Annotated in this window: 43 protein-coding genes and 1 other RNA gene; 33 read left to right on the top strand and 11 right to left on the bottom strand. The window is 54.8% G+C overall.

Annotation, left to right across the window (positions count from 1 at the left end; genetic code table 11):
* Positions 1–420 (top strand): transposase (locus EKM95_RS07045; protein WP_164510119.1); only part of this gene is annotated, 420 nt, incomplete at its 5' end.
* A gap of 349 nt (positions 421–769) precedes the next feature.
* On the opposite strand, the gene EKM95_RS07055 is transcribed toward EKM95_RS07045, so the two are convergent.
* Positions 770–3,544: a cation-translocating P-type ATPase gene (locus EKM95_RS07055; protein WP_125697142.1), complete on the bottom strand. Its 2,775-nt coding sequence runs from the start codon at positions 3,542–3,544 to the stop codon at positions 770–772.
* A 438-nt stretch (positions 3,545–3,982) separates the two neighbouring features.
* Positions 3,983–5,413 carry an aldehyde dehydrogenase family protein gene (locus EKM95_RS07060; protein WP_125697143.1) on the bottom strand — a complete coding sequence of 477 codons (1,431 nt, stop codon included), beginning with the start codon at positions 5,411–5,413 and terminating at the stop codon, positions 3,983–3,985.
* A 504-nt stretch (positions 5,414–5,917) separates the two neighbouring features.
* Between EKM95_RS07060 and cdaA the strand changes: the two genes are divergently transcribed.
* From cdaA to glmS, 4 genes are all read left to right on the top strand, one after another.
* Complete coding sequence (gene cdaA / locus EKM95_RS07065; protein ID WP_125697144.1) at positions 5,918–6,760, top strand: diadenylate cyclase CdaA; 843 nt, start codon at positions 5,918–5,920, stop codon at positions 6,758–6,760.
* Complete coding sequence (locus tag EKM95_RS07070) at positions 6,760–7,791, top strand: CdaR family protein (protein WP_125697145.1); 1,032 nt, start codon at positions 6,760–6,762, stop codon at positions 7,789–7,791. Before cdaA ends, EKM95_RS07070 begins: the two co-directional genes overlap by 1 nt.
* A gap of 24 nt (positions 7,792–7,815) precedes the next feature.
* Entirely contained in the window at positions 7,816–9,177 is a 1,362-nt protein-coding gene (glmM, locus tag EKM95_RS07075; RefSeq protein WP_125697146.1) for a phosphoglucosamine mutase, read from the top strand.
* A gap of 294 nt (positions 9,178–9,471) precedes the next feature.
* Positions 9,472–11,280, top strand: a complete 1,809-nt coding sequence (glmS, locus tag EKM95_RS07080; RefSeq protein WP_125697147.1) for a glutamine--fructose-6-phosphate transaminase (isomerizing) — start codon at positions 9,472–9,474, stop codon at positions 11,278–11,280.
* 101 nt (positions 11,281–11,381) lie between these two features.
* Here the strand turns inward: glmS and EKM95_RS07085 are convergent, their stop codons facing one another.
* Positions 11,382–13,184, bottom strand: a complete 1,803-nt coding sequence (locus tag EKM95_RS07085; protein WP_125697148.1) for a M3 family oligoendopeptidase — start codon at positions 13,182–13,184, stop codon at positions 11,382–11,384.
* Positions 13,185–13,300: 116 nt separating this feature from the next.
* Between EKM95_RS07085 and EKM95_RS07090 the strand changes: the two genes are divergently transcribed.
* The 13 genes from EKM95_RS07090 to EKM95_RS07150 all read left to right on the top strand — a co-directional run bounded on the left by EKM95_RS07090 (position 13,301) and on the right by EKM95_RS07150 (position 22,873).
* Complete coding sequence (locus EKM95_RS07090) at positions 13,301–13,747, top strand: VanZ family protein (protein ID WP_263852818.1); 447 nt, start codon at positions 13,301–13,303, stop codon at positions 13,745–13,747.
* A 328-nt stretch (positions 13,748–14,075) separates the two neighbouring features.
* Positions 14,076–14,819 (top strand): YebC/PmpR family DNA-binding transcriptional regulator, encoded by a 744-nt coding sequence (locus EKM95_RS07095; RefSeq protein ID WP_125697149.1) that lies wholly within the window; start codon positions 14,076–14,078, stop codon positions 14,817–14,819.
* Positions 14,820–14,934: 115 nt separating this feature from the next.
* The gene (locus EKM95_RS07100; RefSeq protein ID WP_125697150.1) at positions 14,935–15,792 is read left to right on the top strand and encodes an ATPase, T2SS/T4P/T4SS family; all 858 of its coding nucleotides are present in this window, start codon (positions 14,935–14,937) and stop codon (positions 15,790–15,792) included.
* Positions 15,789–16,766: a type II secretion system F family protein gene (locus tag EKM95_RS07105; RefSeq protein WP_125697151.1), complete on the top strand. Its 978-nt coding sequence runs from the start codon at positions 15,789–15,791 to the stop codon at positions 16,764–16,766. The genes EKM95_RS07100 and EKM95_RS07105 overlap by 4 nt, the downstream gene beginning before the upstream one ends.
* The gene (locus EKM95_RS07110; RefSeq protein ID WP_125697152.1) at positions 16,763–17,083 is read left to right on the top strand and encodes a type II secretion system protein; all 321 of its coding nucleotides are present in this window, start codon (positions 16,763–16,765) and stop codon (positions 17,081–17,083) included. The genes EKM95_RS07105 and EKM95_RS07110 overlap by 4 nt, the downstream gene beginning before the upstream one ends.
* Positions 17,080–17,565 carry a pilus assembly FimT family protein gene (locus EKM95_RS07115; protein ID WP_125697153.1) on the top strand — a complete coding sequence of 162 codons (486 nt, stop codon included), beginning with the start codon at positions 17,080–17,082 and terminating at the stop codon, positions 17,563–17,565. Before EKM95_RS07110 ends, EKM95_RS07115 begins: the two co-directional genes overlap by 4 nt.
* A gap of 11 nt (positions 17,566–17,576) precedes the next feature.
* The gene (locus EKM95_RS07120) at positions 17,577–17,876 is read left to right on the top strand and encodes a hypothetical protein (RefSeq protein WP_125697154.1); all 300 of its coding nucleotides are present in this window, start codon (positions 17,577–17,579) and stop codon (positions 17,874–17,876) included.
* On the top strand, positions 17,839–18,318 hold the full coding sequence (locus EKM95_RS07125; protein WP_125697155.1) for a hypothetical protein: 480 nt from the start codon (positions 17,839–17,841) through the stop codon (positions 18,316–18,318). Before EKM95_RS07120 ends, EKM95_RS07125 begins: the two co-directional genes overlap by 38 nt.
* A complete protein-coding gene (locus EKM95_RS07130; protein ID WP_125697156.1) occupies positions 18,302–18,493 on the top strand; it encodes a hypothetical protein in 192 nt (63 codons plus the stop codon). The genes EKM95_RS07125 and EKM95_RS07130 overlap by 17 nt, the downstream gene beginning before the upstream one ends.
* A gap of 112 nt (positions 18,494–18,605) precedes the next feature.
* A complete protein-coding gene (locus tag EKM95_RS07135; protein WP_125697157.1) occupies positions 18,606–19,625 on the top strand; it encodes a class I SAM-dependent methyltransferase in 1,020 nt (339 codons plus the stop codon).
* A 46-nt stretch (positions 19,626–19,671) separates the two neighbouring features.
* On the top strand, positions 19,672–20,868 hold the full coding sequence (locus tag EKM95_RS07140; protein WP_125697158.1) for an acetate/propionate family kinase: 1,197 nt from the start codon (positions 19,672–19,674) through the stop codon (positions 20,866–20,868).
* 60 nt (positions 20,869–20,928) lie between these two features.
* Positions 20,929–21,387 (top strand): hypothetical protein, encoded by a 459-nt coding sequence (locus tag EKM95_RS07145; protein ID WP_125697159.1) that lies wholly within the window; start codon positions 20,929–20,931, stop codon positions 21,385–21,387.
* Positions 21,388–21,547: 160 nt separating this feature from the next.
* Positions 21,548–22,873, top strand: coding sequence for an amino acid permease (locus tag EKM95_RS07150; protein WP_125697181.1), 1,326 nt, complete (start codon positions 21,548–21,550; stop codon positions 22,871–22,873).
* Positions 22,874–22,928: 55 nt separating this feature from the next.
* Here the strand turns inward: EKM95_RS07150 and EKM95_RS07155 are convergent, their stop codons facing one another.
* Together EKM95_RS07155 and ssrA are read right to left on the bottom strand one after the other, a co-directional pair.
* Entirely contained in the window at positions 22,929–23,447 is a 519-nt protein-coding gene (locus tag EKM95_RS07155; RefSeq protein ID WP_125697160.1) for a hypothetical protein, read from the bottom strand.
* Between the two features lie 230 nt (positions 23,448–23,677).
* Positions 23,678–24,042: a transfer-messenger RNA gene (ssrA, locus tag EKM95_RS07160) on the bottom strand.
* Between the two features lie 112 nt (positions 24,043–24,154).
* Between ssrA and EKM95_RS07165 the strand changes: the two genes are divergently transcribed.
* The 8 genes from EKM95_RS07165 (at position 24,155) to EKM95_RS07195 (ending at position 30,373) form a co-directional block, all read left to right on the top strand.
* Positions 24,155–24,568 (top strand): SdpI family protein, encoded by a 414-nt coding sequence (locus EKM95_RS07165; protein ID WP_125697161.1) that lies wholly within the window; start codon positions 24,155–24,157, stop codon positions 24,566–24,568.
* Positions 24,569–24,579: 11 nt separating this feature from the next.
* Entirely contained in the window at positions 24,580–25,302 is a 723-nt protein-coding gene (locus tag EKM95_RS07170; protein WP_125697162.1) for a response regulator transcription factor, read from the top strand.
* Positions 25,299–26,765: a sensor histidine kinase gene (locus EKM95_RS07175; protein WP_125697163.1), complete on the top strand. Its 1,467-nt coding sequence runs from the start codon at positions 25,299–25,301 to the stop codon at positions 26,763–26,765. Before EKM95_RS07170 ends, EKM95_RS07175 begins: the two co-directional genes overlap by 4 nt.
* A gap of 144 nt (positions 26,766–26,909) precedes the next feature.
* Positions 26,910–27,068, top strand: coding sequence for a hypothetical protein (locus EKM95_RS11650; protein ID WP_164510120.1), 159 nt, complete (start codon positions 26,910–26,912; stop codon positions 27,066–27,068).
* 184 nt (positions 27,069–27,252) lie between these two features.
* A complete protein-coding gene (locus EKM95_RS07180; RefSeq protein ID WP_125697164.1) occupies positions 27,253–28,038 on the top strand; it encodes a metal ABC transporter ATP-binding protein in 786 nt (261 codons plus the stop codon).
* Positions 28,031–28,888 carry a metal ABC transporter permease gene (locus EKM95_RS07185; protein WP_125697165.1) on the top strand — a complete coding sequence of 286 codons (858 nt, stop codon included), beginning with the start codon at positions 28,031–28,033 and terminating at the stop codon, positions 28,886–28,888. The genes EKM95_RS07180 and EKM95_RS07185 overlap by 8 nt, the downstream gene beginning before the upstream one ends.
* The gene (locus tag EKM95_RS07190; RefSeq protein ID WP_125697166.1) at positions 28,881–29,816 is read left to right on the top strand and encodes a metal ABC transporter solute-binding protein, Zn/Mn family; all 936 of its coding nucleotides are present in this window, start codon (positions 28,881–28,883) and stop codon (positions 29,814–29,816) included. The genes EKM95_RS07185 and EKM95_RS07190 overlap by 8 nt, the downstream gene beginning before the upstream one ends.
* Positions 29,817–29,938: 122 nt before the next feature.
* Entirely contained in the window at positions 29,939–30,373 is a 435-nt protein-coding gene (locus EKM95_RS07195; RefSeq protein WP_125697167.1) for an ACT domain-containing protein, read from the top strand.
* Positions 30,374–30,592: 219 nt separating this feature from the next.
* Here the strand turns inward: EKM95_RS07195 and EKM95_RS07200 are convergent, their stop codons facing one another.
* Positions 30,593–31,450: a MurR/RpiR family transcriptional regulator gene (locus tag EKM95_RS07200; protein ID WP_125697168.1), complete on the bottom strand. Its 858-nt coding sequence runs from the start codon at positions 31,448–31,450 to the stop codon at positions 30,593–30,595.
* Positions 31,451–31,596: 146 nt separating this feature from the next.
* Here EKM95_RS07200 and EKM95_RS07205 point away from each other — a divergent pair, with 146 nt between their 5' ends.
* From EKM95_RS07205 to EKM95_RS07215, 3 genes are all read left to right on the top strand, one after another.
* A complete protein-coding gene (locus EKM95_RS07205) occupies positions 31,597–32,634 on the top strand; it encodes an oxidoreductase (RefSeq protein WP_125697169.1) in 1,038 nt (345 codons plus the stop codon).
* A gap of 1 nt (position 32,635) precedes the next feature.
* On the top strand, positions 32,636–33,613 hold the full coding sequence (locus EKM95_RS07210) for a Gfo/Idh/MocA family protein (protein WP_125697170.1): 978 nt from the start codon (positions 32,636–32,638) through the stop codon (positions 33,611–33,613).
* A gap of 133 nt (positions 33,614–33,746) precedes the next feature.
* Positions 33,747–34,250: a hypothetical protein gene (locus tag EKM95_RS07215; RefSeq protein WP_125697171.1), complete on the top strand. Its 504-nt coding sequence runs from the start codon at positions 33,747–33,749 to the stop codon at positions 34,248–34,250.
* 243 nt (positions 34,251–34,493) lie between these two features.
* Here EKM95_RS07215 and EKM95_RS07220 read toward each other — a convergent pair whose 3' ends face one another.
* Positions 34,494–34,814 carry an acetyl-CoA carboxylase gene (locus EKM95_RS07220; protein ID WP_225423219.1) on the bottom strand — a complete coding sequence of 107 codons (321 nt, stop codon included), beginning with the start codon at positions 34,812–34,814 and terminating at the stop codon, positions 34,494–34,496.
* An 11-nt stretch (positions 34,815–34,825) separates the two neighbouring features.
* Positions 34,826–36,127: a Y-family DNA polymerase gene (locus EKM95_RS07225; protein ID WP_125697173.1), complete on the bottom strand. Its 1,302-nt coding sequence runs from the start codon at positions 36,125–36,127 to the stop codon at positions 34,826–34,828.
* 131 nt (positions 36,128–36,258) lie between these two features.
* On the opposite strand from EKM95_RS07225, the gene EKM95_RS07230 reads away from it, so the two are divergent.
* Positions 36,259–37,101: an aldo/keto reductase gene (locus EKM95_RS07230; protein ID WP_125697174.1), complete on the top strand. Its 843-nt coding sequence runs from the start codon at positions 36,259–36,261 to the stop codon at positions 37,099–37,101.
* Between the two features lie 64 nt (positions 37,102–37,165).
* Here the strand turns inward: EKM95_RS07230 and EKM95_RS07235 are convergent, their stop codons facing one another.
* From EKM95_RS07235 to EKM95_RS07245, 3 genes are all read right to left on the bottom strand, one after another.
* On the bottom strand, positions 37,166–37,753 hold the full coding sequence (locus EKM95_RS07235; protein WP_125697175.1) for a branched-chain amino acid ABC transporter ATP-binding protein: 588 nt from the start codon (positions 37,751–37,753) through the stop codon (positions 37,166–37,168).
* Positions 37,754–37,769: 16 nt separating this feature from the next.
* On the bottom strand, positions 37,770–38,522 hold the full coding sequence (locus EKM95_RS07240) for a hypothetical protein (RefSeq protein ID WP_125697176.1): 753 nt from the start codon (positions 38,520–38,522) through the stop codon (positions 37,770–37,772).
* A gap of 444 nt (positions 38,523–38,966) precedes the next feature.
* Complete coding sequence (locus EKM95_RS07245; RefSeq protein WP_125697182.1) at positions 38,967–41,204, bottom strand: LTA synthase family protein; 2,238 nt, start codon at positions 41,202–41,204, stop codon at positions 38,967–38,969.
* Between the two features lie 246 nt (positions 41,205–41,450).
* Between EKM95_RS07245 and EKM95_RS07250 the strand changes: the two genes are divergently transcribed.
* From EKM95_RS07250 to EKM95_RS07260, 3 genes are all read left to right on the top strand, one after another.
* Positions 41,451–42,062, top strand: a complete 612-nt coding sequence (locus EKM95_RS07250; protein WP_125697177.1) for a VanZ family protein — start codon at positions 41,451–41,453, stop codon at positions 42,060–42,062.
* Positions 42,063–42,386: 324 nt separating this feature from the next.
* Positions 42,387–43,238: a GRP family sugar transporter gene (locus tag EKM95_RS07255; protein ID WP_125697178.1), complete on the top strand. Its 852-nt coding sequence runs from the start codon at positions 42,387–42,389 to the stop codon at positions 43,236–43,238.
* Between the two features lie 122 nt (positions 43,239–43,360).
* Entirely contained in the window at positions 43,361–44,701 is a 1,341-nt protein-coding gene (locus EKM95_RS07260; RefSeq protein WP_125697179.1) for a glucose-6-phosphate isomerase, read from the top strand.
* Positions 44,702–45,248: the final 547 nt, after the last annotated feature.

Here is a 45,248-nt window from a genome sequence, read left to right on the forward strand (position 1 = left end):
CTCAAGAACAACTGGAAGACGCTACACAAGGCCAATCCTGACGCCAAGCACCGTCGTTATCGACCTGGGCTGAATGATTATCTGACAGATCAGGAAGTGGTCGATATTGGCACGAACGCCTTCCCAGCCTTAAAAGATGCCTACGAGACCTACATCAATATTCACGATGCACTACTGAACGGCGACACCGTGCGGCTTGATGAACTGATCAAGCACTACCGCGGGCACGGCGGACCAATGAGTGTCGCGCTCTCCACTCTGCGCAAGAATTTGCGCGGTGTCCTCAATGCAGCCAAGACCACCTATTCAAACGGACCGATCGAAGGCGTCAACCGCAAGATCAAGGAGCTCAAACGAGCGTGTTATGGTTTCGCCAATCAAGCCCGTATGTTCAAACGAATCTATCAATTGATTGCCTGACTATCCTCCTCGGTCATACCCCGAGGAGGAGTCTGCCCAAACCACCTCGGAGGTGCGGTTCTTGGCCTCTGATTTCGCTGCGCAGACTTTTGTGGTCGTCAAATGCTCAAGTGCGGAAGCCCGGAAGCCCCGAAGCCCCGAAGCCCGCAAGCCCCGAAGCCCTCTAAGCCCTCTAAGCCCTCTAAGCCCTCTAAGCCCTCTAAGCCCTCTAAGCCCTCTAAGCCCTCTAAGCCCTTAAGATAACAAAAAGCCCCCTCAAAAGAGGAGACCCATAAAAGCTTAAAACATAAAACCAACACCATTTGACAAATTTCCAAAAAAAGTCGCGGGCCACGGTCCGCGACGTCAATCAGTCATTGTTCTTGGCCATCCGGCGCACCAAGTATTTACGCAGCTCTTCGATCAGGAAGATCGGAATCGGGATGATAAAGAGGAAGAGCCAGTCCGCCGCGGTGATGGCGGTCGTGTTGAACAGGGTCTGAACGCCTGGGGTGTACGCGAGAAAGGCGAAGAGGGCGATCTCAAACAGAATGCCGAACCAGATGCGGTGGTTGGAGAAAATGCCAAACCGCATCACGGACACAGTCTTTGTCCGGCAATTCAGCGCGTTGGCGATCTGCGAAAAGACGATCGCCCCTAACACGAGGGTCGTCGCGCGGGCATAAACGGTGCCGCTGGCCGCAAGTGGCACGCTTGGCCAGCCGTTTTGCATGTTGACGAAGAAGTAGGCGCCGGTGGAAATCAAGCTGGCGATCAAGCCATACCAGGCAAAAGCGGTCCACAGCACGTGTTTGTTCATCAGATGGGCGGTGCGTTTGCGCGGGGGCTGGTGCATGATGCCGGGTTCCGCTTTTTCCGCGCCAAGCCCCAACGCCGGCAACATGTCTGTGCCAAGATCGACAGTCAGAATCTGCATGACGGTCATTGGCAGGGGAATGAGTCCGCGCGAGAACAGGAACAGAATCGATGGGAAGGCCTCTGGCATATTGGAGGTCAGGATGTACGTGAGAAATTTCTGGATGTTCGCATAGACGGTGCGGCCTTCTTCGATCGCGCTGACGATCGAGGCAAAATTATCATCGGTCAGGATCATATCGGCGGCGTCTTTTGCCACATCGGTCCCGGTGACCCCCATGGCGACGCCGATATCCGCTTTTTTCAGCGCAGGGGCATCGTTGACGCCATCTCCGGTGGAGGCGACAATCTCGCCATTTTTCTGCAAGGTCGAGACGATCTTGTATTTCTGTTCTGGGGCGACCCGGGCGAAAATGATCTCGCCCCGCAGCGCCGCTTGCAGCTCATCTTCAGACATTGCGTCGAGCTCGGTGCCGGTCACGACGCGGGCCTTGTCAGAGGTCAGGCCGATCTTCACTGCGATCGATTTAGCGGTCAGGGTCGAGTCGCCCGTGACCATGATGATCTTGATGTTGGCGTGGTGGCATTTTTCGATGGCGTCATAGATCTCGGGACGCGGCGGGTCGGCCATGATGGTCAGGCCAAGAAAGGTCAGGTCTTGTTCGGCGGTCTCGATGGTCAGCGCGTCCACTTGGGCGGCCTGATCCGCGGCGGCTGGAATCTCGCGGTAGGCGACGGCCAGACTGCGCAGGCCTTGCGCCGCATAATGGCGATTGGCGGCATCGATCGCGCGCCTGTCGTCATCGGTCAGCGGCCGAATTTTGCCATCATCTGCAATGGTGGTGCACTGGCTCAGCGTGTCACTCAGCGAGCCCTTCGCGCAGATCGACAAGGTGTGGGCGTCATGTTGATGCACAGTGGACATCCGCTTGCGTTCGGAGTCAAACGGGAATTCCTTCAGGCGCGGGGCAACCGCGACGGCCGCGGCCACGTCAAAGCCGGCTTTTTGCGCGACGATCACCAGCGCCGCTTCCGTCGGCGTTCCGAGTATCTTGGGTGTTCCGGCTTCGTCTTGTTCGACGGTGGTGTCGTTGTTCAAGGCCGCGACGGTGATCAATTTATTCAGATCCGGGTCGTCTCGATAGGTGATGACCTGACCGTCTTTTTTCACCTTGCCATTTGCGACATAGCCCTCGCCTGAAATGGTGAAGGTCTTGTCGCGGGTCCAGATGTGATTCACCGTCATCTGATTTTGCGTGAGCGTGCCAGTCTTATCGGAGCAGATCACTGTGGTCTCGCCAAGGGTCTCAACCGAATTGAGCTCCTTGACCAAGGCGTGTTTCTTCGCCATGCGCTGCACGCCTTGGGCCAGGCTAAGTGTGACCGTGGGCAACAGGCCTTCCGGAATGAAGGCGACGATCATGCCCAGCGCAAAAATGAAGGCTTTGGCCGCGGGATAGTGGACAAAGAAGATCGCGGCGATGAAAAAGGCGAGGCCGATGCCGATCGCGATCAGCGAGATCTGCTTGGTCAGCCGGTTAAGCTCACGCTGCAGGGGACTGGCAGATTTGGTCTGTTGCTGGGTGAGGCTGGCAATCTGGCCAAACTCGGTGTTCATGCCGGTGGCGATCGCGACGGCTTTCGCGGTGCCTGCGCCGATGCTGGTACCGGCATAGACTAGATTTGACTCGGCAAACTCGCCTTCGCCTGGATCGTATTTCACAAATTTTGATTCAGGCACCGATTCGCCAGTCAAGGCACTTTGGTCGACTTGGACCGAGGTCGCCTCAAGCAAACGGGCATCGACTGGAATCGCGTTGCCGGCCTGCAGTTCAAAGACGTCTCCGGGCACGATCTGGGTCGCATCGACTTGTTGGAGTTGGCCGTCGCGGTAGACTTGGGTGTAAGTCGGCAGCATCGCCATCAGCGAATCCGTGGCTTTTTTTGCTTGGAACTCCTGCCAAAAACTGAAACAGCCATTGATGATATTGACGAGCCAAATGGCGATGCCGAGTTCCGGTGTGCCAGTCAACATCGCGATGAGCCCAGAGACCCACAACAGAATCGCCATGAGACTGATGAAGTTCTTGAGAAAAATTTTCAATTGAGACTGTTGCTTTGCGCGGGTGATGCGATTGGGGCCATATTGGGTCAGGCGGGCCGTTGCCTCTGCAGACGACAGGCCCTCGACGCGACTTTTCAGCGTCTCAAGCACGTCTTCATTTGACGCGGCGGCAAAGCGCTCACGTTTTTGATCGGATGCAGCCATATTCTGATGTTCCTTCCTATAATTAAGAGGGCGGCAGTTGGTCGCTTCACCCATATTCTAACGCTTTGCTAGACGCTGAGACCATTTTCGGCTGCTTTGATGGGAAAAAGCCGGAAGTTCTCGCTGGCGTCTCATAACAATATTTGTTAAATAAAAAAGGAAGTGGGACAAATGTCGTTTTTGGGTCCGACAGGTAAGTGTTCCAAGCGCCAGGTCCGAACTTTGAACCAGGCGATTGGATATGAGCCCGTTAGACGCCTGCGTCTTACAGGCTCAATTGCGTAGCTCCTTAGCTGCTCGGGCCCCGGACATTTGGCCCACGACACTGCTGTAACATTAGTGCACCAAAAAGGACCCGGGACAAAACTTTTGCTTTGTCCTAGGCCACGATGTTTTGACGAATAAGCGGACGTGGAAGTCTCGTGACGCGACCCGCCGTTAATTTTCGTGAATCAGATCCCGCAGCTCGCCGATGAGGTCATTTGGGTGGCGCGTGGCGCGGGCGACTGTTTTGATGTTGAGCAGGTCCATCACAGTCAGGTTATGCGAGATCGAATTTTTGCCGTAAGAGCCCGTGCCCAGGGTGAGCGATGGGGTGAGCTTGTTGAAAAGCCCACCGATGCCGCCAAGACTGGCAGGCGTGTTGACGAGGATCCGGCAAGCGGGCATGGCTTCACCAAAGGCCGAAATCACGTCGTCGCTGGTGGTGTGCACGGCGGCAGTGTGGCCGAGTCCACCATGATCAAGCAGCGCGCGGCAAAGGGAAAAGGCGGATGCCTGGTCTGGCGCGACATAGCAGGCTAAAACTGGGCAGAGTTTTTCCCCGGATAGCGGGAAGTTGACGCCAATGCCATCGAGCTTTGCAATCAGCAGCTTGGTTCCCTTGGGGACGTGGAGACCGGCGGCGCGGGCGATCTTCTCCGCAGATTGGCCGGCGATCGGCCCGCGGACTGTGTGCCGCTGGGGATCGATGACCGCCTCACTGAGTTTGGCAACGTCTTGATCCGGCACAAAATAGGCGCCGCGCGCTTGAAACGCTGCTTTCACGCGGGGATAGATGCTGCGGTCAACGACGATGCTGTTTTCGCTGGCGCAGATCATGCTGTTGTCAAAAGATTTGCTGAGGACGATGTCGGTGGCTGCGGCGTCGATATCGGCCGAGGCCTCGATGTAAGCCGGCGCATTGCCAGGCCCAACCCCGAGCGCGGGCTTGCCGGTGGAATAGGCAGCCTTCACCATGCCGGGGCCCCCGGTGGCCAGTACCAGCGCGATCTGCGGGTCGTTCATCAACGTATTGGTGGCCTCGATGCTCGGAGTATGAATGTACTGAATCAGACCGGCCGGCGCCCCGGCTTTTTCAGCGGCCGTCTCAAGCAGGCGGCAGGTCGCAACGCCGCATTGTTGCGCCTGGGGATGCAAGCCAAAAATGATTGCGTTGCGTGTCTTCAATGACAGTAATGCTTTGAAGATCACCGTCGAGGTTGGGTTCGTGACTGGTGTGACGCCAGCGATAATGCCAAGCGGCTCGGCGTAGCGGGTCAATCCATTGGCCGGGTCATCATCGATCAGGCCAACTGTGCGGGTGTCTTTGATGTTGTTCCAAATGTATTGGCTGGCGTAGATATTCTTGATTGCCTTATCTTCGGCGACGCCCCGGCCGGTTTCCTTCCAGGCCAAAAATGCGAGGTCCTTTGCATGATTGATCGCTGTTTTGACGACGGCTTCGCAAACGGCGTCGACTTGCGCCTGGGTGAACTGCTGATAGGCGTTGAAGGCAACTTGTGCTTGGCGGACGAGAGACTCGATCTCAAGTTTGGGCTCGGGTTTTGCATTGGATTGCGGTTTTAACTGTGTAACTGTTGTTGCCATGATCTGCCATCTCCTTGGTTGTTCATCCTTATCGTAGCGAGCCAACAGCCACTTGTAAACACCATGAAAACGTGCTGTAACAGGTATACACATGACTTTTCAAGCCGTGACAGTTGGACTGAGAAACGCCGAGTCACCGGGAAGTCTGAAAAAGTATTCACGAACTTTTGCAATAAATGGCGGCGATTTCATTTTTTCTGTATTGAGACAGAAGTTTTTTTCAGTGGTGACAGTCGGCGAGGGAGTGAGGTGGCGGTTTGGCAATTGATGCGCGCGCCTGCCTGCCCATCCCGCGGGCCTCCGCACCCTTCAGTTGGGCTTCGGCCCGCATGACGGGGACATCTAACTGTCTCGTGCACTTGATGGCTGAGTGCGCCATCAAGCACCCGAGCCAAGTTAGTTGCCCCGTCATCCCGCGGGCCTCCGCACCCTTTCTCAGACCCGCGCGCCCCCGCCCCTTGCTCGTGGTATAATTAATTGCAAATCGGAAATGGAGGAGTTGACATGCAGACTTTTTTGTCTGGCTTGTTGCGCTGGTCCACGGTGGCCAACACGATCGATATCCTCGTGGTATGGTTTCTCGCTTATCGGTTGATCATGCTGGTGCGCGGGACGAAAGCGGTCCAGTTGTTCAAGGGCGTCTTTGTCGTTGCGGCGATCAAGATTGTTTCCTGGTATCTGCAACTGCGGACGCTGGGCTGGATCACGGATCTGATCATCACGTGGTCGGTGCCGGTCTTGGTCATCATTTTTCAACCGGAGATCCGGCGCGGGCTTGAGCATCTCGGCCGCGGCTCGATCATGCCATGGAACAAGCCTAATGAGCACGAGATCGAAGTGCGCCTCGTCAAGGAGTTGGACAAGGCGATTCAATATATGAGCCGACGTCGAATCGGTGCCTTGATCACCATTCAGCAAAAGACTGGGCTTGAGGATTACATCGAAACAGGGATTCCAATCGATGCCGATGTGTCTGGGGAGCTGTTGATCAACATCTTCATTCCCAACACCCCGTTGCACGATGGGGCGGTGATCATTCGGGATAATCGCATCGCAGTCGCAGCCGCCTATTTACCGCTGTCGGAAAGCAATCTGATTCCCAAAGAGCTTGGAACCCGGCATCGCGCCGCGGTCGGGATAAGTGAGGTGACCGACGCTTTGACAATCGTGATCTCAGAGGAGACCGGCGGCGTGACAATCACGACGAACAATAATTTGATTCGTGATCTGACGCGTGAAGATTATCTCAAGCTTTTGACTGCCCAATTGGTGCCTGCGGATGAAGCAAAGCAGAGCCGCTTTGCGGAAATTTTCGCCGGCCTCACGCATAAAGGGGGGTCGAAGTGATGCATTTTGATAAATTATGGGAAAGCAAATGGTTTTACCGCATCTTGGCGTTGCTTTTGGCGATCGGGTTATTTGCCTATGTCAATGCGGAAAATCTGAACAACACGCGGCAAAACCGCACCAACAACACAGCCATCACCGCCACGACCACCCGCACGTTGAAAGTCCCGCTTCAGCTGAACGCCAACACGGATAAGTATTTCATCACCGGGTATCCTGACAAGGTATCAGTTACGCTGTCAGGCAGTGCCAGCCTGGTCACGGTGACGGCCAACACGATGAATTTTCGCGTGATCGCGGAACTCGGTGGCCTTGGCGTTGGGACGCACACGGTGAAGCTCAAGGAAGACGGGCTGAACAAGGATCTGACCTACTCGATCAAACCGGAAACGGTGAAGATCAAGATTCAGGATCGCAAATCGCTGCAACTGCCGATTCAGGTCAAGTACAACAAGGACAGTCTCGCCCCGGATTATGAAGCGGGGACCCCGAGCCTGTCCACTGTCACAGCCGAGGCGACCGGCGGCAAGGGCGAGATCGACCGGATCTATCAAGTCGTCGCGAACATTGTGATGGCGCGCAACACGAAGGCCGATGTGTCGCAGCAAGTCTTGCTTCAGGCGCTGGATGAAAAAGGCAACACCGTCAATGTTGTGCTGTCGCCGGAAACGGTGACGGTGAAGTTGCCTGTCTCGCTGCCGAGCAAAAAAGTCCCAGTGACGCTGAAGCAGACAGGGACCGTTAACGACTCGCTCGTCTACGCGCTGACGACTAGCACCAAAAACGTGACGGTTTACGGTGCCAATGCCGTCCTCAACAAGATCGACTCGCTTGAAGTGCCAGTCGATGTTTCCGGAATCACCGAAAATACCACCAAAACGCTCGACTTGAGTGGGGTGGATACGAAGCTCAATAAAGTGTCGCCTGCGTCGCTCAAGGTGACGATCAGCGTCGCCAAGTCGGCTGCCAGCTCGAGTTCAAGCTCAAGCGCCGAGCGCGCCAGCAGTAGCTCCTCCTCCGATAATGACTGAGAAAAATGAAATGAGGCAAAGATCATGACAAAGTATTTTGGAACCGATGGTGTGCGCGGAATCGCGAATAAGGAATTGAGCCCGGAAATGGCTTTTCGCCTGGGCCGCTGCGGTGGGTATGTTCTGACCCAGCACACACAGGATCCAAATAAGCGCCCATTAGTCCTTGTCGCGCGGGATACCCGTGCGTCCGGCCAGATGTTAGCCGATGCGCTGATCTCCGGCCTGCTGTCGGTCGGCATCGAGGTATTGTCGCTTGGGGTGATCACGACCCCGGCCGTGGCCTATTTGATCAAGGTGCAAAGTGCCGATGCCGGCATTCAGATCTCTGCATCCCATAATCCGGCTGCCGACAACGGCATCAAGTTTTTCGGCCCGGATGGCTATAAGCTGTCTGATGAGACCGAAGAGGAAATTGAAGCGTTGCTGGACGCGCCGGAAGACACGCTCCCACGGCCAGCTGCAGAAGGCCTTGGCACCGTTTCGGAGTATCCGGAGGGGTCGCTGAAATACCTCCAGTTTTTGGAACAGACCATCAGCGATGATCTGTCAGGTATCCATGTGGCCGTCGATGCGGCAAACGGCGCGACCAGTGGCCTTGTCTCCCGCCTGTTTGCGGATGTTGAGACAAATTTTGACACCATGGCGACGCATCCGGATGGGCTGAACATCAACAAGAACGTTGGCTCGACGCATCCTGAGGCGCTTGCCAAACTGGTGGTGGACAAAGGCGCACAAGCTGGGTTGGCATTTGACGGCGATGGTGATCGCTGCATCGCGGTCGACGAGCTGGGCCAGATCGTTGATGGCGACAAGATCATGTATATCATCGCCGCGGACATGAAGCGCCAGGGCCGGCTCAAGCAGGATACGATCGTGACGACCGTAATGAGCAATCTCGGCTTGTACAAGGCCATGTCAGCGGCAGAAATGAAGTCCGTCCAGACCGCAGTCGGTGACCGTCACGTCTCCGATGAGATGCGCGCGCACGGCTACAATATCGGCGGCGAGCAGTCCGGCCATGTGATCTTGTTTGATTATCACAACACGGGCGATGGCATGCTGACAGGGCTTCAATTGCTAGCCATCATGAAGCGGACGGGTAAAAAATTGTCCGAGCTTGCGGCGCCGGTGCAGACCTACCCGCAAAAGTTGGTCAATGTTCCGGTGTCTGACAAAAACAATTGGCAGGCTTACCCCGCGATTCAAGACGCCATCGACGCCGTTGAAGCGGAGATGGGTGATGACGGGCGCGTTCTCGTGCGCCCAAGCGGGACCGAACCGTTGTTGCGCGTGATGGCCGAGGCGAAAACTGAGCCGCTGGTCAATACTTACGTGGATCGCATTGTGGCCGTTGTCGAGGAGCAGATGGGCGCAGCAGAATAACGGGTTGCCCGTTTTCGCGCCATGCTACGAGCTGTAGCTTGGCCAATTCGGCGCAGAAGCGTTGAGCGGTAGCGCACCAATCAGTTGATCGATAAGAGGAGATGCCCTTTCCGGAGACGGAGCGGGCATCTTTTTTTAAACCGACCTATACCAATATTGTTAAAAATACCTATATCAGTTTTAAAAAACGTTGACTTTATGTGACCACGGAAATACAGTAGACAATGTTAAATCAAAAACCAATACGAGATTTTTGCCTGTGCCAATCTCGTTAAAAGAAAAGGATGTTGTCTCATGTGTGGAATCGTCGGTGTGATCGGGCGCGAAGATGCGCCGCAAGTCTTACTGCAAGGACTGCAAAAACTGGAATATCGCGGCTATGACTCGGCCGGTATCTATACGGCCGGTGCCGGATCTGCGCGGTTGGTGAAGGCCGTGGGTAAGATCGCGGCGCTGACTGAGGCAATCGGCCCCGATGTGACAGGGACGATGGGCATCGGTCACACCCGGTGGGCCACAAATGGCAAGCCGACTGAAGCCAATGCGCACCCCCATGTTTCTGCGGACGGCCGTTTTTATCTGGTCCACAATGGCGTGATCACCAATTCGGCGGCGTTGCGCGCGACTTATTTGAGTGACGTCAGCTTCGCAAGCGAAACGGATACAGAGGTGGTCGTCCAGCTGATCGCCTTTTTTGCCAAAAGCGGGCTGACAGCGCATGCCGCGTTTGTCAAAACACTTCGCTTGCTGGAAGGCTCGTATGCATTTTGCCTGGCCGATCGCGATGATTCTGACGTGTTGTACGCCGCGAAAAATAAGAGCCCACTGCTGATCGGCAAGGGGGCCGGGTTCAACCTGGTCGCCTCCGATGCACTGGCCATGATCGAGCTGACGGACCAATTCCTTGAGCTCAATGATGGGGAAGTGGTGACGCTCACGGCTTCGCAGGTTCAGATCGAGAATTTGACGGGTCAACAGATCGAGCGTGCGCCGATCACCGTGACGATCGATGCGGCCGAGGCTGATAAGGGTCCCTATCCGTTTTACATGCTGAAGGAGATCAATGAGCAGCCAATCGTGATGCGGCGCCTGCTTGCAGCCTACACAAAGGCAGATGGGCAAGTTGAGATGCCTGCAGCGCTTTTGACGGCACTGGCGCAAGCGGATCGGCTGTATATCGTGGCGGCAGGGACCAGTTATCACGCTGGACTGATTGGCAAGCCGCTTTTTGAAAGTCTCGCGAATGTCCCCGTCGAAGTTCACTTGGCCAGCGAGTTTGGCTATCATTTGCCATTATTGTCTGCCCACCCGCTGTTTATTTTTCTCACGCAAAGTGGTGAGACGGCCGATATTCGCGAGGTGTTGGTCAAGGTGAAAAAAATGGGCGCGCCGACCCTGACGATCACCAATGTCGTGACTTCCACATTAGCCCGTGAGGCGGATCATGTGCTCGCGCTTCACGCCGGCCCTGAGATCGCGGTTGCCTCCACGAAGGCATACACGGCGCAGGTCGCGGTGGAGGCATTGTTGGCAAAAGCGCTCGGCGAGTTCAAAGGGACCGAGGCAGCCATCAAGTTTGAGGTGGCGCACTGGTTAAGCTTGGCCGCCGCCGGTCAGCATACTTTGATCGATCAGCAGGCCCGCATTCATGAGCTAGCCACCACGCTTTTTGCCGGCCAGGACCGCGCGTTTTATATCGGCCGCGGCAGTGATCATGCGGTGAGCCTTGAAGCGGCACTGAAGCTCAAGGAGATCTCGTATGTGCACGCGGAGGGATTTGCGGCAGGCGAGCTGAAGCATGGGACGATCGCGCTGATCGAGCCGGACACACCAACCGTTGCGTTTGTGACGGATCCATTGACGGCTGCTCGCACGCGCAGCAACGCCGAAGAGGTCGCGGCGCGCGGGGGCCACGTGGCAATCATTGCGACCAGTGACCTGGCTGAAGCAGGCGATGACCTGGTCGTCCCGGCGATCGAGCCACGCCTGACGCCCTTGATCGCGATCGTGGCGGGCCAGTTGCTGGCGTATTTTACCAGTTTGGATCGCGGGTATGACGTTGACCGGCCACGGAATTTAGCAAAATCGGTCACTGTGGAATAAGTTGATTGTCGGATTTTGAGCGAATGCGCACGCCGATCTATGGATAAAAAATCGCCACCGAGATTTTTGCCTCGGTGGCGATTTTATTTTGGGTCAATGGGTTATAGATAGCGTTGCGACAGGTCGATAAAGGTCTGCGCGTCTTTTGCGGCCAGGTCGATGCCTTGCTGCCAAAAGTCCGGTTTCGTGAGATCGACGCCGAGGTGTTTTTTCGCCAACGTTTCGGTGTCCATATTCGCGGTGTCCTTGAGTAGCGCGATATAATCATCTTCGAAATTGCTGCCGCTTTGCTGGGCCTTGGCGTAAATACCGCTGGAGAAGAGGTAGCCAAAGGTATAAGGAAAGTTGTAAAACGGCACATCGTCGATGAAAAAGTGGAGCTTATCAGCCCAGAACATCGGGTCGAAATCGGCCAGACCACCTGCATAGGCGGTCTCTTGCGCCTGCGTCATCAACGTACGCAGTTGGTCGACCGTGACGGTGCCTTGTTGCCGGGCATCATAGAAGCTGCGTTCAAAAAGATAACGCGCATGGATGTTCAGCAGCATGGCCAACGGATTGCTCATTTTGGCATCCAGCAAATTGAGCTTTTCTTCTGGGGAAGTGGCGGCTTTGACCGTGGCGTCCGCAACGATCAGCTCGGCAAATGTGGACGCTGTTTCTGCGACGTTCATGGCGTAATCCCGGCGCATGCTCGGCATGTCTTTGAGCAGGCTCGAGTGGAACGCGTGCCCCAGTTCATGCGCGATCGTGGAGACGCCCGCGGCTGAGCCGTCAAAAGTCATGAAGATCCGGGCCTCTTTGACATCCGGCACAGAGGTCATGTAACCGCCTGGCCGCTTGCCTGGCCGATCTTCGGCTTCGATCCACGCGTGGTCAAAAGCGTATTCCGCAAAATCGGCCATTTTCTGGGAGAACTTGGCGAAGTTTGCGATAATAAATTCAGCGGCCTCGTCGAACGTGTAGACCTTTGGCGTGTAGTCGCCGACCGTCACTGGCGCCCACTGATCATGCCAAGTCATTTGCGAGCGGCCCATCAGCTTGGCTTTTTGGTCGAGGTAGGCAACAAACGGCTTTTTATTTGCCGAAACAGTCGCCCACATTTGGTCGAGGGTGGCCTGGCTCATGCGATTGAGTTGCAATGGCTTGTGCATGTAGTCGGTGATGCCATGCAGGCGGTTATTCGTCAGACGAAAACCGGCCAGATGATTAAGCGTATCCGCAAATGGAGCAGCGTGCTGCGACCAGGTCGTTTCCCAGCTATCGAAAACAGTCTCACGGACTTTCGGGTCAGGGTCCGACTCAAAGCGATTTTGCGCCTGGCCAGCTGACAAAGAAAGCTGCTCGCCGTCGATGGTGACCGGAAAATGGAGATCGGCGCTCAATGTATCGTAGTGACTGCTCCAGCCATTGAAACCGTCCAGGGCAAGCTGGCTGATCATCGCCTCACTTTGATCGTCGAGTAACTCTTTGCCTTGGGTCCGCAGTTCGCGGAGGCCAAACGCGACAGTATCCAGCCCGGGCGTCGCAATGAGCGTTGAAAATGTCGCATCATCCAGCGAGGTCAGTTTTTTGATCAACGGCAGGGTGATTTGCTGCAACTGTGTGCCCAGCACCTGGACCTGGTTCAACACAACGCCGGCCTGCTGATTGCTGGTGTCGGCACTAAGGGACATATTTGCAAAAGTGGCGATCGTGGCCAGGCCATTTTCGACATCCTCTTGCAGGCTGAGAATCGCCTTGGCCTGTGAAAAATCATTGTCGCTTGCCGCGTCCCAGTTGTTAATAGCTTGCTTTAGGGTCGGCATCTTCGCTTCGCAATCTGCCATCCGGGCCTTCAGCTGTGGGGATGTGATGCCACCGGGAAAGATCGAATCGAGATTCCAGTTGATCGAATACTTCATATATTAAGCCTCCGTTTGCTATATATTAATGTCAGTATACGTGTGTGGTGCGCGTTAAGAAAGAGGGGCGTTCGTTGAAACGCAATGTTTGGTTATTCGTGGGAGGTGCTTTGTTGGTGGCGCTATTCGTCAGCTCGGCCATGACCTATCGCCAGCAGTCGCTGATTCCCTTGCTTGAAAAAACACTTGCCAATCAGCCATTTCGGTCGCAAATGACGGGTGTCGATTTTGATTACGCCGGGACCACGATCTCGATCGCGCATCTTGGATATTTCAATTTTATCGAATTTTTTATCCGCAAGGCGGCGCATGTCCTGACTTTCATGACACTGGCAGGGGTGATGATGATCGCGCTGCGAAAAAATATTCAGCCGCGGGGATTGCGGGCTGTTCTGATCGGCCTTTCTGCTTGTGGGGTGGCGGCGTTGGATGAGGCACATCAGATGCTGACAGGGGGCCGTTCGCCGCTTTTTCAGGACGTTCTACTGGATACTTGCGCCGCCTGTGTGGGCATTTTGATTGTGTTGCTGATGGCATGGCGGCGGCCGACGCGGTGGGCGTAGGGAATGTGAGCGCTTGGGTTTGTACCTTGCGATCAGCGTGGACGCCTTTGGCTAAGTGCGCCAGCCGCACCCAAGCCAGCCTAGCCGCTCAGACCTAGGCGCTCGGCTTCGCACCTTGTAACTGGGCTCCGCGCGGCAGGTCTGAGACATCTAGTCGGCCCGGTCACGTATGGCTAAGTGCGCCATTCGCGTCCAGGCCGAACTAGCTGCTCAGACCTAGGCGCTCGGCTTCGCACCTTGTTTCTATTGTTCGTGTGTCTGTTTTTTGGTATACTACAAACGTTTATGAGCCATTTTTGGCTTTAAAAATCAGAAAAGAGGGTTAATCATGTCAGGACACTCCAAATGGCATAACATTCAAGGTCGTAAGAACGCCCAAGATGCCAAGCGTGGCAAAATTTTTCAAAAGATCTCCCGTGAGCTCTTTATGGCTGCGAGAACAGGTGGTTCTGACCCCAACAACAACCCTTCGCTTCGACTAGTCATGGACAAGGCCCGTGCTGCCAACATGCCGAAAGACAATATCAAGCGCGCGCTTGATAAAGCCGAGGGCGGCGACACGACACAATACGATGAAGTTCAATATGAAGGCTATGGGCCAGCAGGTATCGGCGTTCTCGTCGAAGCTTTGACCGATAACAAGAACCGGACGAGCTCGGATGTGCGTGTGGCGGTCACCCGCCATGGTGGCACGATGGCAAGCGCCGGTGCGGTCTCTTATATGTTTGACCGCAAAGGCTACTTCGTGATCGAACGCGAAGGCCTCGATGTTGATGAGGATCAGATGCTTGAAGCAGTGATGGAGGCTGGCGCCGACGATCTGCAATCATCCGACGACCAATTCGAGATTTTCACTGATCCAAAAGATTTCAGTACGGTTCGTGATTCCCTGGAGGAACAAGGCTTCCACTTCAGCACGGCTGAATTGACCATGGTCCCGCAAAATACCGTGGCGCTTCCGGCGGACAAGGTCGAGACTTTCCAGAACATGATCGACGCCCTGGAAGATAACGACGATGTTCAAAATGTTTACACGTCGGCTGAATGGCCAGACGAGCCAGACGAAGACTGAGCACTTTGCTAAACGCGTGATTCGGGAAACTGAGTCACGCGTTTTTTGATTCTTTTTTTCGGCTGGGTGCGTTTTTTTCCCTAATTGCGAAATCATTCATTGCGGGGGTGAAAAAATGGATCCAGTCGTGAGGTATTTGCAGCAGGCCGTCGCGGAGTCGAGTAGTGATGTCTATTTGATTCCGGATGGCGATGACTATCAGCTGGTCAAGCGGCAGCCGGGCGGGCTCAGCCGGCGCGACCCGCTGTCCGGTGAAGAAGGCAGGCGGTGGCTCAACACCTTGAAGTTTGCGGCGGGGATGAACCTGGTTGAACAGCGCCGTGTGCAGATCGGGCGGCTGACGTTGGCGGACGTCGCCGCGCAAATGCGTTTGTCGACGGTGGGTGATCATTTAGATCGAGAGACCATGGTCATTCGCCTGCTTTATGGGATTCCCGCGCTCGACAGCTATAGCCGGCCGCTTGTCGAGTCGTTGGTGCAGGCTTCAGAAGGCGGCGGCATGATCGCGCTGGCGGGGCCAACTGGCGCGGGAAAAACGACGCTCCTGTATCAAGTTGCGCGAGAGTTGGCCAGAAATAAGATGGTGCTGACGATCGAAGACCCGGTGGAGATCCTTGCGCCGGCATTTGTTCAGCTACAGGTGAATCCGCAGGCCGGGATGACCTATGAGGCGCTGTTAAAGGCCGCGCTGCGGCATCGCCCAGATGTGCTGGTGATTGGAGAGATTCGCGATCGTGCGACGGCACAGGCCGGCATCGAAGCGGCGTTATCAGGCCATGTCGTGCTGACCACGATTCATGCGCGCTCTGCGCAAGGCGTGGCCATGCGATTACAGGCATTGGGTATCGCCGCCCCATATGTCCAGGCAGCATTGCGCGTCAGTGGGTATCTTCAGCTGGCGGTTGAGCCGGTGATTCACGCACAGCTTGATCTATTGCCAGCCGTTGAAAAAAGGGGGTTGTTTGGGGCATGAAAAAAGGCAAACGACTCTCTTCCAGCCAGCAAGTTCAATTTGCGAGTACGCTCGCCCAATTACTTGAGGCCGGTTTTTCCCTGCAAACGGCACTGAGCTATCTGCTGATCGCCATGCCGCAAGCATCAACGGTCCTCAATGCCTTGCAGGGCGCGCTGACTGGCGGCGTTCGCTTCAGTCAGGCGCTGATGAGTCAGGGATTCGCTTCGCCAATCGTTTTTCAGGTGACCCTGGCAGAAGGCCACGGTGCGCTGAGCCGGGCGTTGGCCACCAGCGCCACCTTGATGCGGATGCAGCAAACGCAGCGGCGGCACCTAGCGCAACAGCTCGTCTATCCGGCGGTGCTGTTAGGTCTGTTAGCGATTTTGCAGATCGCGCTCTTGGCCGTTGCATTGCCCTTGCTTCAGCTGCCGGTGGGGCCGGCCGCTTGGGGGTCGATTGGTCTTTCAGTGGTGATGGCAATCGCTGGGGGTGTCGGCATGGTCGGGTGGCGGGTTGTGCCTGCCGCCTCGCGTGCCACCCTTGCCATGCGCGTGCCTGTGGTTCGGCGCATGATGATCCTGTTTTATCAATACCAGTTCATGACAGGGAGCCAGGCCTACCTGCTTGCGGGCCAGCAGTTGACCGATTATTTGGCGCATCTAGGGGCCATGGCAGGCAGCCCGCTTGCCAAAGTTGGGCGTCAGGCGACAGCTGACCTGAGCGCGGGGGCAACGGTGGCCGAGGTGCTTCATCATCCGTTGATTCCGCAGAGCCTGCCCGCGTTGCTTGCGCTGGGGTTGCCCCGCGAGCAAGTGGTCAATGGAATCGAGTTATTGGCAACACAACAATTTTCCCGGTTGCAAAGTGGCCTGGCCAAGGCAGTCGCCGTGGTGCAGCCGCTCCTGTTTTTAGTGATCGGTAGCCAGATCGTGCTGGTCTATCTGACCGTTTTATTGCCTCTTTATCAACAGATCGGAGGAATGGGAACATGAGACACAAAAGACGACGCGGGTTTACCCTGATCGAAGTATTGGCCGCCATTGTTTTGATCGTGGTCCTCACGGTGGCGCTGGTCGCAACGATCAACAGCCAAGTGCAGCAAGCCAATCGTCAAAACAATCGGATTCTAATCGAGACTGTGAATGCGCAACTCGTCATTACGGCCCAGCAGGTTGGTTGGGTGAAACCGACCAGTACGCAGGATCTCGTGACGCAAGGAATCATTTCCAAGGAGCAGCTGGATCGGTTAACTGGAACCGCCACATTTGATCTGACCAGCGACCCACCGCAGTTCCGAATTCGTCCATGAGACGGCGCGGCTTCACCTTGATCGAGGTCGTCGCCAGTCTTGTGGTGGCGACACTCCTTTTGACTGTCGCGCTTGCGGGGGCCAGGCAGTTGATCGCGCAGCAGTCCGCGCAACATTTTATGCAGGCATGGCAGGCAAGCTGGCGCGCGCAACGACTGGCGACAGCGCGAACCGGACAACGCGCACGGCTGGTCGCTTCCTATTATGAGCAGTGGGTGCGGGTGGGACCATGGCCGGCAAAAATGAGCGTCAGCAAATGGGAAACGGCCGGCACGACGCAGACCTTTGTTTTGCCAAAAGGGGTCTCTTTGCGCTGGCCCAAGGCAAAAAATGTCATCTTTCCAGCCGATGCGGAAATGGTCTATCAAGGCGGCGATTCGTTCAGCGGGCTGGTCACGTTGATTTTTGATTTTGCGGATGGCCACAGCGAGTCGGTCAGTTCACAGATGAGTTGGGGGGAATTGCGGTGGTATCGCGACTAAAAGGGAGCACCATGGTCGAACATCTTGCGGCGCTGATGGTACTGGTGCTCGCCGCTTCATGGCTGGTCCTGATTCAATCCTTTTATTTGCGGACTGTGAAGCCGGCGCGGCTGGAAATGTCGGCCAAAGAGGCGGCACTGATTGGACTCCACGAGCTTCAGGGGCGTGGCCAAAAGGTTGATGAATTGGCGACCACTGTCAGATACGGTCTCGAAAGCTGGCAAATTCAGCTGACCGAAACGGGCATCTTAGTGACAGGGGAGGGACACCACTATGAATTTATCCTATCGGGGGATGAGACGGCGCGGTAACACTATGGTCGAGGCCATGATCGCGGTGGCATTATTTGTGGGGGTCGTTTTACTTTGGCGGCCGGTCCTTCGCGGCTTTTTGGTGGCGGCCTGGCTAGATCGGGATTACTTGCTGGCCATGAGCGCCCAGACGCGGTTGGAGGAGATGGCGCAACAAGCGACGACGATGACAATCAACCACGCTGAGACAGGGGATGAATGGCAGGTGACGACCTCTGCCGACTCATTCATCGTCTCGGCCGGCAAAAAGCCAACTGGGCCGTATCTATACCGGACCCCGGGCTTTAATCCACTCGTGATCGGCGTCGCCAAATGGACATTAGAACCATTGGCAAACGGGGAAATCGAATGGACCTTCAAGACGCCACAACAAATCGAGTTTTCTGGGATTCTGTCTCAGTCGCCAGCAAAGGAGCGTGATGGAGATGCGTCGACGCGGTAGTGCGCTGATCTTTGCCGTCGCCATTTTCGCGGTGATGACCCTCGCTGGGGCAGCAATCATGGCTGAAATGGCCCAGTGGCGTCTCAATTATCAACAGCGCAGTCAGACGCTGACAGTGCGCCTTCAAAGCGCTTGGCAGACGTATTGGGAGGACGGCGCATCTGAGGGGCCTTGAATGAATGCCGATGCGGCGCGGTTGTAACCGTGCCCATCGGCTTTTTTAAAGCCTTGAAACTGGCCTGTCTCATAGGTAAAATGGAACTTGTATTATCAAAGGAGGGAGACGCTTGGCAAACGAGTTGAAGTCGCTTTATACCGTGTTGGAACAAACAACGACGATGCTGGCGAAACAGCTGGATACCAGCTTTTTGGCCAGTGCAATCGAGTCTGGCGAAAACCTCCAAGCGGGAACTGTGAAGCAGGAGGATGGCAAGCCGGATGCAGAAACGGCGGCTAAGATGCAGGAACAGTACGATCAGATCGATCTGGGTGCTTTTTCTGCAGAGGACATCCGTCAGGCATTGCAGTTGTTGTTGGTTGAGGCAATCAGGCGCGATGCCATTGAGCCAAACAAGCAAGTGACGCCTGATGCGATGGCGAGCCTGGCGACGTACCTGGTCACGATCTTTGCGGGTGATCTGAGCAGTCCGGTCACGGTGGTCGATCCTGTGGCAGGCAGCGGTAATCTGATCTTTGCGGTGATGAACCAGTTGCATGCCGCGCTGAAGGTGACGACGACAGGGGTGCTGGTCGATAACGATGAGGACCTGTTGGCGTTTGCGGCCATGAGCGGTCAGTTGCAGCATCAGGACGCCCAGTATTTTCACCAAGATGCGCTGGCCACGCCGCCGGTCACGCAGGCGGATCTGGTCGTTGCAGATCTACCGGTCGGGTATTATCCGGTGGATGAGCGCGCCAAGCAGTTTGCCACGGCGGCTGAGTCTGGCCACTCGTATGTGCATCATCTGCTACTTGAGCAGAGCCTGCACTTCTTGAAGCCTGGTGGACTCGGATTGTTTTTCGTGCCGAGCAATGTTTTCCAGAAGGATGAAGCGAAGGGCCTGACCGCATGGCTGGCAAAAACGACTTACCTGCAAGGCCTCTTGAATCTGCCTGAGGACTTCTTTGCGAGCAAGGCCGCTGAAAAATCGTTGCTGGTCTTGCAGCGGCCGGGTGGCTCGGCGCAGCGCGTCAACCAGGTTCTGTTGGGCACATTTCCCGCGCTCAATGATAAACAAGCATTCAGTCGCTTTATCGGCGACGTGAATCGCTGGGCGGCGACCAACCTCGCGCCCGCGCACCACTGAAATTAACCAGGGGTCATTGATCGATCCCGTTTAAGGAGATGTACTGATGACAAAGATTCTCGCAATCAACGCCGGCAGTTCGACGTTGAAGTTCAAATTGTTTGAAATGCCTGAGGAGACCGTGATCGCAAGTGGCATGGTCGATCGGATGGGCCTGCCGAATTCCAAGTTCAAGGTCAAGTATGGCGATGGCCAACAATACTTAGTGAACCAGGATATTCCAACGGCAGACATGGCCGTGGACCTGTTGCTGAAGGCACTGATCGACCTCAAGATCATCGGCGATTACAAAGAGATCGAAGGCATTGGCCACCGCATCGTCGCAGGCGGCGAGCGGTTCAAAGAATCTGAAGTGATCGACGCGGCGTCGCTGAAAGAAGTGCGCGCCCTCTCAGATTATGCGCCACTGCACAATCCAGCTGAAGCTGACGGCATCCAGGCCTTTATGCACCTGCTGCCAGGCGTGCCGGAAGTCGGCGTCTTTGACACATCGTTCCACACGACCATGCCGAAGATGAATTACCTCTACTCGATCAAGCGCGAGTATTACGAAAAGTTTGGGGCGCGTAAATATGGCGCCCATGGGACCAGTCACCGTTACGTTTCCCATCGTGCGGCCGAAATGCTCGGCAAGGACCTCAAGGACTTGAAGATGGTCACTTTGCATTTGGGCTCTGGCGCTTCGATCACCGCGGAAAAAGATGGCAAGTCGTTTGATACCTCGATGGGCTTCACCCCGTTGGCTGGGATCACGATGAGCACTCGTAGCGGCGACATTGACCCATCGTTGGTTGCCTTTTTGCAGCAAAAGCTTGGCTTGAAGGATCCACAAGAGATGATCGATATTCTGAACAACGAAAGCGGCTTGGTCGCGTTGTCAGAACTGTCTCCGGACATGCGTGAACTGGAAAAAACGCGTGAGACGCGCCCACAGTCCCAGCTGGCGATCGACATCTTCGTCAACCGCGTCATCAAATACGTGGCCGGCTACATTGCCGAAATGGGCGGCATCGACGCGCTGGTCTTTGCCGGTGGTATGGGCGAAGGCGATCCGAAGATGCGTCAGCGCATCATCGATGGCCTCTCCGTCTTTGGCCCGAAACTCGATCCTGTTTTGAACGACGTTGACACGGTTGAGCGTGTGATCTCCAGCGATGACTCTCCGGTCGCCATGCTTCTGGTGCCGACTAACGAGGAATTGATGATTGCCCGCGATGTTGTGCGCCTTGCACATTTAGGTTAAAAATAAGAGGCTGGGTCGCACATTTGGGCGGCCCACCTTCTTTAGAAATGAGGTGCCGTCATGCAATGGACGAGTATTTTATATATCGTGGTGTTCATCGTTGCGGCTGTGGCCGTTGGGCTGTTTCGGCGGCAGGTGGTTTACGCGGCCCGGGCGCGGCGGGGCTGGCGGATCTTTTATCTGGTCGCAGCTGGGCTGATCCTGGCGATGACCCTGGTGATCTCAAAGACCGTGGATGAGTATGTGAGCGGGTTTTTCATCTGCGGGATGTTTCTGATCTTCGCTTTTTGGCAACGCGGGCTCACCACCAGTGCCGTCATCAATGGCCTGGGTAGTGTGCGCGCCTACCGCACCTTTTCTGCGATTCGGTTGCAGGCAGATGGAACTAGCGGCACCAGCATGCAGGCCATGGTCGGTTCGGTGACAGTGGTGAAAATGCGGTTCAAAGATGATCCAAAGTTCGTCGCGAAGTTTTTGAAGCGGCGGATGGACCCACAGCGCGTGATCATCGTGCAGTGAACAACTTTCATGAAAGTAGTAATAAAAGCGGCGTGACGCGATTCATGCCGCTTTTTGATTCGCCATCGGGAGGAAGCCTCGCCGCTTGCCGCGTATACTGATTCTAAGGAATAGAAGGGAACGATGTTGATTGACGCAGCACAGCACACACCAGCCGCAAATGGCCCGCAGTTTAAAGAGTCGCCACATCCAATTGATCGCGATCGGTGGTACGATCGGGACCGGCTTATTTTTGGGGGCAGGCCAATCGATTCACTTGGCGGGGCCCTCGATCTTGCTGGCGTATCTGCTGGCTGGCATCATGTGTTTTGCCTTGATGCGCGCGCTGGGTGAATTGATGCTGTCGGACGTCGATCAACACTCGTTTGTCGATTTTATCAATCGCTATTTGGGTCCGCGTTGGGCGTTCATCACTGGCTGGACGTATTGGGTCTGTTGGATCGCGATCGCGATGGCGGAAGTGACGGCAATCGGGCTATACATTCGGTTTTGGCTCCCAGGCCTCCCGCAATGGGTACCTGGACTGATCGCATTGGCGCTGCTGGCGTTGCTCAATCTGATCTCCGTTGGGGCGTTCGGCGAAACGGAATTTTGGTTTGCGCTGATCAAAGTGGCGGCGATCATCGCGTTGATCGCCATTGGGGCTGTGATGATCGGCTTTCATTACCGCACCGCGGTAGGCCACGCCAGCCTGCACAATCTGACGGCGTTTGGCGGCTTTTTTCCAACTGGGGTCCGCGGGTTCTTCTTATCGTTTCAAATGGTGACCTTCAGTTTCGTCGGTATCGAGATGGTCGGGATGACGGCTGGCGAGGCGCAAGATCCTGAGAAGGTGATTCCCGAGGCCATCAATAAATTGCCTGTGCGGATCATTTTGTTTTACATAGGGGCCTTGTTTGTCCTGATGTGCATTTATCCTTGGAACACCTTCAGCGCAAATGCCAGCCCGTTTGTTCAGGTGTTCAACAATGTCGGCATCAAGATCGCGGCGGATGTGATCAACTTTGTGGTCCTGACCGCGGCGGCGTCGGCCTGCAATTCCAGCCTGTTTTCGACCGGGCGCATGCTGTTTTCACTCACGCTACCGACGAAGGGAAAATTGCACTGGTTCTCCCATTTGTCTCGCCGCCAAGTGCCGGCCCGTGCGATCGTCGGCTCGGCGCTGGTGATCGCGGTGGCAGTCCTGCTCAACATGGTGTTGCCGGACCACGTGTTCAGCGTCATCTCAAGTGTCGCAACGACCAGCTTCCTGTTTGTGTGGAGTATGATCATTTTGGCGCATCTCCGGTTCAAAAAAGCGCATCCCGGCAAAACAGCTTTTCCGGCACCGCTATTTCCTGTGGCGGACTGGTTTGTGTTGGCTTTCTTGCTGATGATCGCGGTGGTGATGATGCTACGCCAAGAAACGGCGATCGCGGAACTCCTGGCGATCGCTTGGCTGATCTTTTTGGCCTTCGCGTACCGTTTGCGAGAACGGCGCGCCTAAAAAAGATTGAATCAAAAAAGTCGCGGCGTTTGGCCTCGACTTTTTTGCATCCTGCTCATTGCTCATTGACAATCGCGGCTTTGAGCGCTTGCGCGGCGCCTGTTTCGCTGACGGTCTTGTAGGCCTTATAGGCACCGTAGAAATCACCTTTGGCCAGCGCCTGTCGCAGTGGCTGTAGCTGACTTTCGGAAAATAGGACCTGCGCCGCCGCTGTGGCCTGGGTGCTAGATAAGCCGGCCGCCGTCTGCAGGAGGTCCGCGGCCTTAGCTTGATTTTGGGCGGCGGCGACGATCGTACTCATTTTGGTAGCCTTGAGCGTCGATGCGACCTGATCCAGCGTCGCGTCGGTGTCCGGGTTGCCATTTTTCGCCGCGTCAATGCGCTGAACGATCTGGTCCTTGACTACGTTATCGGCAGGGGTGTTGCCACCTGTCAGTGTGCGCAGCCCATTATTGAGTTGCGGGAAAAAGGCCACCCCTAGGCCAATCAAAATGACGAGGGTCAGCCCGATCGCGAGGAGAATCTTTGGCCAGCGACGTTTGCGCGGTCGATTTGTCATACGTGTTTGGGTCATGGGACCATTCCTTTCATTTATAAACAGAAAGGGCCTCCGCTGGCCGCAAACTCTGCGGCTGGAGACCCATTTGTGTATCTTTATGCATTGGCGACTCTTTGCACCCTGCGCCTTGTTGTGTCTACTTTGTGCCTACGAATTGCCACAGACACGGGTTCTACCAAAAACTAAAGCCTGAAAACACCGTCATACCGGTATTTATTAAAATACATTTGGCAGAAGAACCTCGAAAATGGAGGTGAGGAGAATCGAACTCCTGTCCATCAGCCCTGCTACACCCAGCTCTACACTCATAGTCGATTCATTTGAATTTCGCCAACGCGCCGCGCCAACCGGCTAGGCTAACGCGCGAGGGCTATCCTGAGAATCTCTTGCGGCTCCCTCAGGCGGCAGGAGACGCCGTAGCTCAATGATTTGAGACCTGACACCGCCGCTTGAGCGACAACGGGCAGATCACGCTAAGCTGTTATTAAGCAGCCAGGGCGTAAGAATTTTCGTTTTTTGCAGTTAAATTAACTGTTTCCGTTGATGACGGAGCCGAGCCTCCGGAGTGCACTACATGCGCGAAGACCAATGTCGAGACCATTACACCCCCGATAGTTGCAACCGTCATGATAGCATGGACTAGAAAGGTTTGTCAAAGTTTGGCCGGGGTGCTAGGCTGGATATAAAATATACGTTACAATTTGGTGATAGGAGAATTCGGTATGATTTTTATGATCGCTGGCGCTGTCCAGTTTGTGATCGGTGTCCTCTTTTTGATCGCACCAGCAAAAAAGCCAAGTAGCTTTTACGGGTATGTCTCATACCTGGCCCGTGTCACGGATGAGGGGTTCGTGTTGGCGCAAAAATGGGCGCGCAATGCGCTACTGGTGACCGGGACGCTTGAGATCGCGGCGGGGGCTGCGATCAGAGCCTTGCACTGGGAAGGCTTTTTCATCATTTGGCTGATTTTGGCCGTGCTCTTGTTTTTGCCGATGTTCACCTATACTGAAAGCAAATTGAAGCAATATTTGACAGCTCATGACGCGATGCCGACCGACTATGTGGATCCAGACGAGGCGCTCAAAGCGCGCTCGGCTCACCGCTACCGGCAAGGCTACCGTGATCAACGAAAGTGAGGCCCCTCATAATGAAGATTTTAATGATCGAGGACAACGAAAGCGTTGCCCAGATGATGGACATGTTTTTCAAGAAGGAACAGTGGGACGTGGTCAATGCGTATGACGGCGAGGAGGGGCTTGCCCAGTTCAACGCGGCGCCCGACAGCTTCGATCTCATCACCCTGGATCTCAACCTGCCGAAAATGGATGGGATGCAGGTCGCCCAAGAGATTCGCAAGACGTCAAAAACGGTGCCGCTGATCATGCTGACGGCGCGCGATTCGGAAAGCGACCAGGTGCTTGGCCTAGAGCTTGGGGCGGATGATTATGTGACCAAGCCGTTTTCCCCGATCACGCTGGTCGCGCGTATCAAGGCCCTGCATCGACGCGCTGAAGTCAGCGACGCGCCGGCTGAGGCCAAGCCGGAGACCACGGCTGAATACGACGTGGTGACGCCGCATTTCAAGCTCAGCACCAAGACGCGCGAGGCGTTTTTGGATGACGAGCCGATCGAGGGCCTCACGCCTAAGGAATTCGACTTGCTCCACACGCTGGCGCAAAATCCTAAGCAGGTGTTCTCACGGGAACAGCTCCTTCAGTTGGTGTGGGATTACGAATATTACGGCGATGAACGCACCGTCGACGCGCATATCAAAAAACTTCGGCAGAAGATCGAAAAGGTTGGCCCACAGATCATCCAGACGGTCTGGGGGGTTGGCTATAAATTCGATGATTCAGGGCTCGATAAATGAAGATGCTCTACCAGCAGATGCTCGCCTTTTTCGGTGTGATCTTGGTCACGCTGGCGGTCGTCTCCATTTTGTTTATCCGCTCCACGACAAGTAACGTCTGGGAGACTAGCTTCGATCAGCTTGAACAATATACAGATGTGCTCAAGGATCGGGCGGTCGATAGCAACACGTACCTGATCAACTCGCAGTTCATCCAAAACTCCGAGGAGATTCTCAAGGACCAGCACGTGCATTTCATTATTTATGATGCCAAAAACAATGCACGTTACCCGGCGCAAGCAGCAAATGGTGGGGCCGAGCCAATCGCCAGCAATTACTGGAAGCAGCTGAAAAATGGTAATGCGGTCGCACTGCCTGAGCTGACGACCAATCCGGCAGATGGCAAGGCGCAAAGCATGACCATCTATTATAAGCCTGTCTTTTTGGACAATGAGTTGCTGTTTGTCATCGCCGCGTATGCCCCGGTCGACAATATTCAGGCCTCGATCAAAAAAACAGAGCATAACTTGTTGATCGCCTTTCTGTTGTCGATGCTGGCGGCAATCGTCATTTCCTATTTTGTCGCGCGCTATCAGACGGGGCGGATCAATCGCCTGCGGCTGGCGACTCACCAGGTGGCGGAAGGGGATTACGACGTCGAGGTGAAGGTCAAGGGGAGTCAGCGCGATGAAGTCGTGGCGCTGGCTAACGATTTTCAAGACATGGTGCAAAGTTTGCGAGCCAGCCAAGCGGAGATCAAGCGCCAGGAAGAGCGGCGCCGGCAGTTCATGGCGGATGCGGCTCATGAGATGCGCACGCCGCTCACCACAATCAATGGGCTCTTGGAAGGCCTCGCGTATGATGCGATTCCGGAAGAGAGCAAGGGCGAGTCGATTCAGTTGATGCGCCGGGAGACCAACCGTCTGATCCGACTGGTCAACGAAAATCTGGACTACGAAAAAATTCGGACCAACCAGATCATGCTTAACAAGCAGACATTCAATGCGACTGAAGCGTTGCACGATATTGTCTCGCAGCTGACAAAAAAGGCGCAGGATGCCGGCGACACGATCACCATTGAGGCCGCAGACGAGGTGCCGGTCTTCGCCGACCATGACCGCTTCGTGCAGGTCCTTTTCAACATCACGCAAAACGCGATTCAGTTTACCCAAAATGGGACGATCACGGTGCGGGCCAAGGCGGGCTATCACCAGACTGAGCTGGCGGTCACCGACAGCGGCATTGGGATGAGCCCAGATCAGGTCAAAAATATCTGGGAGCGGTATTATAAGGCTGACCCATCCCGGAAAAATACGAAGTACGGCGAATCCGGGTTGGGCTTGGCGATCGTGCATCAACTGGTCACCCTGCATGGCGGCGAGATCAAGGTCGATTCTGAGCTTGGCAAAGGCACCACGTTTACCCTGACCTTCCCCGATGAGGAGACAGCGCCGAAGCAGGCACCAATCACGCATACCAAATAGGAGGCAGGCGACATGGCAGATGTCCTGGTCGACGCACTCTATATTCTCAGCGAATTTCTTTTTCTTCCGGTAGCTGTTTCGCCCGCATCGTAGCGGCGACTTTGGCTGCGGCTGGCGCTGGCGATTCTACTAAACACTGCGTTGATGGGCAGTGGTGTCCTGTTGTTCGTGAATGGCCTGGGTGGCCCGAAGTGGCTGCCGCTGGTCGGTGGCGCCTTGGTAATCGGCGTCTTCGGTTTTTTGATAGGCTATTCGCTACGCAATTTTTGGCGGGCCTACCAAGCGTCGCGCACCGCAAAATGAGACCAGACATTTCTAATCAGAACACTCGGCTACGGCTGGGTGTTTTTTTATGTCGATACAGGCGAAATCGATTTCATTAGAATCAAATGTGTCGCAGGAATTAGAAATTGCTTTTTTCAGAAACGTTCGGTAGAATGACGATATAGACAAAGTTAGGCTCGCCTAACCAAAGGAGGAATTATCTATGCTCAGAGTCAAGGGCCTGTCCGCGGCATACGAAGGGACCCCGATCTTCTCTGACGTGTCTGTCGATTTTGCACCGGGTAAGATCACTGGCATCATCGGACCAAATGGCGCAGGCAAATCAACATTGATCAAAAATATGCTGAACTTGGTGAAACCGGTGAACGGGTACGCGGATTTTAATGGCGTTCCGCTGGTGAAACAAGCGGCCTCCGTTGCCTATATCGAGCAACGCGCGGAGATCGATCTGACTTTTCCCATCGACGTCTTGGATGTGATCGTGATGGGTACCTATCCGAAACTTGGATGGTTCAAGGTGCCTGGTAAAACGCAGCGTGCCCAAGCCAAGGCGGCGCTTTCAAAGGTCGGATTGAGTGACTTTGCCCATCGTCAGATCGGCAACCTCTCTGGCGGGCAGCTGCAGCGCGTGTTCGTTGCGCGGGCCATCGTTCAGGAGGCGCCGCTGGTCTTCATGGATGAGCCGTTCGTTGGCATCGACATGCAAAGTGAGGCCGAGATCATTCGCATTCTCAAGGAATGGCGGGCGGCGGGCAAAACAATCGTCGTGGTCCATCATGATCTCAACAAGGTCAGCCAGTATTTCGATGAGCTGGTGATCATGAGTCCGGGCGCTGGCATTGTCGCGCACGGGCCGGTAGATGAGGTCTTCACGCAAGCCAATATTCAGGCGGCCTTCTCGCCAGATCTCGGCAATGTGTTGTTTGGGTCCGGTAAGGCCGAGACGGCAGGCGCCGCGCAAAAACAGGAGGTGGCCTTCAATGACTAGTCTTGTCGCATTTTTCAACGGCTTGATGCAGTACAACTTCCTACAGACGGCACTGATCACCGCCATCATGGTTGGAGTCATGTCCGGTATCATCGGCAGTTTCATTATTTTGCGCGGGATGTCGCTGATGGGGGATGCAATCTCCCACGCGGTGCTGCCGGGTGTGGCCGTTGCCTACATGCTTGGCATCAACGTCGTCTTCGGGGCTGCCTTCTTCGGCATTTTGGCCGCCCTGTTGATTGGGTTTGTGGCCGATCGCACCAAGTTGAAAAATGATACTGCGATCGGCATCGTTTTCTCCGCCTTTTTCGCCTTGGGGTTTATTTTGATCTCGCTGGCGGAGAGCTCGACGAACTTGCATCACGTGCTGTTTGGCAACGTGCTGGCGGTATCCGATTCCGACCTGTTGCTGACAAATGCGGTGCTGGTCGTGGTCGTTTTGTTCACCGTCTTATTTTACAAGGAACTGCTGGTCTCCTCCTTTGATCCGCATTACGCGCAGGCATATGGGCTGAAGGTGCAAGTGCTACATTATGGCCTGATGTTGATGCTGACGCTGGTGACCGTGTCCGCCTTGCAAACAGTTGGCATCATCCTGATTGTTGCAATGCTGGTCACGCCGGCTGCGACTGCCTTCTTGTGGACGGAGAACATGGGCGTGATGCTGGTGTTGTCCGCGTCGATCGGCGCCGTGTCCGCATTGATCGGGTTGTATTTCAGCTATACCTTCAACTGGGCGTCCGGCCCGGCAATCGTGTTGACCGCCGCCGTCCTGTTTTTACTCTCGTTCATTCTCTCGCCAAAACAGGGCCTGCTCCGTCAGCTGAAGGGTGGTGCCGCCAATGCTTAAGCGCCTGGGTATCACCAGTCTGTTGCTGGCGGCGGTGACCGGCTTTGTCTTGTGGTTCGTGAATGCCAAACCGGTCCGGGTGATGGGCGATGCCAGCACAATGCGAATCGTCACCACCAATTCGATTTTGGAAGACATGACCGAGCAAGTAGTTGGCAGCCGCGCGGAAGTGTATAGTATCGTGCCGCGCGGACAAGATCCTCACGAATACGAGCCGAAGCCATCCGACGCCCAAGCCACCGCGGCCGCGGATTTGATCTTCCATAACGGGCTCAAGCTCGAGACCGGTGGCAACGGCTGGTTCACAAAATTGGTGGCCAATGCCGGCAAACGGGACAACAAAGAAGTCTTTGCGGCATCTGAAGGCGTCACAGCTCGGTATGTGAACGGCGACAAAAACTCCCCGGATCCGCACGCCTGGCTGGATATCGCCAATGGGATTCGGTACATCAAAAACATTGCGGCGGCCGTGATCGACAAAGATCCGGCGCATGCAAAAGAGTATCAAGCCAACGCTGATGCCTACATCGCCAAACTCACCAAGTTGGACCAGGCGGCCAAGCAACAATTTGCCGACATCCCGGCGGCCAAAAAACTGCTGGTGACCTCTGAAGGCGCGTTCCAGTATTTCAGCGCGGCCTACGATCTGACGCCGACCTTCATCTGGGCAATCAACACCGAATCCCAGGGGACGCCAGAACAATTGCGCACCGTTTTGGCCAAGATCGAGGCCAGTGACGTGCCAGTGCTGTTCGTCGAGACCTCGGTGTCGAAAAAGGCGATGCAAAAAGTCAGCCAGGATAGTGGCAAGCCAATCTACGCGACACTGTTCACGGATTCCCTCGCCAAAAAAGGTCAGAAAGGCGACACCTACCTGACCATGATGCAATGGAATCTGTCTCACATTCATGCGGGATTGGCACAGTGATCGCAATTGGCTAAAGGCAAGTGACTGGGCCAGGTTTGCGCTCCATCCCAAAAGTGCTCGGCGCCGCACCCTTTTTTCCTTTGTGCTACAATGAGCGTAAATTAACTTGTGGGGTGCGGGGTATGCAGAAGTATTACATTGTTGACAGCTCGATTCTGCCTGAGGTCGTTGACAAGGTGATCCGGGCGCGCACGATGATCGAAAATGGGCAGGTGCGGCAGGTCTCAGAAGCCGTCAAGCGAGTCGGGATCAGTCGGGGCACCTATTATAAGTACAAAGATTACGTTTTTTTGCCCGAGGCGGGTCTGACCCAGCGCAAGGCCGTGATCTCCCTGATGTTACATCATGACCGCGGAATCCTGTCTGAGGTGCTCAACGCGATCTCGGCGGCAAACGGCAGTATTATCACGATCAACCAGAACATTCCGATTCACGATTGGGCCAGTGTGGTGATCTCGTTTGATATCTCCAATCTGGAAGGGACGATCGACGAATTGCTGGATGTGCTGCGGGCGTCCCGTGGGGTGACCGATGTGACCTTGATCTCAGTTGAATGAGCGCGGCGCAAAAAGCGGAAGTGGGACAAATGGCGTTTTTGGGTCCGACAGGTAAGTGTTCCAAGCGCTAGGTTCGAACTTTGGACCAGGTGATTGGGACCTTAGCTGCTCGGACCCGGACATTTGGCCCACGACACTGCTGTAACATTAGTGCACCAAAAAGGACCCGGGAAACTTTTGTCCCGGGTCCTTTTTGTGTCCTGTGATCTTGCGGAAAAATCAGCTCAGTTGATGATCTTCCAGCTGTTGATATTTATGACGCAGCGCCCCGACATGATGCTGATAATCGCGGGCATAGACGAGCGCAAACAGAACATTCAGGACATAGTCAAACGCCGCTTGTGAGGCGAAGGTCCCGATCTTCATCACATCGAATTCTTTTTGCGTGATGATCAGCGCAACATCCGCCAGTTGATTCAGCGGCGAGTTGACGTTACCACTGAGCAGCAGAAGCGGCACGCTGGCATTGGTCAAAAACTGCATCAGTTGTTCGGCGCGCGGCGTCTTGCCACCATACGTGATGAAGATGGCACAGTCGTCTTCAGTCAGGTTCGCCGCGGTCCAGGCCTCATCGGCATACTCATCCGCGATCACCGCAAACTTGTTGAGCTTGATCAGGCGATTTTGCAAACTGCGCGCCCGAATCTGTGAATCGCCGCTGGCAAACAGGAAGATACGCTTGGCATCATCGATCAGATCGGCGGCGCGGGTGAGGTCGGCCTGCTGAAGTTGCGTCAGCGCGCGCGCCACCGCGGCCTGGGTCAGATCGGCCATTTTTTTTGCGATGGTCATGGTGCTGTCAGTCGGCATGAAGGGAAAATTTGCATCGACTGGCTCCGGCGTTTGAAGCGCGGCGGCTGCGGCCTGGGCGATCGCCACGCGGAGCTCCTTGTAGCCGGCGTAACCGAGCTTTTTTGCCAAACGAACGATTGCCGAGTGTGAGGTGTAAGTCTTGGCGGCCAGCTCCTCGATGGAAAGGGCGGGGATGCTGGCGAGATGAGTTTGAATATAGCCAGCCAGCCGCTGCTCGGTCGCGGTCAGGCCTTCTGTTTGCGTCAATGCGTCTGTGAGTAACATCCTATCTCCAATCTGGCCGAAATGTTCAACCACGTTGTTTTTCCAATCGAAAGGCTGGTCGGTTTCGGTCTAAGTGGCAGCGCGTTCGCCGTCAAAGCAAAGAACTTGTTACACTGAGTATAACCCTACATGGAGGTCTTCACATCATGACAAAATTAACGATCGCATATATTGGCAATGGGAAAAGCACCAACCGCTATCATCTGCCGTTTGCGCTGAAGCAGGCGGACAAGATCACCGTCAAGACGATCTATGCCCGCCACGATGATCACACCTGGGCACGCATCCCGGGTGTTCATTATACAACGGACATCAACGATATTTATAATGATGATTCGATCCAGCTGGTGGTGGTCGCTACCCCAGCCGAGACGCATTATACGCTGGCAAAGGAAGCCTTGACCCGCGGTAAAAACGTGCTGGTGGAAAAGCCATTCACCGAGACGGTCGCCGAGGCGCGTGAACTATTTGATCTGGCCAAGGCGAAAGGCCTGATGATCCAATGCTACCAAAATCGGCGCTTCGACTCCGATTTTCTCACTGTCCAGCAGGTGATCGAAAGTGGCAAGCTCGGCGATCTGCTGGAGGTCGAGGATACTTTCGATTACTTCCGCCCGGAAACCCCGGAAAATAGTACCTTCTCGGCAGCTGGCAGCTTTCTCTACGGCCATGCGTGCCACACGCTGGATCAGATCATCTCCTATTTTGGCAAACCGGATTCGGTGCACAGTGATGTTCGCCAGTTGCTTGGGCGCGGGAAGATGAACGATTATTTTGACCTGGATCTGTATTATGGCAAGATCAAGGTCGCTGTGAAATCCAGCTTTTTCCGGTTGGTGCCACGGCCGAGCTTTTCCGTGTACGGCAAACGCGGCGTCTTCATCAAGCAGGGGATGGATCGGCAGGAGACCCACCTGAAGATGTTTTACATGCCGACGCATCCGGACTTTGGGCTGGATCGGCCGGAAGATTATGGAACCTTGACGTATGTGGATGACAACGGCCAATATCATCAGGAAAAAGTCGTGTCGGCCATTGGCGATTACAGCCGCGTGTATGCGGGGTTGTATGAGACGCTGATCAATGGCAAGCCAAAAGCGGTCAAGGACGAAGAGACCTTGTTGCAATTGCAAATATTGCAGGACGGCATCCAGCCGTTGGTCGACCAGGAAGAAGGTAAGTGATATGAAGCTTGCGATTCTTGGCGCAGGGAAGATCGTACATGATTTTTTGCCGATGGTGCAGGCACTGCCGGCAATCGAGGTCGCGGCCATTTGCGGGTTACCACAAGATGCACCGGAAATGACGCGCCTGGCTGATCAGTTTCCGATCGGGCATGTCTATACTGATATCAATGAGGGACTTGCAGATCCGGCTGTCGACACGGTGTATGTTGCGTTGCCCAATTCGCTTCATTTTCGTTTCGCCAAATTGGCACTCGAGGCTGGCAAAAATGTGATCTGCGAAAAGCCGTTCACGCTGCACTTGGCAGAGCTTGAGACCTTGAAAGACATCGCCGCGGCGAAAGGGGTCTTGTTGCTTGAGGCAATCACCAATCAGTATCTGACTAATTATCAGCAGATCAAGGCGGATCTGCCTAAGCTCGGCGACATCAAGATCGTGTCGTGTAACTATTCGCAGTATTCCTCACGCTATGATGCGTTTAAAGAGGGAACGGTGCTGCCAGTCTTTGACCCTAAACTGGGCGGCGGGGCCCTGATGGACTTGAACATTTACAATATCCATTTTGTGGTAGGCCTACTGGGTAAGCCGGTGGCGGTGCATTATTTTGCCAATATCGACCGTGGCGTGGATACGTCGGGTATTTTGACACTGACTTATCCGACCTGCCAGGCGCTGTGCATCGCCGCCAAGGATTGTGCGGCGCCGGTGACGTCCAGCATTCAAGGCGATGCGGGGTCCATCATTGTTGAAGGGCCGACCAATACCGTTGAGCGCTTCGACGAGACCCTCAATGGCCAGCCAAGCATCCAGGTAGATCGGCGTGTGTCGGATCACCGAATGTTCCAAGAGTTCGATAATTTTGAGCGCATCATTCGCTTGGCGGATCACGCGGAAGCGGACCAGCGGATGGCACACAGTGAGGCTGTGATGCAGGTGGTAGATGCGGCACTCAATGATGCGGGCATCACGCTGGGCTAACAAACGTCTTTATAAATGAGAAAAATAGGGCGCTGATCGTTACTGCGATTGGAGCCCTATTAATATTTAGTTGCAATCTTGGTGAGAAGATGATAATTTGATTAAATAAATTGCTTGTGGGGAAGTGATGGACATGACGCGTCCAGTAAAGGTGGCGGCGTTGTTCTTGCTCGGGCTGTTGATCATCTTGCCGGCTTTGGCGCTGACAACGGCGATCGTGGCACTCAGTTTAATGGTGACTGGCCTAGCTGCGGCTGGCATCGCGAGCGGGCTGTTGGTCGCGGTCAGTGGGACATTGGCCGGTGCTCTACTTGTGGCGGCCGGGATGCTGCTCGGGCTCCAGTTTATCCATTTTCACCAAGGAGAACTGAATTATGTCGTGGCCGGGGTGCGCCATCACCCGCCTGTCTGCATCGATCTGTCGGGGCGCACGATCTGCCGCCATATTTGGGCAAAGGAGCGCCTTTTTCATTCGCAAGGGGAGCATTTATTCGCTGCGATCGAGCACAGCATTGAGACCTATTTTGCCGTCGATCTCCGGGATTACTTGCTCCATCAGGCCACCGATCAACACGGGGTGGCCGTTGTCGAGGTCATGGTCCTTGCAGACGAAGAAGATTTTCACTTTTCACTTTAGGTAGGATGGAAGTGGGACAAATGTCGTTCTTGGGTCCGACAGGTAAGTGTTCCAAGCGCCGGGTCCGAACTTTGGGCCAGGTGATTGGAGCCTTAGCTGCTCGGACCCGGACATTTGGCCCACGACACTGCAGTCACATTAGTGCACTATACTGGAACTGGGAAAGTTTTGTCCCAGTTCCTTTTCGCGCTCCGCCAATCTGTGAGGGCGCGCTCGATTTTGGCCTCAAAACCACAGGAGCCGTTATTCTCCGGATTCTTTCTTCTTTTCGATCAAATGCCAGGTGCTGGGCCAACGCATGCCGGTAAAGCCGGTGTATTCGATGGAAAACTGGAAGTGCTGGCCCAGCGCAGTAATTACCTGCTCGAGTTCGCTGAGGTCGCCGGTGGCACTGTGCAGTGGGGTGGACTTCAGCCGGTGGCCGAGGGCTTGCTGATTGAAAAAGAAGTTGATGGCGTGGTCATAAGGGTCGTTGGCGACCAGTAGCCAGTAACGGGTATTCCGGCGTTGCGCAAAAAGTGGCTGAATTCGGGCGACGATCAAATCAACATCTCGGCGATCCATTGGTAAGCCTTCTATTCATAACTGTTGCCGCCGTTGTGGCCCCCGACCAGACTGGCGCGCTGAATCGCGGTGCCACCGCGTAACTTGGATTTTGCATAAACGAGGGCGGTGAAGCCAAACCGCTCGCGAATCTGATCCACGGTGCGGGCGAGATCTGTGCGGTGGAGTTGTGATGGCAATGGCTCAAATAAGTCGAGTTGCTCGCCTGTATCGGGACTTAAGCGCCCGGTGTAAACCGCGATATTTCGGATGACTTGGCCTTCCCAGCGCGCGCGAAAAAGTTGAAGCAGTGCCGCATTGATCGCGTCGTTGCGGTTGGTCGGGGCGATTCGCATACTGCCATTAAAGCCGCCGCGGCCATCTTCTTCGCTGGCCGCGTAGGAAAAACCGATGCCTAAACTGAGACTGCCAGCTTGTTTGTGGTGATGCCGCAGCCTGGCCGCCACCTGTTCGCCGATTTCTTTGATCACCAGTTCGATCTCGCTTTGCAAGGCATAATCGCGCGGCAGGACCTGGGAATTGCCGATACTGGCTGAACGGGTCGGTACGCGCTGCGAAAGCTTGCTGCGGTCGATGCCCCAGCTGAGCGCAAACAGCTGGGTGCCGATGATGCCAAGTTCCTGTTTAAGGAGATACGGATCGGCATGGGCGAGCTCGTCCATATCGTGAATGTCGAGTTTGTTCAAGTGACGCGCGGTGCGATCGGCGATGCCCCACACATCGGTCAAGTTGGTGATCGACCAGATCTTTTCCGGCACGGTACGATAGGTGATCTCGCCAATCAGATTCGGCGTGTGCTTGGCGTAGACATCCAGCGCGATTTTTGCCTGCACCGGATTTTCACCGATGCCGACGGTGGTGTATAGACCGAGCTCTCGCCGAACGGTGCGCTGGATCTTCTCGGCAACGGCGCGCGGGGAGTCGCCAAAAAGCTGCCAACTTTTGGTCAGATCTAGCAGCGATTCGTCGATTGAGTAAGGCCATAAGTCTTCATCGGCGACGAAACGGCGAAAAATATCATTGATCTGCAGGTTGCGCTTGATGTACAGATTCATGCGCGGGGGCACGACCCACAGATGCGCCTCATCCGGTAAGTCGCGTTGCCGCGAGACGTTGGCTTTCAGGCCATACAGGCGCTTGGCTTCAGGTGAGGTGGCCAAGATCAAGCCGCCATTGGTGTTGGCTTGCTCTGACATCACGACAAGAATCGACTTTAGGGGATTGAGCCCACGCATCACACTTTCAACCGAGGCATAAAAGGACTTGTTGTCGATCATGAAGACAACGCGCCGCGGTTCTTTTTCATAGACCATCCGAATCACCTCGTCATTATTATACGAACGTGTGTTTGTTTTTGGCAAGCAAAAAGTTTGTCGCTGTCATCGCGCGTCGACTGTCCCGCAAAGTGCTATACTCGACTGCAAACAATGAAACAGGTGACTCGATGACAAAATTAACAGATACATATACGCTTGCAAATGGCGTCAAGATTCCGCAGGTCGGCTTTGGCACATGGCAGATTCCGGATGGTCCGATTGCTTATAAGGCTGTGGCAGATGCGCTGGCGGCTGGGTATCGCCACATTGATACTGCGTGGCAATATAAAAATGAGGCCAGTGTCGGCAAAGCGGTGCGTGATTCCGGCATCGCCCGCGACGAGTTGTTTATCACGTCCAAATTACCGGCACACGCAAAAAGCTATGAAGCGGCGAAAACGGCGATCGAGGAAAGTATGGCCAATCTCGGCCTTGATCAGCTCGATCTGTACCTGATCCACGCGCCATGGCCATGGAGTGACCTGGGCGGCGACTACCGCGAGGCAAATCGCGAGGTCTGGCGAGCGATGGAAGAGTTCTACCAAAGTGGGCGGGTCAAGGCGATCGGCATCTCGAACTTCAATGCCCGTGATCAAAAGGATTTGTACGCCCATGCGACGATTCAGCCGATGGTCTTGCAGCTGCAATATTATATCGGCTTCACGGAAGCAGAAAACGTGCAGGCGGCTCAGGACAATGGCATGCTCGTCGAGGCGTTTTCACCACTTGCGACCGGCTTCTTACTGAACAACCCAGACGTGCAAAAAGTGGCTGCCGCACATGGTGTGTCAGTTGCCCAGGTGGCAATCAAATATGTCTTGCAACACGGCCTGTTGCCGCTTCCCAAGGCGACCGCGCCACAACACATCAGCCAAAATGCGCAGCTGGAGTTTGAGCTGACGCCAGCGGAAATGGCCTTTTTGGACACGTTGAAGGATACAGCCCCTGGCGAAGACGATAATCTGTATTGATCTAGGCACGCAAAAAGCGGGCGGTGCTTGTCGATGAGGACAGGCACTGCCCGCTTTTGCGCGCTTAAGATAATTTGGCGTTTGGCATGCTGGCATCGTGCAACAGGTCCGGCGGCGTTTGAAAACTCGTCTGCGGATTGGCAGCAATCAGCGCCGCATCGGTGGTCAACATCAAGAGGCGGGCGGTGCTGTGGGCCAGGGCGGCTTCGGCACAGGCCAAAAACAGGCGGCGCTCCTGTGGATCCATGCTAGCCGGCAGATCGCGCATCAACAGATATTGGCGGCCAGCCAGTAGCCCGCGAAACAGCTGGATGTACAGACTTTGCTGATCCGTCAGCGCTGAGGCCTGCTGATCCAAAAAGTCGCTGTCTCTGCGCAAATTTTCAGGGAGAATGTCAAATGGCAAGCTTTCCCCATTGATGAGCAGGTTGCCGCGCACCGTCAGATACGGGACCAAACCGGCATCCGGCAAGGTGATCGTCGCGAGAAGCTTGCTAGCGCCGTTTGCGATGAACGTCTGGCCATACCGGCGAAAAGTCTCATCACGCACGTCGTCACTGGGCTGCTGAAGGTAATAAAGATGTGAAGGGGCAAACAGTGCGTCAAGCCGGGTCGCAAAGGCTTGGGCGGCGCGAACATGAAAGATCTGCATGAAAAGACTCCTTTCGTCAATGATGAAGCATTCTGCGCTTGGTCGCGGTGATCGCCGTGAGAAAAACGCTGCCTTGGCCGATCAGCATGGTCGCTAACCCCGCCAAATAGGTGGGTAGCATGCCGACAATGCCTGCCTCCATGGGGCGCGGGCCGCGATGGGGGAAAATCAGTCCCTGATCATTGAATTCGGTCAGGCGGTTTGCAAATAGTTTTTTTGTGATCGTGCGCAAGTCTTCGGAAGCGCCGCTTTTGGTGAGCTGTGTGTCGAACCAATGCCGGTTGAGGTCGTTGATCCAGCTGGCCGCCGTGTCGCCGAACAAGGTGGCAAGTAGCCATAACAGCACATAGACGCCAGTGAAGACCAGCACGTTTTCAAGCAAATATTGGGCCGTGATATCCCCGGCGTTTTTGCCGACCATCAGATACGCGGTGGTCTCTTGCCGGCGAAAATGGGCGAACAATAGGGCAAAAATGATCCACACCAGCAAGCTGACGAGAACGCCGATCCACCAAGTCAGCTGAAGACGCTGGCCAACAGTGGCGTACGTCTTTTCGACCTGGTCGATCAGCTTGGCGGCGCCAGATAAGGCGGACTTATCAAATTGCCCCAGTCGCCCCTTAAAGGCGGCAAGTGCCCCGCGGTTGGCGGCCTGAAAGGTGAGCAGAAAAAGGCTGAGGATGGTAAACACCAGCGTCCACACCGCGGTGGCGATGTAGGCTCGGCGATGATAGTTCAGCGCCTTGAGCGCCCGTTCGAGAAAACGCATGCTTTCACCTCACCTTAATGACACCAGTATAGCGGCGGGGTGTGAACAAATTATGAATTTGACGGGAATAATTGCACTGGAAATAACGAAAAGACCCAGGACAAAAGGTTGGTTTTGTCCTGGGTCTTCTCGATAAATTTAGGTCGGATGGGCGACGGCGGGTCGCTACTCGACCATCCCGCGGGCCGTCGCACCCTGTCTTAGTCAGGCTCCGCGGGGCAGGGGTGGGACATCTAGTCGTCCCGGTCGCCCGATGGCAAAGAGCGCCATCAAACGCCCAGGCCGCACTAGCTGCCCACCCCTGGGCGCCCCACTTCGCACCGTAGATGGGCTCAGGCCCGCATGGTCGAGGTATCCAGCTGTCTCGTGCACTCGAGGCGAAGTGCGCCTCAAGCACCCGAGCCAAGCTAGCTACTCGACCATCCCGCGGGCCGTCGCACCCTGTCACCGCTTCGGTTTTTGTTTGCTTGTTGCGCTACTACTCGACGAGGTGACGACGCCGTTTTTGATGACTGCGCCTGATTCGACGGCCTCTTTTGCCGCATCGACCTGCGGCAAGACCTTATCCGGATAGGTCGTCAGTGGTGAGCGGTCCGTTGACAATTCTGGCGCATCCGTTTGGAACAAGTCCGCCGTGGAGTGGTCGCCGTTTTGTAAGTAAAGCGAGGTCGAGTGATCGCCCAATGCCTCCTCGGTCGCCAGCATATTTTTCAAACTATGCGCGTGGTCGAGAGTGGTCGGGTCGACCGGGGTGAAGCCCTTTGGCACGTAGAAGCGCAGCAAGTTCTGGTTGGCCAACATGTCCGACAAACTCAGACTTTCATCGACGTGCTGCTGGTCGGCCGTGAGCTCTTTTTTGAGCTTCTCATCTGGGGTGACGACATCGCCGCTTGAATTGGCGTAGACGGTATCGCCGAGCACCGTGTATTTTGGTGTGATGTAGTTGTGATTGCGGAAGGCGACCACGCTGTCATGCTGGGGGGAAAGCAGGTCGGTGCCGAACTGGACGTAAGAATCCGTGCTGATGCCCAGCAGGTGTAGCAGCGTTGGCAAGACATCGATCTCGCCGCCATAAGTATTGTTGATGCCGCCCTTGAGCCCCGGCATGCTGAAAATCAGTGGCACGCGCTGCATCTGGGTGTCGTCGTAGCTGTCCCAGTCTTTGGCGTCCATGCCAAGCGCCGAGGCCAGTGTCTGATTACGATCATTTGAGATGCCAAAGTGGTCGCCGTACATCATCACCAGCGTATTTTTCTCAAGGCCACTGGCTTTGAGGTAGTCGAAGAACTCCTTCAGCGCCTGGTCGAGATAATGCGCGGTGCGGAAATAGCCGTTGATGTACGGATCTGACGTATTCGCATCCGGGAAGTTACTGTCGGTATCCGTGATGAAAAATGGGTAGTGGTTGGAGGTCGTGATGATCTTGGCCTCAAACGGTTGCTGAAGATGCTCCAGATACTTGATCGACTCCCCAAACATCAACTTATCCTTGATGCCATAATCGGTATCCTGGCCGGTGTCGTGCTTATAAAAATTGCCGTCAAAAAAGTAATTGTAGCCAAGGCTGTTATAAACGTTGTTGCGGTTCCAAAAGGTGCCTGCGCCGCCATGGAAAACAGCGGTGGTGTAGCCGGCCCGCTGCTCCAGAATCGCCGGCTGTCCCTCAAAGGTGTTGTCGGTGCCCAGCGAGGAGAAAAGAGAGCCGGTCGACAGGCCAAAGGTGGAGGTCTCCAGCATATTTTCCGCATCGGAGGTCTTGCCCTGGCCGACTTGGTGGAAGAAGTTTGAAAAACTCAAGGTGCTGGGCTGTTTGATCAGCGAATTAAGAAACGGGGTGACTTCTTGGCCGTCGATCTTGGTGCCGATCAAAAACTGCTGGAAGCTTTCCAGATGGATGATGATCACATTTTTGCCTTTGGCGACGCCGTCATACTGCGGGTCAGGTGCCGCCGCATGCTTTTTCGTATAGGCCAGAATCTGATTCATGTTGGCACTGTCGGCGCTGGCCCGTACCTGGTTGTTCTGTGCGGTCTTGAAGCCATCGTAGATCGTAAACGGCGTCAGCCCGAGGTATTTCACGATGTAGTTGCGATCAAACGTGCGCCACAGCAGCTGCGGGCGGTTCAGCTCGCTGGTCATCATGGTGACGGCAAACAGCGCGACCCCAATCGTCGACACGGCTTGCGGCAGGTGATACGTCGGCTGGCGGGGGTCGCAGACAAAACCAAAATGCGGCCAATGAAGCGGCTTTTGCTGAAGGTAGGCGATCAAATTGCGAATGGCAAAAATCACTAGCGCCACGCCCATCAAGACAAAGTCGAGGACATAGACGAGATCATGCCAGACCAGCATGTTCAGCGAGCTCGCCCCTAGGCCCTGTGAGACCTTTGACACACCGAGCACCGTGGTCACCGTCATGAAATCGGAGAACTCGCGGTAATAAAGGACATTGGCGATCAACAGTACGCACATTAGAAAATAAATAATTAACGCCGATATGTAGGCACGCCGCGGCCGCCGGATGTACAGCGCAAAACTGAGCAGCAGGATGCTGGTCCCCAGCGGATTGATCACGAGAATGATCTGCTGCAACAGACCGGTGGCGCCGAGGGTGAAGTCCACAAAATAAGCGAACAATGTTTTGAGCCAAATCAAGGCGAGCAGCACCGCCAAAAATCCCATGCGGGTGGTGCGCAGCCGGGTTATCAGTCGCTTCACTGAACTTCTCCTCTCTAAAATAGTCTTTCCTATTGTAACCGCCGCCGCGTGCTTGGGCAAACCAGTCCACGGGAAAAATCGGCCGGGGTGTGCCGCAAACCAGCGGCGCCGGCCACTTACTCGTAAAAATAAAAAAGAATTAAAATCTTGATCGGCGCGAAATGGGGCGGTGTGGTCTGGTACAATTGATGCGAGTTTGGAGGAGTCGCCATGTTGTTTTTAGGCCCATTATACCGGCTGATCGCCGACCATTTTGCCACCCGCATCAATCATTTTCCTTTGGTGCGGCTTGTCTTGTACAGCATGGATAAGACAATTCTCTACCTATTGATATGGATGGCGTTGCGCTGGGCGTGGAAACTATTACGCCACCGTCCGTTGCATTTTCGCCATGAGCTACTGGTGACGCTGTTTTCCGGCTACGTGATCATGGTGATGATGCTGACCGTTTTCCGCGATGTCTATTACCCCTGGCAACTAGTCTTCCACTTCGACCGCCCGCTGTCCGTGATCAATTTTCACCCCCTTGTCGAGACGTTCAAGCTCAGGCAGGGCCTGTCGCAATTTGATTTTTGGTATCAATCAGCCGGCAACATCGCCTGGTTCATGCCCTTTGGCTTTGGCCTGCCGCTGGTCGCCAGTCGCAAGCAGAACCTGCTGGGGGTCAGTGCGCGCGGGCTGCTTCTGTCGCTGGTCATTGAAACGCTACAATTTCTTTTGATCTCCGGCGTGGCCGACATCGATGACGTGATCTTCAACACGATTGGCGCGGCCGCCGGGTACCTCGTTTATAAGTTGATCTGGCCGCATGGACGGGCTTAACAGAACTTTTCTGAAAATATTTTTGAATTTCATGATTTAGTGAAACTCGCTTGCTTGAAGCGCCTAGACAGGGCGGTCAAGCAGTGCGTTTCGCTATTTTTTTTGCCACCGAGTGGTCTGGCTGGTTTTTTTGAAAAAAGCCTGTTATTATCGCCTTGTCTGAAAATTGGGCGTGAGATGGCACCGATTTCAGAATTCGTTTTCATAGCGTGATGCCTGCCATTATGCGGTTGAATTGAAAACGAAATCACGATAGAATGACTACTTGTGTATTTTACATTTTTGCAAGAGACACACGACCTTCGATGAAAAGAGGAAAATGACATGACCATCATCATCGCGCTGATTCCCGCCCTTGCATGGGGCTCGATCGGCCTTGTCAGCGGCAAACTTGGCGGGAATGCTTACCAGCAGACCCTGGGGATGACGCTTGGCGCATTGATCTTCGGCATTGGCACCTGGCTTGTAATGCGCCCGGCCATGGATGTGAAAGTGTGGGCGATCGGCCTGGCTGCCGGCTTATTCTGGGCGCTGGGACAGAGCCAACAATTCCAAGCTATGAAATATATCGGCGTGTCGATGACCGTGCCGCTTTCCACCGGGATGCAACTGGTGGCCAACACGTTGGCTGGCGCGCTATTATTCGCCGAATGGAAAACAGGCAAAATGGTTATTCTCGGCCTGCTTGCCTTGGTCTTTCTGGTCGCAGGGGCATTTTTGACCTCGCGGAAGGAAAAAGGCGGGGACGCTGGGACCCCATTGGCCTACGCAAAAGGCATCCGGACGCTGCTGATTTCCACGATCGGCTATGCGGGCTACACGATCATCATCAATGCTGGCCAGGTCTCGACCACCGGCGTTGTCCTGCCGCAATCGATCGGCATGGTGATCGGCGCGCTGCTGTTTGCCATCGGCCACAATGCCTTCAATAAAGAAACAGTCAAGAACATCCTCACCGGCTTTTTGTGGGGCACCGGCAACGCATTTCAGCTCTATTCGATGACATTGGTCGGCCTCGCCGTTTCCTATTCGCTTGCGCAAATGGGCATTGTGATCTCGACGTTTGGCTCGATCTATTTGCTCGGTGAACATAAGACGCACAAGGAGATGCAGTGGGTGACAGTGGGGTCTTTGCTCATTATCGCTGGCGGCGTCGTCCTCGGAATCATGAAATAACCACATCAGCAAGCTAGCGGATACGAAAGAACTGATTTTTTCGTATTGGGCTACCTTGCTTTTTCATATATGCGCGGTTAAAGTTGAAAGTGTTTCAGGAACAATTTAGGAGGATGCAGATAATGGCTTATATCTCTTTTGATTCATCGAAGCTGAGCAAGTTCGTTCACGAAAACGAGCTCGGCGAGATGCAGGCACTGGTCACCGCAGCTGACAAGGAGCTGCGTGAAGGCACCGGCGCTGGCAACGATTTTCGTGGGTTCTTGGACCTGCCTGTCAACTATGACAAGGACGAGTTCGCCCGGATCAAGAAGGCGGCAGAAAAGGTTCAAAGCGATTCCGAAGTCTTCGTTGCGATCGGTATTGGTGGTTCCTACCTTGGCGCACGGATGGCAATCGACTTTTTGTCCCACACCTTCCGCAACTACGAACCAGGCCGCAAACTGCCAGAAGTTTATTTTGCCGGCAATTCCATTTCTAGCAGCTACCTGGCTGATCTGGTCGACATCATTGGCGACCGCGACTTCTCTTTGAACGTCATCAGCAAGTCCGGGACCACGACCGAACCTTCGATCGCATTCCGGATCCTCAAGGCCAAACTTGTCGAGAAATACGGCAAGGAAGGCGCTAAGGGTCGTATCTACGCGACAACTGATCGCGCACAAGGCGCTTTGAAGCATGAATCCGATGTTGAAGGCTACGAAGAATTCGTTGTGCCTGATGATCTGGGTGGCCGTTACTCTGTTTTGTCCGCAGTTGGCCTGCTTCCGATCGCCGTTGCTGGTGGCGACATCGATGCCTTGATGAAGGGCGCTGCCGATGCCCGCGACGAATATAGCGACGCGGATCTGACCAAGAACGAAGCTTATCAGTATGCTGCATTGCGCAACATTTTGTATCGCAAGGGCTACACGACTGAATTGCTTGAAAACTACGAACCGACCCTGCAGTATCTCGGCGAATGGTGGAAGCAATTGATGGGCGAGTCTGAAGGCAAGGATCAAAAGGGAATCTACCCATCATCTGCAAACTTCAGTACTGACCTGCATTCCTTGGGTCAATACATCCAGGAAGGTCTGCGCAACCTGATGGAGACCGTTGTTTGGGTCGACCAGCCAAATCATGAGCTGACCATTCCTGTTGAAAAAGGCTCTAACGATGGCCTCGACTATCTGGAAGGCCGCAAGATGTCCGAAGTAAACCGCAAGGCGTACGAGGGCGTTGTGCTGGCTCATACCGATGGCGGCGTGCCAGTGATGACTGTCACCATTCCAAAGCAGGATGCATACACCTTGGGCTACCTGATCTATTTCTTTGAAGCAGCCGTTGCTGTCTCTGGCTACCTGAATGGCATCAACCCATTCAACCAGCCTGGCGTTGAAGCCTATAAGAAAAATATGTTTGCGCTTCTCGGCCGCCCTGGCTTTGAAGATATGACCAAGGAATTGACCGCACGCCTGTAATGACGCGGGGTTCAGTTAGGTAAAAAGCACCACACAAGACCGCTAGTATTGTTCATTTGCGTGACTGAGTTTTTTGTTCACGTGTTCTTGACAATGCTGGCGGTCTTTTTGTGAACGATTTTTTCGTCGGCGCCGGGTACATTGCTTTAAAACGCTGATGTGATGGGCTGTGACGCTATCACAAAAGTTTTTGAATCCGGGGGCCGGGCGTGCGGACCTTCAGAGATGAAATGATGTTAAAGAAATCGAAATCGCCGTCGAGTTTAGATTGGTTAAAATTGCATCGTTTATTCTATTCACGTGCGTCCATGGGTATCGACTCTCGTGTAAGAGGTGAACGATCCGGGCTTTTTCGCGATTGCTGGAACCCGCACCGCATCAACGTTTCAAAATTTCCGATCACATTTTCCGGCTCCCGTTCGCTTTATATTATGTAAGGGTCAGGAAGGTGGGCTCTTGCCGACGCCCGAATGAGCATGCCCCAAGTGGAGACTGTCGCATGCATATTCATTCGACTCCATGGGCGGTCGGGGGAAACAACACACCA

This window comes from Lacticaseibacillus yichunensis (genome assembly GCF_003946405.1).
Classification (GTDB): Bacteria; Bacillota; Bacilli; order Lactobacillales; family Lactobacillaceae; genus Lacticaseibacillus; species Lacticaseibacillus yichunensis.

What these genes read in the sequence shown, in the direction of transcription:
- EKM95_RS07055 (WP_125697142.1), bottom strand. Translation starts at nt 3,544, where the DNA reads ATGGCTGCATCCGATCAAAAACGTGAGCGCTTTGCCGCCGCGTCAAAT.
- EKM95_RS07060 (WP_125697143.1), bottom strand. Translation starts at nt 5,413, where the DNA reads ATGGCAACAACAGTTACACAGTTAAAACCGCAATCCAATGCAAAACCC.
- cdaA (WP_125697144.1), top strand. Translation starts at nt 5,918, where the DNA reads ATGCAGACTTTTTTGTCTGGCTTGTTGCGCTGGTCCACGGTGGCCAAC.
- EKM95_RS07070 (WP_125697145.1), top strand. Translation starts at nt 6,760, where the DNA reads ATGCATTTTGATAAATTATGGGAAAGCAAATGGTTTTACCGCATCTTG.
- glmM (WP_125697146.1), top strand. Translation starts at nt 7,816, where the DNA reads ATGACAAAGTATTTTGGAACCGATGGTGTGCGCGGAATCGCGAATAAG.
- glmS (WP_125697147.1), top strand. Translation starts at nt 9,472, where the DNA reads ATGTGTGGAATCGTCGGTGTGATCGGGCGCGAAGATGCGCCGCAAGTC.
- EKM95_RS07085 (WP_125697148.1), bottom strand. Translation starts at nt 13,184, where the DNA reads ATGAAGTATTCGATCAACTGGAATCTCGATTCGATCTTTCCCGGTGGC.
- EKM95_RS07095 (WP_125697149.1), top strand. Translation starts at nt 14,076, where the DNA reads ATGTCAGGACACTCCAAATGGCATAACATTCAAGGTCGTAAGAACGCC.
- EKM95_RS07100 (WP_125697150.1), top strand. Translation starts at nt 14,935, where the DNA reads ATGGATCCAGTCGTGAGGTATTTGCAGCAGGCCGTCGCGGAGTCGAGT.
- EKM95_RS07105 (WP_125697151.1), top strand. Translation starts at nt 15,789, where the DNA reads ATGAAAAAAGGCAAACGACTCTCTTCCAGCCAGCAAGTTCAATTTGCG.
- EKM95_RS07110 (WP_125697152.1), top strand. Translation starts at nt 16,763, where the DNA reads ATGAGACACAAAAGACGACGCGGGTTTACCCTGATCGAAGTATTGGCC.
- EKM95_RS07115 (WP_125697153.1), top strand. Translation starts at nt 17,080, where the DNA reads ATGAGACGGCGCGGCTTCACCTTGATCGAGGTCGTCGCCAGTCTTGTG.
- EKM95_RS07120 (WP_125697154.1), top strand. Translation starts at nt 17,577, where the DNA reads ATGGTCGAACATCTTGCGGCGCTGATGGTACTGGTGCTCGCCGCTTCA.
- EKM95_RS07125 (WP_125697155.1), top strand. Translation starts at nt 17,839, where the DNA reads ATGAATTTATCCTATCGGGGGATGAGACGGCGCGGTAACACTATGGTC.
- EKM95_RS07130 (WP_125697156.1), top strand. Translation starts at nt 18,302, where the DNA reads ATGCGTCGACGCGGTAGTGCGCTGATCTTTGCCGTCGCCATTTTCGCG.
- EKM95_RS07140 (WP_125697158.1), top strand. Translation starts at nt 19,672, where the DNA reads ATGACAAAGATTCTCGCAATCAACGCCGGCAGTTCGACGTTGAAGTTC.
- EKM95_RS07145 (WP_125697159.1), top strand. Translation starts at nt 20,929, where the DNA reads ATGCAATGGACGAGTATTTTATATATCGTGGTGTTCATCGTTGCGGCT.
- EKM95_RS07150 (WP_125697181.1), top strand. Translation starts at nt 21,548, where the DNA reads ATGGCCCGCAGTTTAAAGAGTCGCCACATCCAATTGATCGCGATCGGT.
- EKM95_RS07155 (WP_125697160.1), bottom strand. Translation starts at nt 23,447, where the DNA reads ATGACCCAAACACGTATGACAAATCGACCGCGCAAACGTCGCTGGCCA.
- EKM95_RS07165 (WP_125697161.1), top strand. Translation starts at nt 24,155, where the DNA reads ATGATTTTTATGATCGCTGGCGCTGTCCAGTTTGTGATCGGTGTCCTC.
- EKM95_RS07170 (WP_125697162.1), top strand. Translation starts at nt 24,580, where the DNA reads ATGAAGATTTTAATGATCGAGGACAACGAAAGCGTTGCCCAGATGATG.
- EKM95_RS07175 (WP_125697163.1), top strand. Translation starts at nt 25,299, where the DNA reads ATGAAGATGCTCTACCAGCAGATGCTCGCCTTTTTCGGTGTGATCTTG.
- EKM95_RS11650 (WP_164510120.1), top strand. Translation starts at nt 26,910, where the DNA reads ATGGGCAGTGGTGTCCTGTTGTTCGTGAATGGCCTGGGTGGCCCGAAG.
- EKM95_RS07180 (WP_125697164.1), top strand. Translation starts at nt 27,253, where the DNA reads ATGCTCAGAGTCAAGGGCCTGTCCGCGGCATACGAAGGGACCCCGATC.
- EKM95_RS07185 (WP_125697165.1), top strand. Translation starts at nt 28,031, where the DNA reads ATGACTAGTCTTGTCGCATTTTTCAACGGCTTGATGCAGTACAACTTC.
- EKM95_RS07190 (WP_125697166.1), top strand. Translation starts at nt 28,881, where the DNA reads ATGCTTAAGCGCCTGGGTATCACCAGTCTGTTGCTGGCGGCGGTGACC.
- EKM95_RS07195 (WP_125697167.1), top strand. Translation starts at nt 29,939, where the DNA reads ATGCAGAAGTATTACATTGTTGACAGCTCGATTCTGCCTGAGGTCGTT.
- EKM95_RS07200 (WP_125697168.1), bottom strand. Translation starts at nt 31,450, where the DNA reads ATGTTACTCACAGACGCATTGACGCAAACAGAAGGCCTGACCGCGACC.
- EKM95_RS07205 (WP_125697169.1), top strand. Translation starts at nt 31,597, where the DNA reads ATGACAAAATTAACGATCGCATATATTGGCAATGGGAAAAGCACCAAC.
- EKM95_RS07210 (WP_125697170.1), top strand. Translation starts at nt 32,636, where the DNA reads ATGAAGCTTGCGATTCTTGGCGCAGGGAAGATCGTACATGATTTTTTG.
- EKM95_RS07215 (WP_125697171.1), top strand. Translation starts at nt 33,747, where the DNA reads ATGACGCGTCCAGTAAAGGTGGCGGCGTTGTTCTTGCTCGGGCTGTTG.
- EKM95_RS07220 (WP_225423219.1), bottom strand. Translation starts at nt 34,814, where the DNA reads ATGGATCGCCGAGATGTTGATTTGATCGTCGCCCGAATTCAGCCACTT.
- EKM95_RS07225 (WP_125697173.1), bottom strand. Translation starts at nt 36,127, where the DNA reads ATGGTCTATGAAAAAGAACCGCGGCGCGTTGTCTTCATGATCGACAAC.
- EKM95_RS07230 (WP_125697174.1), top strand. Translation starts at nt 36,259, where the DNA reads ATGACAAAATTAACAGATACATATACGCTTGCAAATGGCGTCAAGATT.
- EKM95_RS07235 (WP_125697175.1), bottom strand. Translation starts at nt 37,753, where the DNA reads ATGCAGATCTTTCATGTTCGCGCCGCCCAAGCCTTTGCGACCCGGCTT.
- EKM95_RS07240 (WP_125697176.1), bottom strand. Translation starts at nt 38,522, where the DNA reads ATGCGTTTTCTCGAACGGGCGCTCAAGGCGCTGAACTATCATCGCCGA.
- EKM95_RS07245 (WP_125697182.1), bottom strand. Translation starts at nt 41,204, where the DNA reads ATGGGATTTTTGGCGGTGCTGCTCGCCTTGATTTGGCTCAAAACATTG.
- EKM95_RS07250 (WP_125697177.1), top strand. Translation starts at nt 41,451, where the DNA reads ATGTTGTTTTTAGGCCCATTATACCGGCTGATCGCCGACCATTTTGCC.
- EKM95_RS07255 (WP_125697178.1), top strand. Translation starts at nt 42,387, where the DNA reads ATGACCATCATCATCGCGCTGATTCCCGCCCTTGCATGGGGCTCGATC.
- EKM95_RS07260 (WP_125697179.1), top strand. Translation starts at nt 43,361, where the DNA reads ATGGCTTATATCTCTTTTGATTCATCGAAGCTGAGCAAGTTCGTTCAC.